This is a genomic window from Shewanella sp. cp20 (assembly GCF_000832025.1).
In the GTDB taxonomy this organism is placed as follows: domain Bacteria; phylum Pseudomonadota; class Gammaproteobacteria; order Enterobacterales; family Shewanellaceae; genus Shewanella.
The window spans coordinates 1-57671 of sequence record NZ_JPII01000055.1; the positions used below are offsets into that span (position 1 = coordinate 1).

49 protein-coding genes, 1 tRNA gene, 1 rRNA gene, 1 other RNA gene and 1 pseudogene (1 of these 53 running past the window's edge) are annotated in these 57671 nt (G+C 53.7%); 29 read left to right on the plus strand and 24 right to left on the minus strand.

Going from position 1 to position 57671, the window contains the following annotated elements; genetic code table 11:
- The 3 genes from rrf to DB48_RS18975 form a co-directional block, all read left to right on the plus strand.
- Positions 1-85: ribosomal RNA gene (rrf, locus tag DB48_RS19760) — 5S ribosomal RNA — on the plus strand; the annotation flags it as partial.
- 23 nt (positions 86-108) lie between these two features.
- Positions 109-185, plus strand: a tRNA-Asp gene (locus DB48_RS18970).
- A 319-nt stretch (positions 186-504) separates the two neighbouring features.
- Positions 505-1779, plus strand: coding sequence for a CinA family nicotinamide mononucleotide deamidase-related protein (locus DB48_RS18975; protein WP_041511758.1), 1275 nt, complete (start codon positions 505-507; stop codon positions 1777-1779).
- Positions 1780-1853: 74 nt separating this feature from the next.
- Here DB48_RS18975 and DB48_RS18980 read toward each other — a convergent pair whose 3' ends face one another.
- The 3 genes from DB48_RS18980 to argE all read right to left on the minus strand — a co-directional run bounded on the left by DB48_RS18980 (position 1854) and on the right by argE (position 6314).
- Entirely contained in the window at positions 1854-2393 is a 540-nt protein-coding gene (locus tag DB48_RS18980; RefSeq protein ID WP_041511759.1) for a DUF1439 domain-containing protein, read from the minus strand.
- On the minus strand, positions 2393-5029 hold the full coding sequence (ppc, locus tag DB48_RS18985) for a phosphoenolpyruvate carboxylase (RefSeq protein WP_041511760.1): 2637 nt from the start codon (positions 5027-5029) through the stop codon (positions 2393-2395). The genes DB48_RS18980 and ppc overlap by 1 nt, the downstream gene beginning before the upstream one ends.
- A 127-nt stretch (positions 5030-5156) precedes the next feature.
- On the minus strand, positions 5157-6314 hold the full coding sequence (gene argE / locus DB48_RS18990) for an acetylornithine deacetylase (RefSeq protein WP_041511761.1): 1158 nt from the start codon (positions 6312-6314) through the stop codon (positions 5157-5159).
- Between the two features lie 276 nt (positions 6315-6590).
- Between argE and argC the strand changes: the two genes are divergently transcribed.
- From argC to argH, 5 genes are all read left to right on the plus strand, one after another.
- Positions 6591-7571 carry an N-acetyl-gamma-glutamyl-phosphate reductase gene (gene argC / locus DB48_RS18995; protein ID WP_041511762.1) on the plus strand — a complete coding sequence of 327 codons (981 nt, stop codon included), beginning with the start codon at positions 6591-6593 and terminating at the stop codon, positions 7569-7571.
- A gap of 28 nt (positions 7572-7599) precedes the next feature.
- Entirely contained in the window at positions 7600-8385 is a 786-nt protein-coding gene (gene argB / locus DB48_RS19000; RefSeq protein ID WP_041511763.1) for an acetylglutamate kinase, read from the plus strand.
- A 42-nt stretch (positions 8386-8427) separates the two neighbouring features.
- Positions 8428-9333 (plus strand): ornithine carbamoyltransferase, encoded by a 906-nt coding sequence (locus DB48_RS19005; RefSeq protein WP_041511764.1) that lies wholly within the window; start codon positions 8428-8430, stop codon positions 9331-9333.
- Positions 9334-9386: 53 nt separating this feature from the next.
- A complete protein-coding gene (locus tag DB48_RS19010) occupies positions 9387-10610 on the plus strand; it encodes an argininosuccinate synthase (protein ID WP_041511765.1) in 1224 nt (407 codons plus the stop codon).
- Between the two features lie 79 nt (positions 10611-10689).
- Positions 10690-12051: an argininosuccinate lyase gene (argH, locus tag DB48_RS19015; protein ID WP_041511766.1), complete on the plus strand. Its 1362-nt coding sequence runs from the start codon at positions 10690-10692 to the stop codon at positions 12049-12051.
- 170 nt (positions 12052-12221) lie between these two features.
- On the opposite strand, the gene DB48_RS19020 is transcribed toward argH, so the two are convergent.
- Entirely contained in the window at positions 12222-14792 is a 2571-nt protein-coding gene (locus DB48_RS19020; RefSeq protein WP_041511767.1) for a penicillin-binding protein 1A, read from the minus strand.
- A 184-nt stretch (positions 14793-14976) separates the two neighbouring features.
- Here DB48_RS19020 and DB48_RS19025 point away from each other — a divergent pair, with 184 nt between their 5' ends.
- The 9 genes from DB48_RS19025 (at position 14977) to DB48_RS19065 (ending at position 24095) form a co-directional block, all read left to right on the plus strand.
- Entirely contained in the window at positions 14977-16056 is a 1080-nt protein-coding gene (locus DB48_RS19025; protein WP_041511768.1) for a pilus assembly protein PilM, read from the plus strand.
- The gene (locus tag DB48_RS19030; RefSeq protein WP_041511769.1) at positions 16044-16625 is read left to right on the plus strand and encodes a PilN domain-containing protein; all 582 of its coding nucleotides are present in this window, start codon (positions 16044-16046) and stop codon (positions 16623-16625) included. Before DB48_RS19025 ends, DB48_RS19030 begins: the two co-directional genes overlap by 13 nt.
- On the plus strand, positions 16622-17245 hold the full coding sequence (locus DB48_RS19035) for a type 4a pilus biogenesis protein PilO (RefSeq protein ID WP_041511770.1): 624 nt from the start codon (positions 16622-16624) through the stop codon (positions 17243-17245). The genes DB48_RS19030 and DB48_RS19035 overlap by 4 nt, the downstream gene beginning before the upstream one ends.
- Positions 17242-17757, plus strand: coding sequence for a pilus assembly protein PilP (locus DB48_RS19040; RefSeq protein ID WP_041511771.1), 516 nt, complete (start codon positions 17242-17244; stop codon positions 17755-17757). The genes DB48_RS19035 and DB48_RS19040 overlap by 4 nt, the downstream gene beginning before the upstream one ends.
- Before the next feature lie 22 nt (positions 17758-17779).
- Positions 17780-19831 carry a type IV pilus secretin PilQ gene (locus DB48_RS19045; protein ID WP_041511772.1) on the plus strand — a complete coding sequence of 684 codons (2052 nt, stop codon included), beginning with the start codon at positions 17780-17782 and terminating at the stop codon, positions 19829-19831.
- A 215-nt stretch (positions 19832-20046) separates the two neighbouring features.
- On the plus strand, positions 20047-20562 hold the full coding sequence (aroK, locus tag DB48_RS19050; RefSeq protein ID WP_011864020.1) for a shikimate kinase AroK: 516 nt from the start codon (positions 20047-20049) through the stop codon (positions 20560-20562).
- A gap of 15 nt (positions 20563-20577) precedes the next feature.
- Positions 20578-21654 (plus strand): 3-dehydroquinate synthase, encoded by a 1077-nt coding sequence (aroB, locus tag DB48_RS19055; RefSeq protein ID WP_041511773.1) that lies wholly within the window; start codon positions 20578-20580, stop codon positions 21652-21654.
- A gap of 16 nt (positions 21655-21670) precedes the next feature.
- Positions 21671-23203, plus strand: a complete 1533-nt coding sequence (locus tag DB48_RS19060; RefSeq protein ID WP_041511774.1) for an AAA family ATPase — start codon at positions 21671-21673, stop codon at positions 23201-23203.
- A gap of 52 nt (positions 23204-23255) precedes the next feature.
- On the plus strand, positions 23256-24095 hold the full coding sequence (locus DB48_RS19065; protein ID WP_041511775.1) for a Dam family site-specific DNA-(adenine-N6)-methyltransferase: 840 nt from the start codon (positions 23256-23258) through the stop codon (positions 24093-24095).
- Positions 24096-24119: 24 nt separating this feature from the next.
- On the opposite strand, the gene DB48_RS19985 is transcribed toward DB48_RS19065, so the two are convergent.
- Positions 24120-24293 (minus strand): DUF2970 domain-containing protein, encoded by a 174-nt coding sequence (locus tag DB48_RS19985; RefSeq protein WP_041511776.1) that lies wholly within the window; start codon positions 24291-24293, stop codon positions 24120-24122.
- A gap of 8 nt (positions 24294-24301) precedes the next feature.
- Positions 24302-24646, minus strand: a complete 345-nt coding sequence (locus DB48_RS19075; protein WP_041511777.1) for a hypothetical protein — start codon at positions 24644-24646, stop codon at positions 24302-24304.
- 211 nt (positions 24647-24857) lie between these two features.
- On the opposite strand from DB48_RS19075, the gene rpe reads away from it, so the two are divergent.
- Genes rpe through trpS form a run of 3 tightly spaced genes read left to right on the plus strand, consistent with a single transcriptional unit; the run spans position 24858 to position 27234 of the window.
- Positions 24858-25532 carry a ribulose-phosphate 3-epimerase gene (rpe, locus tag DB48_RS19080; RefSeq protein WP_041511778.1) on the plus strand — a complete coding sequence of 225 codons (675 nt, stop codon included), beginning with the start codon at positions 24858-24860 and terminating at the stop codon, positions 25530-25532.
- A gap of 2 nt (positions 25533-25534) precedes the next feature.
- Complete coding sequence (locus tag DB48_RS19085; protein ID WP_041511779.1) at positions 25535-26230, plus strand: phosphoglycolate phosphatase; 696 nt, start codon at positions 25535-25537, stop codon at positions 26228-26230.
- Positions 26231-26235: 5 nt separating this feature from the next.
- Positions 26236-27234: a tryptophan--tRNA ligase gene (gene trpS / locus DB48_RS19090; RefSeq protein WP_041511780.1), complete on the plus strand. Its 999-nt coding sequence runs from the start codon at positions 26236-26238 to the stop codon at positions 27232-27234.
- Between the two features lie 62 nt (positions 27235-27296).
- Here trpS and DB48_RS19095 read toward each other — a convergent pair whose 3' ends face one another.
- Positions 27297-28172: a LysR substrate-binding domain-containing protein gene (locus tag DB48_RS19095; RefSeq protein WP_041511781.1), complete on the minus strand. Its 876-nt coding sequence runs from the start codon at positions 28170-28172 to the stop codon at positions 27297-27299.
- A 126-nt stretch (positions 28173-28298) separates the two neighbouring features.
- On the opposite strand from DB48_RS19095, the gene DB48_RS19100 reads away from it, so the two are divergent.
- Positions 28299-29168 (plus strand): DMT family transporter, encoded by an 870-nt coding sequence (locus tag DB48_RS19100; protein WP_041511782.1) that lies wholly within the window; start codon positions 28299-28301, stop codon positions 29166-29168.
- A 21-nt stretch (positions 29169-29189) separates the two neighbouring features.
- Here DB48_RS19100 and DB48_RS19105 read toward each other — a convergent pair whose 3' ends face one another.
- The 4 genes from DB48_RS19105 to DB48_RS19120 all read right to left on the minus strand — a co-directional run bounded on the left by DB48_RS19105 (position 29190) and on the right by DB48_RS19120 (position 32633).
- Complete coding sequence (locus DB48_RS19105; RefSeq protein WP_041511783.1) at positions 29190-29759, minus strand: BON domain-containing protein; 570 nt, start codon at positions 29757-29759, stop codon at positions 29190-29192.
- Positions 29756-30349: a phosphoheptose isomerase gene (locus tag DB48_RS19110; RefSeq protein WP_033540410.1), complete on the minus strand. Its 594-nt coding sequence runs from the start codon at positions 30347-30349 to the stop codon at positions 29756-29758. Before DB48_RS19110 ends, DB48_RS19105 begins: the two co-directional genes overlap by 4 nt.
- Positions 30350-30417: 68 nt before the next feature.
- The gene (locus DB48_RS19115) at positions 30418-30762 is read right to left on the minus strand and encodes a YraN family protein (protein ID WP_041511784.1); all 345 of its coding nucleotides are present in this window, start codon (positions 30760-30762) and stop codon (positions 30418-30420) included.
- Positions 30759-32633: a penicillin-binding protein activator gene (locus DB48_RS19120; protein WP_041511785.1), complete on the minus strand. Its 1875-nt coding sequence runs from the start codon at positions 32631-32633 to the stop codon at positions 30759-30761. The genes DB48_RS19115 and DB48_RS19120 overlap by 4 nt, the downstream gene beginning before the upstream one ends.
- 88 nt (positions 32634-32721) lie before the next feature.
- Here DB48_RS19120 and rsmI point away from each other — a divergent pair.
- Both rsmI and rnpB read left to right on the plus strand, forming a co-directional pair.
- Positions 32722-33563: pseudogene (gene rsmI / locus DB48_RS19125) on the plus strand (16S rRNA (cytidine(1402)-2'-O)-methyltransferase).
- Between the two features lie 59 nt (positions 33564-33622).
- Positions 33623-33968: RNase P RNA component class A (gene rnpB, locus DB48_RS19765), an RNA gene on the plus strand.
- A 59-nt stretch (positions 33969-34027) separates the two neighbouring features.
- Here the strand turns inward: rnpB and DB48_RS19130 are convergent.
- The 6 genes from DB48_RS19130 to DB48_RS19155 all read right to left on the minus strand — a co-directional run bounded on the left by DB48_RS19130 (position 34028) and on the right by DB48_RS19155 (position 42809).
- A complete protein-coding gene (locus tag DB48_RS19130; RefSeq protein WP_041511786.1) occupies positions 34028-34831 on the minus strand; it encodes a substrate-binding periplasmic protein in 804 nt (267 codons plus the stop codon).
- Positions 34832-34964: 133 nt separating this feature from the next.
- Positions 34965-35615 carry a hypothetical protein gene (locus tag DB48_RS19135; RefSeq protein WP_041511787.1) on the minus strand — a complete coding sequence of 217 codons (651 nt, stop codon included), beginning with the start codon at positions 35613-35615 and terminating at the stop codon, positions 34965-34967.
- 101 nt (positions 35616-35716) lie between these two features.
- Entirely contained in the window at positions 35717-37585 is a 1869-nt protein-coding gene (locus DB48_RS19140) for an aspartate:alanine exchanger family transporter (protein WP_200890566.1), read from the minus strand.
- An 81-nt stretch (positions 37586-37666) separates the two neighbouring features.
- Complete coding sequence (locus DB48_RS19145; protein WP_041511788.1) at positions 37667-39040, minus strand: glutamate decarboxylase; 1374 nt, start codon at positions 39038-39040, stop codon at positions 37667-37669.
- Between the two features lie 646 nt (positions 39041-39686).
- Positions 39687-41405 carry a ShlB/FhaC/HecB family hemolysin secretion/activation protein gene (locus DB48_RS19150; protein ID WP_041511789.1) on the minus strand — a complete coding sequence of 573 codons (1719 nt, stop codon included), beginning with the start codon at positions 41403-41405 and terminating at the stop codon, positions 39687-39689.
- Positions 41406-41588: 183 nt separating this feature from the next.
- Positions 41589-42809, minus strand: coding sequence for a threonine/serine ThrE exporter family protein (locus DB48_RS19155; RefSeq protein WP_041511790.1), 1221 nt, complete (start codon positions 42807-42809; stop codon positions 41589-41591).
- A 233-nt stretch (positions 42810-43042) separates the two neighbouring features.
- Here DB48_RS19155 and DB48_RS19160 point away from each other — a divergent pair, with 233 nt between their 5' ends.
- The 3 genes from DB48_RS19160 (at position 43043) to DB48_RS19170 (ending at position 46333) form a co-directional block, all read left to right on the plus strand.
- Positions 43043-43438 (plus strand): MAPEG family protein, encoded by a 396-nt coding sequence (locus DB48_RS19160; protein WP_041511791.1) that lies wholly within the window; start codon positions 43043-43045, stop codon positions 43436-43438.
- Between the two features lie 140 nt (positions 43439-43578).
- On the plus strand, positions 43579-45900 hold the full coding sequence (locus DB48_RS19165; RefSeq protein ID WP_041511792.1) for a YgiQ family radical SAM protein: 2322 nt from the start codon (positions 43579-43581) through the stop codon (positions 45898-45900).
- A gap of 73 nt (positions 45901-45973) precedes the next feature.
- Positions 45974-46333, plus strand: a complete 360-nt coding sequence (locus DB48_RS19170) for a YkvA family protein (RefSeq protein WP_041511793.1) — start codon at positions 45974-45976, stop codon at positions 46331-46333.
- 1 nt (position 46334) lies between these two features.
- Here DB48_RS19170 and DB48_RS19175 read toward each other — a convergent pair whose 3' ends face one another.
- Entirely contained in the window at positions 46335-47285 is a 951-nt protein-coding gene (locus DB48_RS19175; protein ID WP_041511794.1) for a cysteine hydrolase family protein, read from the minus strand.
- Between the two features lie 126 nt (positions 47286-47411).
- Between DB48_RS19175 and DB48_RS19180 the strand changes: the two genes are divergently transcribed.
- Positions 47412-48281: a LysR family transcriptional regulator gene (locus DB48_RS19180; protein ID WP_041511819.1), complete on the plus strand. Its 870-nt coding sequence runs from the start codon at positions 47412-47414 to the stop codon at positions 48279-48281.
- Between the two features lie 51 nt (positions 48282-48332).
- On the opposite strand, the gene DB48_RS19185 is transcribed toward DB48_RS19180, so the two are convergent.
- From DB48_RS19185 to DB48_RS19210, 6 genes are all read right to left on the minus strand, one after another.
- Positions 48333-49406 carry a porin gene (locus DB48_RS19185; RefSeq protein WP_041511795.1) on the minus strand — a complete coding sequence of 358 codons (1074 nt, stop codon included), beginning with the start codon at positions 49404-49406 and terminating at the stop codon, positions 48333-48335.
- A 138-nt stretch (positions 49407-49544) separates the two neighbouring features.
- Entirely contained in the window at positions 49545-50525 is a 981-nt protein-coding gene (locus tag DB48_RS19190) for a formate dehydrogenase subunit gamma (RefSeq protein ID WP_041511796.1), read from the minus strand.
- Between the two features lie 64 nt (positions 50526-50589).
- Complete coding sequence (locus DB48_RS19195; protein ID WP_052813878.1) at positions 50590-51204, minus strand: TorD/DmsD family molecular chaperone; 615 nt, start codon at positions 51202-51204, stop codon at positions 50590-50592.
- The gene (locus tag DB48_RS19200) at positions 51204-51749 is read right to left on the minus strand and encodes a 4Fe-4S dicluster domain-containing protein (RefSeq protein WP_041511798.1); all 546 of its coding nucleotides are present in this window, start codon (positions 51747-51749) and stop codon (positions 51204-51206) included. Before DB48_RS19200 ends, DB48_RS19195 begins: the two co-directional genes overlap by 1 nt.
- Positions 51750-51759: 10 nt before the next feature.
- Positions 51760-53973, minus strand: a complete 2214-nt coding sequence (locus tag DB48_RS19205; protein WP_041511799.1) for a molybdopterin-dependent oxidoreductase — start codon at positions 53971-53973, stop codon at positions 51760-51762.
- A gap of 189 nt (positions 53974-54162) precedes the next feature.
- Positions 54163-55128: a LysR family transcriptional regulator gene (locus DB48_RS19210; RefSeq protein WP_041511800.1), complete on the minus strand. Its 966-nt coding sequence runs from the start codon at positions 55126-55128 to the stop codon at positions 54163-54165.
- Between the two features lie 548 nt (positions 55129-55676).
- Between DB48_RS19210 and DB48_RS19215 the strand changes: the two genes are divergently transcribed.
- Together DB48_RS19215 and DB48_RS19220 are read left to right on the plus strand one after the other, a co-directional pair.
- On the plus strand, positions 55677-56372 hold the full coding sequence (locus tag DB48_RS19215) for a 4Fe-4S dicluster domain-containing protein (RefSeq protein ID WP_041511801.1): 696 nt from the start codon (positions 55677-55679) through the stop codon (positions 56370-56372).
- A 9-nt stretch (positions 56373-56381) separates the two neighbouring features.
- Positions 56382-57671 carry the start of a molybdopterin-dependent oxidoreductase gene (locus DB48_RS19220; protein WP_041511802.1) on the plus strand. 1749 nt of this gene lie beyond the right edge of the window, so only the first 1290 of its 3039 coding nucleotides appear in the window; its start codon is at positions 56382-56384; its stop codon lies off the right edge, out of view.

The following is a 57671-nucleotide window of genomic DNA, read 5'->3' on the forward strand; positions in this document are numbered from 1 at the left end:
ATCCCATCCCGAACTCAGAAGTGAAACGCAATCGCGCCGATGGTAGTGTGGGGTCTCCCCATGTGAGAGTAGGTCATTTCCAGGCGCCTAATTTGGGCTTAGCCCAAAGGAGCGGTAGTTCAGTTGGTTAGAATACCGGCCTGTCACGCCGGGGGTCGCGGGTTCGAGTCCCGTCCGCTCCGCCAACATTAAGATGAAAGCCCTAGCAGAAATGCTAGGGCTTTTTTCGTTTTGGCCTTTTCCAATCTCTTTTGATTAATCCTCTCTTTCTTATGGTGTTTCAGCCTTAGTCATTGCGACGCTATCGAGCGCCAATCGGCATTTGTTGCTCGTAATAGTGGCCAAGATCGCCGGTGTGCTTTTACCTAAAACCGAGAATCTGTAAAGCGGGCATAACGCCACCTTGCATGAATATCGAACATGCTGCCTTGCTCCCTATTGCTATTGCCCCCGGCCTTACCTACCTTATGGCCAAGTGAAATGTCTTAGTTTCAAGGGATGGATATGAAAATAGAAATGATCTGCACTGGTGAAGAGGTGTTATCCGGACAGATAGTCGATACCAATGCGGCATGGGCAGCAAATGCCTTGATGGATCAAGGCATAGAGATGCAGCAGCGGATCACGGTAGGCGATAGATTGGATGATCTGGTCGAGGTGTTTCGGCAACGCAGCGAGCACGCCGATGTCATTCTGGTGAATGGCGGACTGGGCCCAACCAGTGACGATATGTCTTCCGAGGCGATGGCAATGGCCAAGGGGGAGCCCTTGGTGGAGTGCACGCTGTGGCGGGAGCGCATCGAAGAATGGTTTACGCGTAACGGTCGACACATGCCCGAGAGCAACCTGAAACAGGCGATGTTACCCGCATCGGCCATCATGGTGGATAACCCTGTCGGCACAGCTTGTGGTTTTCGCGTCAAACTCAATCGTGCCTGGCTCTTCTTTACGCCCGGGGTACCCTTCGAATTTAAGAAGATGGTGACCGAGCAGTTTATCCCATTTGTGGAGCAGATCGCCGATAGCCACGTCGAAGTCGAGGTGCAGAAACTACTGACAATCGGTCAGGGAGAATCTGCACTGGCGGATAAGCTCGAGGGCATGCCGCTTCCTGAGGGGATGACCTTAGGGTATCGTTCCTTCATGCCCTATATCGAGATTAAGCTGTTCGCTCGAGGGGTAGAGGCTATCGCCGAGTTAGATAGGGTAAAAGATGACGTGCTTGCACGTTTGGGCGATGCCGTGGTGGGGCATAACGTGACCTCTCTGGCACAGGTGATCCACAACGGGCTGCTATCTTCCGGTAAGCGTTTGAGTATTGCCGAGTCCTGTACCGGCGGCATGATTGCCAACAACCTTGTGGCCTTTGCCGGCAGCTCCCAATATCTGGATCAGGGACTAGTGACCTATAGCAACGAGTCCAAGGTTAGGGTGTTAGGGGTTAAGCCTGCAACCCTGGACGATCACGGCGCTGTGTCTATCGCTACGGTTGAGGAGATGGCCAAGGGCGCCAGAGGCTTGCTAGACAGCGACTATGCGCTGGCTACTAGTGGTATTGCCGGACCCGAAGGTGGCAGCGAGGCGAAGCCAGTAGGGACGGTTGCGATTGCTCTGGCGACCCGGCAAGGCGTGTATAGTCAGATGCTTAAGTTTCCCGCGCGTTCCCGGGAGTTGGTGAGACAGCTGAGCACGGCGGTTGCGCTGGATATGCTAAGGCGTGAGCTGCAAGAGTCGCCGGTATTGGTGGACTATTCCTCTTATCCGAGATTTGCGAGATAGCTAAATAGGCATGAAGGCGCCTAGCGTTAAGGTGTTAACGTTAAGCGCCTAAAACAGGGAGGCTTGAGGTAGAATTAATCCTTAAAGATGAGGTTAATTTTGCCCGGGACGACCTGGATGCGTTTGGTCATCTCGGCGACAAGCGCCTGATTACCCTCCTGGGTATCGAGTACATACACAGGTTGGGTCTCAAGAAAATGGGTGATGAAGCTCATGAGCTGCGGGCTCACCTGGCCTATGGCCTGTTCGAGATCTTTTGGATTAGAGCTCAGGCTCACCAACGCGAGGTCTCTCAGATAGAGGCTGTGCTGTTCGGCATCATACCAAGGCTTGGCTTCGAACTCGGCTGTCATGGTGGCATCGAGAGGCATCAGTGGGTTGGCCACCTTAATTAGACTGCTCGCTGTGATCGCCATGGTATCAGCCTTGTGACCAAGCTTGACCTTCACATCGTTGATCTTCATCTCTATGCCGAAGAAGCGATTGCCCTCTTTGACTTCGAAATGCATCTCGTCGTTGAGGTAGCTGCTGAGCTGGCGCTCGCTGATGCTGTATTGACTGACACAGGCAGTCAAAGTCAGCATCAGCAGGCCTATTAGGGCTAAGTTTCTCATTAACCCGTGTTTCTCATGCCCGCCGCGACGCCGGCGATGGTGAGCATCAGTGCCAATTCGACATTGTTCGAGCCGGCCTGCTCCTTACGGGTACGCGCCAAGAGTTCGGCCTGGAGGAAGTTGAGCGGGTCGATATAGGGGTTGCGTAACTCGACCGACTCACGGTTCCACGGGGTATGCGACATGAGCGCATCGGACTGCGTCAGCTCCAATACCACCTTAATGCCTGTCGCCATCCGGGAGCGTAACGCCTCACCCAGGTGATGTAGCTCTTTTGGTACCAGACAGGTCTCATAGTATTTAGCCAGATTGGGTTCTGCCTTGGCGTAAACCATCTCTAGCATGGAGATACGTGTCTCGAAGAAGGGCCAATTCTGCTCCATCTCCCTTAGCAGGGGGAGTTCGCCGCGGTCGGCCGCCTGTTGCAGCGCCTCGCCGGCTCCCAGCCAGGCGGGGAGCATCAAGCGGTTTTGCGACCAGGCGAAGATCCAGGGGATAGCGCGCAGGCTCTCGATACCGCCATCCACCCGGCGCTTGGCGGGGCGACTGCCCAGCGGTAGCTTGCCTAGCTCGACCTCTGGTGTAGCCGCGCGGAAGTAGGCAACAAAGTCGGGCTCCTCTCTCACTATGGCGCGGTAGGCGCTGACCGAGTCACTGGCGAGTCGCTCCATCGCCTCGCGCCATTCAGGCTTAGGCTCTGGCGGTGGCAACAGGGTGGCCTCCATCACGGCAGAGGTATAGAGCGCCAAACTCTGCACCGCCAGCTTAGGCAGGCCAAACTTGAAGCGGATCATCTCCCCTTGCTCTGTTACGCGGATACGGCCATCTACCGAACCCGGTGGCTGTGACAGGATCGCCTTGTGAGCGGGTCCGCCGCCACGGCCTATGGTGCCGCCACGACCATGGAACAGGGTTAGTTTGATGTCGGCTTGGTTGCAGACCTTAACCAGTTTTTCCTGCGCACTGTATTGTGCCCAGGCGGCCGCCATGACCCCGGCGTCTTTGGCCGAGTCGGAGTAACCTATCATTACCTCCTGGCTGCCCTTGCAGTAGCCGCGGTACCAGTCGATGTCGAATAGCGCCGAGATGCAGGTGGCGGCGTTGTTGAGATCGTCTAAGGTCTCAAACAGTGGTACCACGCGCATTGGGTGCTGGCATCCCGCCTCTTTTAAGAGCAGGAGTACAGTGAGTACGTCCGACGGCTGGCTTGCCATGGAGATAACATAGGAGCCAAGGGCCTTAGGTGATTGGCTGGCGATCAACCTGACCGTGCTGATCACCTCGGCAACTTCGGCACTCGGCGCCCAGTTGTGGGGGATCAGCGGGCGCTTGCCGCTCAGTTCCCGCAGCAGGAAGGCTTGTTTCTCATGTTCGTCCCAGTGGTCGAAGTCACCCAGGCCCAGATAACGGGTCAGTTCGGCGATGACGTCGCTGTGACGCTGTGCATCCTGGCGGATATCCAGACGCAGCATATGGATGCCGAAGCAGGCCAGGCGGCGCAGCATATCCAGCAGCAGGCCGTTGGCAATCAGGCTCATGCCCGAATCGGTCAGGCTGCGATAGAGCAGGCTCAAGGGCTGCTTGAGATCGTCTTCGTGCCAGATCAGGGTGTCGAGATCTACCTCTGGCGAATGTCCCTCTAGACGGGCATTTAAGTAGTCTATGGTGTCGCGCAGCTTCTGCCTCAGCTCGCGTAGCACCACGCGGTACGGCTCATGGCTGTTGTCGGTAAGGGCTAGCAGTTCCTCGTTGGCTTCCTCCATCGACAGCTCGTTGACCAGTAAGACCACATCCTTCAGATAGAGGCGCGCAGCCGTGTGGCGGTTACGATCCAGCACTTCCTGGGTGACCTTGGCGGTAACGAACGGGTTGCCGTCACGGTCGCCGCCCATCCAGCTGGAGAAGCGGATAGGGGCGATGTCGCTGGGGAGCTGTTTGCCGGTGCGCTCTTCGACCTGTTCGTTGAGCTGACGCAGAAAATCGGGAATGGCTTGCCAGAGCGAGGCCTCTATGGTGCTGAGTCCCCAACGCGCCTCGTCGACCGGGGTTGGACGCTCGTGGCGTATCTCGTTGGTGTGCCAGATCTGGGCGATAAGCTGTCTGAGCCTGAGATGATTCTGTTTCTTCTCGCGCTCGGTGAGCTGTGGGTTTTCCAGGGTGGCGAGACAATCGACCACGGCGGAGTATTTCTGAATCAGGGTACGACGCGAGATCTCTGTTGGATGCGCTGTGAGTACCAGATCGATATCCAGTGTCTGCAGGCACTCGAGCATCTTGTCTTGATCTATGCGTCCGTTGAGCATGCGTCCGAGGAGCTGATCCACGGGATCCGGCACGCACACCAGCTCGTCACAGTTACGGCTGATGGTATGAAACTGCTCGGCGATATTGGCCAAGTTGAGAAATTGGTTGAAGGCCTTGGCAAAGGGGACCAACTCTTCGTCGGGTAGGGCCGCCAGTAGGGTAAGCATCTGTTCCCTGGCGGTATCGTTGCCTTGGCGTGAGCTCTTGGCCAGGTGTCTGATCTGTTCAATCTTGTCTAAAAAGGGCTCGTCCATGTGTGTGCGAATGGTATCGCCTAATATTTGGCCTAACGTGCCCACATTGGATCGCAGCGACGCGTACATATCTGTCATAAATGCTCCATACCCACGAGTTAATCAATCACCTTACCTAGGCTATCAGGTTTAGGTCAATACAGCATATCTTCATATCGTATGCTTATGTGTTCTATATCACCCTGCGTGAATTTTTTAAGTGATCCTATGAGGTTTTGATGCAGGCGTGGTACATCAACTGCTTGAGTAAGTCGACTGTTTTGTTGATATAGGCGGTGTCCAGGTACTCGTCCGGCTGGTGTGCCTGCTCTATGCTGCCTGGCCCCCAGACCAAGGTTTGACACCCAAGTTGCTGAATATAGGGCGCCTCGGTAGCGTAGTTGACCACCTCGGGAGCCTGGTTCGACAGCTCGGCGACCAGCTGGGACCATTGGGCATCGGCCTGCCCCGCGAAGGGTTGCGAACCGGGATAGAGCTGGCTAATGCTGATGGCTCCCGGGTAGCGCTGGCTCAGATCGGCGAGATACTGGGTCAGTAGCTGTTCCAGCGCCTCTAACGGCAGACCAGGTAGCGGACGAATATCCAGGTGCAGATCGCAGCAGCCACAGATACGGTTGGCGGCATCCCCGCCATGAATATGGCCGAAATTCATGGTGGGATAGGGCACGCTAAAGGCCTCTTCGCGGTAATGTTCGGCCAGATGTTGCTTCAGCTTAAGGAGTTGGCCGATTACCTGATGCATGATCTCTATGGCGTTGAGCCCCTTGGCGGGATCCGAGGAGTGACCGCTACGACCCGTGATGCGAATGCCCTGTGCCAGATGGCCTTTATGCATATAGACGGGTTTAAGGCCCGTGGGCTCGCCGATTAAAGCGTATTCGGGGGCGATCGCCTTAGACTGGGCGAAGGCCTTGGCACCATTCATCGTGGTTTCTTCATCGGCGCTGGCGAGTATGTAGAGTGGCCGGATAAAGTCCTGCGTCGGCATCTGGCGTACGGCCTCGATAACCAGGGCGAAGAAGCCCTTCATGTCGCAGGTGCCCAGCCCATACCAGCGATCATCTTTCTCCGTCAGGGTAAAAGGATCCTGGCTCCAGCGCCCCTCGTCGAAGGGCACAGTGTCTGTATGCCCTGCCAGTAATAGTCCACCTTGCCCCTGGCCAATTTTGGCCAGCAAGTTGTATTTGCCTCTTGTGTTGGGGACGGCCAGCATCTGGCAGTCGAAGCCGAGATCGGCTAGCCATTGACTGAGCAGACTCACCACACCTTGGTTACTCATGTCGAGTTCTGCTTCCAGGGCGCTGATGGATGGGGTGGCGATCAGCTCGCGAAAGGATTGCTTGATGTCGGGAAAGTTTTTCATCATTTGACTCAATTCACCAATTTAATTAAAAAATATCTATTCAGTAATATTGCATAATTAGTTTATTGTGTTAGTCTATCAAACAGCTAAAACAAGCGCCATTATTAAAGGCTTAACTTAGAGATAAAAAATGAACAATTTCTTCTTACTTTTTGCATATAAGGTTAGCTGTAATCACTTCCTGCGACGATAATCTTGTCATATTGGTATCTATACCAGGGCTTAAGTCGTGCCCCTCTCTTTTTTACCGTTAACACAATATAGAAGTCATAAAGTATGAAAAGCATAGCGATAATTGGCGCCAGTGGTTACACAGGTGCTCAGGTTACTTCACTGATTCAGGCCGATGAGCAGCTTAAGATTCAAGGGCTCTATGTCTCTGAAAACAGTTTGGATAAAGGCAAAACATTAGCCAGCCTGTATCCGGTTTATAGTCATATCGATCTCTGTTTAGCCCCGCTGACGGAGCAGGCCAAGCTGGCCATAGTCGAGCAGGCCGATGCCGTGGTATTGGCCACAGATCATGGCGTGAGCCTGCATCTGGCAGCCTGGTTTTATCAGGCGGGTCTGGCGGTGTTCGATCTAAGCGGTGCCTACCGTTTTGCCGATAGTGAGCAATATCCCAAGTGGTACGGTTTCGAGCATCTCTATCCTGAGGTGTTGGCCGAGGCAGTCTATGGGCTGGCAGAGTGGAATGCCGAGGCAATCGCCGCCAGCAAGATGATTGCGGTGCCAGGTTGTTATCCCACCGCCTCACTAACGGCGTTAAAACCCCTGAAAGACTTGATGACAGATAGCCTGCCGGTGATCAATGCCGTTAGCGGTGTGACTGGTGCAGGCAGAAAGGCCCAGCTACATACGAGTTTCTGTGAGGTGAGCCTGACGCCCTACGGTGTCCTAGGCCACAGACATCAACCCGAGATCGCCACTCAGCTGGGACAGGAGGTGATCTTTACGCCTCACCTGGGCAATTTTAAGCGCGGCATCCTGGCCACCATCACGGTGCAGATGAAGCCTGGTGTGAGCGAAGCCGATATTGCCAAGGCCTATGAGGTGTATGAGTCGGCACCCTTGGTGAATGTGTACCATAATCAATTTCCTAAGGTTGATGATGTGGTGCATACCCCCAACTGCCTGCTGGGATGGAAGTACGATCCCCTCAATGGTTATCTGGTGGTGGCGAGTGCCATCGACAATCTGATGAAAGGTGCGGCCAGTCAGGCGCATCAATGCATAAAGATTCATTTTAATTATTAATGTTGTCACCTGTGAGAGAGAAGTAGCTATGTCGGCAAACAAGAAAACCTTAGTGCTTAAAGTGGGTGGCGCCCTGATGCAGTGTGAGATGGGGCTGGCACGCCTGATGGCGAGCGCGGCGAACATCATCAAGTCGGGGCAATCAGTCATTCTGGTGCATGGCGGCGGCTGCCTGGTGGACGAACAGCTCAAGGCCAATGGAATGGAGACTGTAAAGCTTGATGGTCTGCGCGTTACGCCCGAAGAGCAGGTACCTATAGTGGTCGGCGCGCTGGCGGGCACCTCTAACAAGATCTTACAGGCCAGTGCGGTCGAGGCGGGTATCACCTGTGTGGGCATGAGCCTGTGTGACGGCGCCATAGTGAATGCGGCGATCAAAGACGAACAGCTCGGCTTCGTGGGGGAAGTGTCGCCCAATGACCCGACTTACCTGAACTTCCTGTTGGCCCAGGGCTGGATGCCGATTGTCAGTTCGATCGCCGTGGATGACGCGGGCAATCTGCTTAACGTCAATGCCGACCAGGCTGCGACTGTGATCGCCAAGCTGGTGGAGGGGCAACTGGTGCTGTTGTCCGATGTTAGCGGTGTGCTCGACGGCAAGGGACAGTTGATCAAGACCCTGGATAAGGCCCACGCCGATGAGTTGACCAAGCTAGGCGTCATCGAGAAGGGAATGAAGGTCAAGGTCGAGGCGGCATTAGAAGTTGCCCAGTGGATGGGGCAGCCGGTACAGGTCGCCTCCTGGCGTGACGCGGAGCAACTGAGCGCGCTCGAGAAGGGCGAGTCTATCGGCACTCAGGTCATGCCACATTAATTAAACGGAACATGAGAACAGGTTTCATCTAGGAGTAGATATATGAATCACCTACTATCGATAAAAGAGCTTAATCAGCAGCAGTTGATCGACTTACTCGCCTTAGCGAAGACGATCAAGGCCAACCCAGAAGACTATCGCAAGGCACTCGACGGTAAGAGTGTGGTGATGTTATTCGAGAAGCCATCGCTGCGTACTCGCGTGAGCTTCGATATCGGTATTAACAAGCTAGGTGGTCATTGTCTCTACCTGGATCAGCAAAACGGTGCTCTGGGCAAGCGTGAGCCGGTATCTGATTTTGCCGCCAACATCTCCTGCTGGGCCGATGCAATCGTGGCGAGAACCTTTGCACATTCGACCATAGAAGAGCTGGCCGAGCATGGCAGCGTGCCTGTGATCAATGCGCTGTCCGACATGTACCATCCCTGTCAGGGGCTGGCCGACTTCCTGACCCTGGCCGAGCAGTTCGATGACGTCAGCAAGGTTAAGCTAGCCTATGTCGGTGACGGCAATAACGTGACCCACTCGCTCATGTATGGTGCGGCGCTGTTGGGTGCCAAGATGACGGTGATCTGTCCCCAAGGCCACTTCCCCGACGGCCAGGTGGTGCTCGAGGCCCAAGCCATCGCCGAGGCCCATGGCGGCGAGTTGGTATTGAGCTCGGATGTCGAGGCGATCGCAGGCCATGATGCCATCTATACTGATACTTGGATCTCCATGGGAGACAACGCCAGTCTAGACGAGATCAAAGCCAAATTTGCTCCCTATCATGTCGATAGCGACATGATGAATAAGGCGGGAGCTAAATTCTTTATGCACTGCCTGCCAGCTTATCGCGGTGTCGAGGTGGCTGCCGAGGTGGTCGATGGGACCGGCTCACTGATCTTGCAACAGGCAGAGAACCGCATGCATGCGCAAAATGCCGTATTAGTGACCCTACTGAGTTAATGAATCTTCCCAATAGCGATTGGGCCAACGAATTGAGTATTTAGGAAAACAAAATGTCTAGCGAAAACAACAAAGCATCGGTGAAAAAAGTGGTACTGGCCTACTCAGGTGGTCTGGATACATCGGCGATCATTCCTTGGCTAAAAGAGACCTACGACAATTGTGAGATCGTGGCCTTCTGTGCCGACGTGGGGCAAGGTGAGGCCGAGCTTGAGGGGCTACATGAGAAGGCGATCGCCTCGGGCGCATCCGAATGTCATATCGTTGATTTGAAAGAGGAGCTGGTGGCCGATTATATCTATCCTACCATAGCCACAGGCGCCATCTATGAAGGCACCTATCTGCTGGGCACCTCTATGGCGCGACCAATTATTGCTAAGGCTCAGGTAGAAGTTGCCCGCAAGGTAGGCGCCGACGCCGTATGTCATGGTTGTACCGGTAAGGGTAACGACCAGGTGCGCTTCGAGGGCTGTTTCGCCGCCCTGGCACCGGATCTTACCGTTATCGCCCCGTGGCGTGAGTGGAGCATGGTGAGCCGTGAAGATCTGCTGGATTATCTGGCGGAGCGCAACATTAAGACCACAGCATCGGCCACTAAGATCTATAGCCGTGACGCCAACGCCTGGCACATCTCCCACGAAGGTGGCGAGCTGGAGGATCCATGGAACGAGCCGAGCAAAGAGGTGTGGACCATGACGGTCGCGCCGGAAGATGCTCCCGATGAGCCAGAGTATGTGTCGGTGGAGATGGAAGCGGGTCGTATCACTAAGGTGAACGGCGAGGCGCTGACACCTTACGGCGCCTTGATGGCGCTCAACGAGATTGCCGGCGCCCACGGCGTGGGACGTATCGACATCACCGAAAACCGTCTGGTGGGCATGAAGTCCCGTGGCTGCTACGAAACCCCGGGTGGTACAGTGATGTTTGCCGCACTTAGGGCGATTGAAGAATTGGTACTGGACAAGACCAGCCGCGAATGGCGTGAGCAGGTTGGTGCCAAGATGGCGCATCTTGTTTATGACGGTCGTTGGTTCACGCCTCTGTGTGAATCCCTACTGGGCGCCTCCAAGCCGCTGGCAGATTTATTGAATGGTGAAGTCGTGCTGAAGCTGTATAAGGGGCAGGCACAGGCAGTGAAGAAACGTTCACCTAATAGCTTGTATTCTGAAGAGTTTGCGACCTTTGGTGAAGACGAAGTCTATAACCAGAAAGATGCGGAAGGCTTCATTCGTCTCTATTCTCTGGCGAGCCGCATCCGGGCGCTTAACGTTAAGTAGAGTCGACTAGGTTATAAGGGGCGGCGACGCCCCTTCATTTTTAGAACAGGTTTTAGAGCAGATTTTAGAGGATACAGAGATGGCATTATGGGGCGGAAGATTTAGCCAAGAGAGCAGCGCACTGTTTAAACTTTTCAATGACTCCCTGCCGGTCGACTATCGTCTGGTGGAAGAGGATATTGTCGGTTCCATTGCCTGGGCCGATGCCATCACGGGCGTGGGTATTCTCACTCAGGAGGAGTGCCAGGCGCTCAAACAAGCGCTACAAGCGTTGCTGGCCGAGGTGAAGGATCAGCCTGAGACCATATTGGCCTCGGGCGCCGAAGATATTCATAGCTTCGTCGAGCAGGCCTTGATCGCCAAGGTGGGCGATCTGGGTAAGAAGTTGCATACCGGCCGTTCGCGTAACGATCAGGTGGCGACCGATTTGAAACTCTGGTGTAAGAAGGAAGGCCAGGCGCTGCTTGAACTGCTAACGCAACTGAAAGGGGCGCTGTTGTCACTGGCCAGTCGTGAGCTGGATGCCGTGATGCCGGGTTACACCCATCTGCAGCGGGCGCAGCCTGTGGCCTTCGGTCACTGGTGTCTGGCCTATGTGGAGATGTTTGAGCGTGATATCAGCCGTCTGCAAGACTGCTTGCAACGTCTCGATACCTGTCCGCTCGGCACCGGCGCGCTGGCCGGTACCGCTTATCCCATGGATAGACATGCGCTAGCCAAGTCTTTGGGATTTGCCTCGCCAACCCTTAATAGCTTAGATACTGTGTCTGACCGTGACCATGTGGTCGAGTTATGTTCCGATGCCGCCATCAGCATGATGCACCTGAGCCGCATGGCAGAAGATCTCATCTTCTTCAACAGTGGCGAGGCGGGCTTTATCGAGCTGGACGATCAGGTCACCTCGGGCTCTTCGCTCATGCCACAGAAGAAAAACCCAGATGCACTCGAGTTGATCCGTGGCAAGACGGGCCGGGTCTATGGCAGCCTGATGGGCATACTGACCACCATGAAGGCCCTGCCACTCGCCTATAACAAGGATATGCAGGAAGACAAAGAGGGTCTGTTTGACGTAATGGACAGTTGGTCTATCTGTTTGGAGATGGCTGCGCTGGTGCTCTCTGGCCTAAAGGTCAACAGAGAGAATACCCTATCGGCGGCACAGCAGGGCTATGCCAATGCAACCGAGCTGGCTGATTATCTGGTGGCCAAAGGCATGCCCTTTAGAGAGGCGCATCATGTGGTGGGTGAGGTGGTAGTCGAGGCGATTGCCCAGAAGAAGCCTATCGAAGAGTTCGAGCTGGCTAGCCTGCAGGCGTTCGCCGCTGTCATTGAGGAAGATGTATATCAATGTCTGACGATCGACTCTTGCCTGGCAAAACGTGAGGCCTTGGGCGGCACGTCATTGACTCAGGTGAAGGCGACGTTAGCGGCTAAGGCCTAAAAAGATAATATCTGCCTAATCAATTGATTAAAAAACCTGCAGTCGCAGGTTTTTTTACATCTAAAGTTTTATTCGCTTCAAAAAATTGGCGCTATGAATTCACTAAAAAATGGCCTAAGGCTAGTGAAATTCACTGGGCTGGTGGCGAGTGGCACCAGCCCTGTTGACGGTTATTGGAAGAGATCTTCCACCGAATCGTCGATAAAGATATCTTCCTGAGTCTGAGCCTCGGTCGCAAATTCCTTAGGCTCGGTTCCCTGGATGAAATACTCGAACTTGGTGGTGTAGTCTGTCTTGCGGCTTAATTTACCCGTAGCCAGGTCGATACGGGCCGACACTATACCTTCCGGTGGTGGCGACGGCAGTTCGGGCGTGCCCTGGAGGGCATTTTTCATAAACTCGTTCCAACCCGGACCGGCTGTCTTGGCACCAGCTTCGGCACCCGAGATCTGATCTTTCGCGCCGTTGGTGTTCCATGCGGTGCGGCCCAGTTCGATGCTGTGATCATCGAAGCCCACCCATACTGTGGTGGCCAGCGTCGGCGAAAAACCACTGAACCAGGTATCTTTCGATTCGTTGGTGGTACCTGTCTTACCGGCGATATCGCGGCGGTTGACGACGCGTGCGGCGCGCCAGGCAGTGCCGTTCCAGCCCGTGCCTTTACTCCAATCGCCGCCGCCCCAGATAACACTCTTGAGCGCTTCGGTGATCAAGAAGGCGGTCTGTTTGCTGATGATCTGTGGCGCATGGCGAGCCGTGCTCGGACAGCTAGGATCTTCAGAAACTATCTTTTGGCTGGCGATCTCCTGACTCGCGTCCTCTTGGCCTGGCAGCTCTTGTGCCATGGCGGCAAACGGATCGTCCGCTGGAAGCGTCTGCGGCTCGACTAGCTCAGGTGTACAGGCTAGGGTTGGGTTGGCTTCTTCTATCGTCTGATCGTAGGCATTATCGATATGGTCGATAAAGTAAGGCTCTACCCGGTAACCGCCGTTAGCAAATACCGAGAAGGCGGTGACTACCTGTAGCGGCGTAACCGAAGGTGACCCCAGGGCAAGGGATTCGTTTTGCGGCAGATCTTCACGGTCGAAACCGAATTTCACCAGGGTGTCGATGGCGCTTTCCAGCCCGGTATAGCGCATGGCGCGTACCGACATGACGTTGATCGATTGTGCCAGTCCCACCCTTAGGCGTGTCGGCCCCGTATACTTATCGGGGGAGTTCTTAGGACGCCACGCCGTGCCCTGACGAATATCGGCATTGTTGATAGGAGCGTTGTTGATAAGCGTCGCCAGGGTATAACCTTTTTCCAGTGCACCTGTATAGATGAAGGGCTTGATGTTGGAACCTAGCTGACGTTTGGCCTGAGTAACGCGGTTGTATTGGCTGGTGTGGAAGCTGTAGCCACCGACCAGGGTCTTGATGGCGCCATCCTTAGGATCCAGTGAGACGATGGCGCTGGCCACCTCGGGGATCTGAGACAACTGCCAGATGTTACCATTATTGCGGATCCAGACCTGTTCACCAGCCTTGAGGATCTCGCCTGCTGTCTTGGGGGCCTTGCCTTGGCGCTTGTTGCTGATGAATTTACGTGCCCACTTTAGTCCTTCCCACTCGAGGGTGAGGGTCTCACCTTTGGCGTTGATGACCTTGACACTCTGCTCGGCGACCTCGGTGACGGCAGCAGGCTCGAGTCCCTGGAAGCCTTTAGTCTGCTTAAGCTGCGCAACGATTTGAGTCTGGTCTAGCTCGGTTGAGGCATCGGCCTCCCATAACACCTTGGTGGCGCCGCGATAGCCGTGGCGCTCGTCATAGGCGTAGACGTTATTGCGTAGTGCCTCCTGGGCCAACATCTGCAGGCGAGAATCGACCGTGGTGTAGACGTTGTAGCCGCCTGTATAGGCTTCCTCTTCACCGAGTGTATCAACCAGGTAGTCGCGGGCCATCTCTGAGATATAGGGGGCGTAAAGCTCTACCTCGGCGCCATGATACTTGGCGGTGATCGGAGCCCTTATCGCCTCTTGGTACTCGTCCTGAGTAATGTTCTCTTTCTCTAGCATACGGCTGAGTACCCAGTTACGGCGATTCATCGCTCGGGAAGGGTTACGTATCGGGTTGGCCGCAGAAGGTGCCTGGGGCAGGCCGGCGATCATGGCCATCTCTGGCAGGGTGAGCTCGTGGAGTTCCTTACCATAGTAGACCTGAGCGGCAGCGCCGACACCATAGGCACGGTTACCCAGGAAGGAGCGGTTGAGATAGAGGGTTAAAATCTCTTTCTTGCTGAGGGCCTTCTCAATTTTGAGAGCCAGAAAAATTTCTTTGATCTTACGAATATAGGTTTTCTCTCTGGAGAGAAAGAAGCCGCGGGCAACCTGTTGGGTGATGGTACTCGCCCCCTGGCTCTTCTTACCCGTGGTGGCCAGAATCACGGCGGCACGTATGATGCCGATGGGATCGATACCCTTGTGTTCGAAGAAACGGGCATCTTCTGTATCGAGTACCGCATTAATCAATTGTTGCGGCACCTGCTCATATTCAACAGGAATGCGGCGTTTTTCGCCAAATTGTGAAATTAATTTGCCGTCCATGCTGTAAATTCGTAATGGAGTTTGCAATTTTACGGTTTTAAGAGTGGTAACATCGGGGAGGTCCGGCAGCACATAAAAATAGGCTGCAGCAATTGCGCCTATTCCCAAAAGGGCTAGGCTGAACAGAGCGATGGTAATTCGTTTAAACCACTTCACCAGATAATTCCAATAAATTTAGCAGGCACAATAGTATATAAGGCGAGCAGCTATTGGTGAAGCAAAAATGGTTGTCAAAAAAATGGCAATTGTAAAAGTTACAAACATTTTGTACAAATATCTATAACGAGTTGATTTTGTGCTAATCTAATCCCTGAAACTATAACAAAAGTGACGATGGACTATGCTTTCAAATTTATGGAAGCGTCAGGCTCCGCAGATGGTTGGGATCGATATCGGTTCCCACGAGATAAAAGCAATACTGCTGAGTAAGACTGCTGATGGTTATAAAATTTTGAGTCACGCAGCGGTGCCCGTTAAAAAAGGCGCCGTTAATGATCATGAAATAAGAGATTCAGACGCGGTGTTGGAGTCCTTAAGATTGATCAAACGATCTTTGCCTAAGAGCGTAAAATATGCGGCAGCAGCGGTTTCGGGATCGGCTGTGATGACCAAGGTGATCTACATGGATGCCGCCCTCAGTGAAGAGGAGATGGAGACGCAGATCGAGATCGAAGCCGACAACCTTATCCCCTATTCACTCGATGAAGTCAGCATAGATTTTGAAACTCTCAATGTTAACAGTGCCGACCCCTCCAAGGTGGATGTGCTGCTTAGCGCGTGTCGTACCGAGAATATCGATGCCAGGGTCGATAGCTTGGACGACATCAATCTAGAAGCCAAAGTGATTGATGTTGAAGGATATGCCTTGGGACGCTCCTTCGAGTTAGTCGCCGCCCAGTTACCCGATGGTGCCGAAGACAAGGTGGTTGCGCTGGTGGATATCGGTGCGAACATGACAACTTTTGCCGTGGTGGAGAAGGGCGAAACGACCTTTATCCGCGAACAGGCATTCGGTGGTGAGCAGTTTACCCAGTCCATCTTATCTTTCTATGGCATGTCTCATGAGCAAGCGGAGAAGGCCAAGCTCGAAGGCGATCTTCCCCGCAATTATATGTTCGAGGTGCTCTCGCCCTTCCAGACGCAGTTACTGCAACAGATCAAACGTACCTTGCAGATTTACTGCACTTCTAGTGGCAAGGACAAGGTCGATCATATCGTCCTGTGCGGTGGAACCTCTAAGCTGGAAGGTATGGCTAATCTGCTCACCAACGAACTCGGTGTTCATACCATTATTGCCGACCCATTCTTGGGTTGTCTGCATGCGGACGAGCAAGTGAAGACGCAACTACAGCCCAATATTAATAAATACATGGTCGCGTGTGGATTAGCGCTGAGGAGTTACTCTCAATGGCGAACATAAACTTATTGCCCTGGCGCGAAGAAGCAAGAGAAAAACAAAAACGCGATTATTTGGGGATATTAGCAGCCGTATTTATCGGTGCAGCATTAGTCGTTTATTTAGCCTTAACCGTTATCGATATGATGACCGAGGAGCAGAGAGGAAGAAATGCCTATCTGCAGGGCGAAATTCAGCTGTTAGAAAAACAAATTGCCGAAATTAAAAAGATTCGCGAGCGTAAGAAAGATATCGAGCGTCGTACCGAGATCATATTAAACCTACAACAGGCGCGAAATTTACCGACCCACGTATTGGATGAGTTGGTGCGTGTTGTGCCCCCAGGAATATACCTTTCCAGCATAGAAAAGAAGGGCAGTTTGTTGTGGATAGAGGGACGTAGTGAGTCTAATAATAACGTCGCCAACATGATGCGTAAGATCAAGGCCTCTATGTGGTTACACGATCCTAATATGCAATCGATCGTCTCGCAGAATGATGAGATGCGCCAGTTACAGCGTTTTAGTTTAAGGGTCTCTATCGGTGAAGAAGATGCAGATGATGCCAAGACGACACAAGGAGCGAGCAAATGAAACTCGATCTGAGTGAATTCAATGATATCGATTTTGAGAACATTGGCGGTTGGCCGACCCAGGTTAAGGTCGTATTCGCCTCTTTCTTGGCCATCATCATCTTCGTGGCGGGATATTTCCTGTTTGTCTCTGATGCCATCGATGTCCTCAAAGGTGAGCAAGATAAAGAAATCACCTTAAGAGATGATTTTAAAGCGAAATATCAATTGGCGGCTAATCTTAAGTTGTACCGGGAGCAGCTGGCGGTCATGGAGGTTCAGTTTGCTGAGCTGTTGAAGATGTTGCCGTCGCAAAATGAGATGCCTGGCTTACTCGATGATTTGACCTTCGTTGCCACCGATTCGGGATTGGGGATTCAGAGCCTGGAGTGGCAAGAAGAGATACAGCGCGATTTCTATATCGAGTTTCCTATTAGCATGTCGGTGACGGGTGATTATCATGAGATGGGGCATCTGGTCAGTGGTGTTGCTAAGTTGCCGCGTATCGTGAGCCTGCATGATTTCGTCATAAAGCGAAGTGATAACGGTGAACTTGCCATGGAAATCTTGGCTAAGACCTATCGTTTCAAAGAGGGAGCTCAGGTTCCTAAAGACAAAGCGGCGAAGGGGGCGAAGAAATGAAGAAGCTACCTTTGCTAATTCTAGGCTTGATGCTAACGGGTTGTATGGGAGATCGCAGCGATCTTGAGCTGTTTGTGACCACCACTAAGGCTCAACATGTTGCGCGTGTGCCTCCTCTGAAAGAGCCTCCTAAGTTTGAACATTTTGCCTATCAGGCAGAGTTGATGCGCAGTCCCTTCGTACCACCTTCAAGAGAGTTGACCGAAGAGGTGGTCGACACGACTAAAGATTGTCTGCAGCCAGATCTGAAACGGCGCAAGGGGCGTCTAGAGACTTATGCCCTGGACAACTTAAAGATGCGTGGTACCTTGAGCGAAGATAAGAATATTTGGGCCTTGATCGAGACTAACGATGGTAGCGTTTATCGTCTAGGTGTTGGCGAATACGTAGGTTTGTATCACGGGCGAATTGCTAAAGTTACACAGCAAATGGTCGAAATAGTTGAATTAATTCCAGATGGGACAGGTTGCTGGGCTGAAAGAATGAGCAACATGGAACTGACTGGTGAATAACAAAGCGAAGGATGAGGGAATAATGGAATCTTCTGCCGCGAAAAGCGTTTTATTAAAAAAGTCGCCCCTGTTTAAAGTGGCCTTTGGCTTGGCTTTATTGTTGGGTGTGGCGCCGTATTCTTCTGCTGCGAACCGTCTGATTGATGTCAAATACCACTCAATTGTCGACCATCAGTTAGAGTTACAACTGGTCTTTGAGGAGGCTGTGAAGGAGCCTGAGATTAATCTCAATGCCTCTCCGGCACAGATCATCCTTGGGTTCGACGATAGCCTGTCTGGGTTGGAAAAAGATATCCTACCGATCAACAACGTTGGCGTTAAGTCCATGTCCACTCTGCAGGAAAGCGAGCAGCTTAAGGTGCTGGTGGATCTGGCTAAGGTCAAGGCTTATCAAGGTAAGGTGCTGGGTAATACCTATCGCCTGACCATTAACGATGAGGTCGCCAGTCGTAGCGACACGGCCGCGAATCCTTTCGTTAACGGTATCAAGAACATAGATTTCCACCGTACAAGCGATGGTGGCGGTGAGTTGTTGGTTAAATTAAATAACTCGTCGGTTGCCGCCAATGTGCAGCAGGTCGGTGCCAAGCTAGAACTCAAACTTTACAACACGGACATAGGCTCAGATCTTCTCTATGTCATGGATGTTCAAGACTTTGCGACGCCGGTGAAGAGCTTTGAGACCTTTAAGGATGAGTTGACGGCACGTGTATTGGTGGATGTCTCGGGTCAGTACGAGTACAACTATAAGCAGGAAGGCAACCTATTCAGACTCAACGTGCGTAAGGCAGAGCGCGCCGCCGTCGTCAAGGAAGAGAAGAAGTATGAAGGTCGCTCGCTTTCTCTTAACTTCCAGAGCATCTCGGTACGTACTGTGTTGCAGATCATTGCCGATTATAACAACTTCAACCTGGTGACCAGTGATACGGTCGAAGGGGATATCACCCTGAGACTCGACGATGTGCCTTGGGACCAAGCCTTGGATCTGATTCTGCAAACGAAGGGACTGGATAAGCGCATCGAAGGCAATATCTTGATGGTGGCGCCAGCCGAAGAGATCGCCATTCGCGAGAGCCAAGAGCTGAAAAACCAGCAGGAAGTGAAAGAGCTCGCGCCGCTATACTCTGAATATCTGCAGATCAACTATGCCAAGGCAACAGACATTGCCGAGCTGCTTAAAGGCGACGATGCCTCTCTGTTGTCGGCTCGAGGCACAGTTGCCGTAGACGACAGAACTAACACTCTATTGGTTAAAGATACCGAAGAGAGTCTGGAGAGTATTCATCGTCTGGTGGAAGTCTTGGATATCCCTATTCGTCAGGTATTGATCGAATCTCGCATGGTTACCGTGAAGGATGATGTCTCTGAAGATCTCGGTATCAAGTGGGGCATTACCGATCAGCAGGGCAACAAGGGGACTTCCGGTAGCCTGGAAGGCGCGAACGATATTGCAAACGGTGTCGTGCCGGATATTGGCGACCGACTGAATGTTAACTTGCCGGCGGCCGTGGCGAACCCAACCAGCATCGCCTTCCATGTGGCCAAATTGGCCGATGGCACCCTGCTGGATCTTGAGCTGAGCGCCCTAGAGCAAGAAAGCAAGGGTGAGATTATCGCCAGCCCACGCATTACCACCTCAAACCAGAAGGCGGCCTATATCGAGCAGGGTGTTGAGATCCCTTATGTCGAATCGGCTTCCAGTGGTGCTGCCACTGTGCAGTTTAAGAAGGCGGTATTGTCGCTGCGCGTGACACCACAGATCACCCCTGATAATCGTGTGATCTTAGATCTTGAGATCACTCAGGACTCTCAGGGTAAGACGGTTGATACGCCACTGGGTCAGGCGGTGTCTATCGATACCCAGCGTATCGGTACTCAGGTGTTAGTGGATCATGGTGAGACCATTGTGCTCGGTGGTATCTACCAGCAACAATTGATCAATCGTGTCAGCAAGGTACCCGTACTCGGTGATATTCCGTTCTTGGGTTACCTTTTCAGAAACACCACAGATAAGAACGAGCGCCAAGAGCTGCTGATCTTCGTGACACCTAAGATTATCTCCGAACAGCTGTAGTTCGAAGCATATCTGAGATAAAGCCAGCGTTTAGACGCTGGCTTTTTAATGCCTGAGTATAATTTCACAGAATTTACTCCCTCCACTTGCCTTTGAGGGGAATTAGCTGAGATAATCCGTGGTCAAGTCTCATTAGAGCAAGGTAACATTTAAGGTCGGCCTGATTTTTTGGCTGGCGTAGGCAAACTTTCCATATAAGATTCAGACGTAAAGCAATGGCTGAAAAACGTAATATTTTCCTAGTAGGTCCTATGGGGGCTGGCAAAAGCACTATAGGCCGTCATCTGGCGCAGATGCTTCATTTAGAGTTCCACGATTCAGATCAAGAGATTGAAAACCGTACCGGTGCTGATATCGCGTGGGTATTTGACGTTGAGGGCGAAGAAGGTTTTCGTCGTCGCGAAACACAAGTTGTTGCCGATTTAACTGAAAAACAGGGTATTGTTTTAGCCACTGGCGGCGGCTCCATTCAGAGTAAAGACATTCGTAACAACTTGTCTGCCCGAGGCATAGTGGTGTATCTGGAAACCACTATCGATAAGCAGGTTGCGCGTACCCAGCGTGACAAGCGTCGTCCACTACTTCAGGTTGAAGACCCAAGAGAAGTGTTAGAAAAGCTTGCTGAGATCCGTAATCCACTGTACGAAGAGATTGCCGATGTCATAGTCAAGACTGACGAGCAGAGCGCAAAAGTTGTTGCAAATCAAATTATTGACCAGTTAGGCTTCTAAACATTAGGCGGTAGAATGGAACAGATTCAGGTTGAACTTGGTGTACGCAGTTACCCTATCTTTATTGGCCAGAATCTCCTCGAAAATAGCGATTACTTTTCAAGCTATCTTCAAGGCAAAAAAATTCTAATCGTAACTAATGACACAATAGCGCCTCTGTATCTGGCTAAGGTACAGGCGCTATTGGCTTCCTACCAATGTGCCGATCCTGTCATCTTACCCGATGGCGAACAATACAAGACACTGTCGCAGATGGATGCGATTTTTACCTCGCTGCTCGCGCAGAATATGGGGCGTGATTCCGTATTAATTGCCTTGGGTGGTGGTGTCATAGGTGACATGACGGGTTTTGCCGCCGCTTGTTATCAACGCGGTGTCGATTTTATTCAGATCCCAACGACCCTGTTGTCACAGGTCGATTCTTCCGTGGGGGGCAAGACGGCCGTCAACCATCCCATGGGCAAGAACATGATAGGTGCCTTCTATCAACCTAAGATGGTTGCCATAGACACTGCATGTCTGCATACCTTACCGGCCCGTGAATTTGCCGCCGGCATGGCCGAGGTGATCAAGTATGGCATTATCTGGGATGGCTCATTTTTCAGTTGGTTAGAGCAGAATGTTGCGGCGCTTAAATCGTTAGATGAGGCGGCGCTCACCTATGCTATCGCCAAATGTTGCCAGATTAAGGCCGACGTCGTGGCGCAAGATGAGACCGAGCAAGGGGTGCGTGCCCTGTTGAACCTGGGACACACCTTTGGTCATGCCATTGAGGCCGAGATGGGTTATGGCGTATGGCTCCACGGTGAAGCCGTGGCGGCTGGCACAGTACTTGCTGCGCAAACTGCATCTAAGATGGGGCTGGTGGATGAGTCAATTGTTTGTCGAATCGAAGCGATATTCGAGGCATTTGACCTACCAACAGAGGCCCCAGAGGCGGTGGACTTCGAACAGTTCATCAAGCATATGCGGCGTGACAAGAAAGTGCTGAACGGAAAACTCAGACTCGTGCTGCCAAAGGCCATTGGCCAGGCAGAGGTGTATGGCGAGGTTTCCGAGTCCCTTCTGCAAGAGGTCATTAGCCGCGCCTAGTTTGTGTGGTGATTAAGTGACATTTCAAACAGCTATTCTCTTACCCAGTCAGGAGTCTCTGCTACATAGATTGCAGCATGTAGTCTTGTATGGCCAGCAGTTGACTGTGTTGACGGGAGAAACCGGCGCAGGAAAAACCACTCTCACTACGGCGCTTGTGGACACATTGGATGATGTCAGCTCGGCCCTGGTTGTTTGTCCACAGCATGTCGATAGCGCCGAGATCCGCCGCAAGATCTTAGTCCAACTCCTAACCGAACCGGTTTTCGACGACGAATTGCCGCTGCCTGAAACCCTGTTGCGCCTCGGCGATGCCTTGCCCTCACACAGCCATATTGTGCTCGATGATGCCCAATATCTGCCTCTAGAGCTGTGGGCGGAATGTATTGTCTTGAGCCAGCTGAACATTGCGGGCAAAAAGCTTTCGCTGACACTAACGGCCCCGGCGGAGTACTTAAATCAGATCTTGACCCAGCTGCCAGAGACACAGCGTCCGCTCTTGCTGCCTGTCGCTATATCGCCTTTAACCTTGCCGGAGCGCGAGGGCCTCTATTATACCCTGTTGCATCGCAGCGAAGAGACACCTTTTACGCCGCGGGATATTGTCAAAGATCAGCTGCAGCGTCAGCAGGGGACACCGGTCGAAGTCTTGAACCTGCTCTATCTGGCACTGCACGGTGAAGCTGCAGCCCCCAAGAAAAATCCTTGGCCTGTCTATTTGGCCATAGGTGCCTGCGTGGCTTCTCTGCTCACCAGTTTCTATTGGTTATGGGCTGAACCTGAAGAGATCATGACCAAGTCTAAGGTGCAGACCGTCGCGGCGGTGCGCGCGGCCGCGTTTAACACTCAATATGGTCAGCGCCTGTTGAGTGCTTATTTCGAGCAAGGCTCACAATTGCGCAAAACGCTGGTTAGTCCTGCTGATGCTGCGCTGCCTGCGACCGAGCCGAAAATTGAGTCTGGCGACCAGATTGAAACGCTGACGCAAGCTCTGCCAGATGCTCAGCCAAGTGCCTCGCCCAGATCTCAGCCTGCTTCTCAGTTAAAAGAGGTGAGCGAAGAGCAGCGGCTCCAAGCTGAAGCACTCACTTATCAAGATGCGTCCGAGCCAGAGGTGGCTGAGCAACCGTCGCAAGTTGCAGGAGCAATAGAGCAAACGCAACAGAGTCAGGTATCGGATGAAGCTAGGGCAGCTAAGCCAGTGGAAACTTTTGCCCTGGTGCCGGTAAGCGAACCCAAGGAATCTCGTAAGTTGGCGGCATCGCAACCACACCCTGCGGGCTTTACGCTGCAGCTGGCGACGGTGAAACGCCTTGAGTCGCTCGATGCGACGATCGCCAAGCTGCCCGACGTTAATCAGGTGCAGATTGCCCGCTACAAGAGCTACTGGGTGCTCCTCTATGGGCAATACACAGATAGGCAAGCGGGGCAGCAGGCCGCCCTCGATTTAGCCCAGACGAGTCAATTAGCCGCTCCATGGGTGAGAGCCTGGGTAGATTTATCCGGCTATGAGTTGCAACAAGGGGCTGTGAGTCGTGAAATTCATTAATAAACAGAGTACAATCGACGACTTGTTTTCATTGTGCACTCAATCGATTTAGATGATTAAAAAACAGAGAGCCTTCTTAAAATGGGCCGGCGGTAAATTTAAACTGGTTGATGCGCTCACCCAGCACCTGCCCGAAGGCGACAGATTGGTGGAGCCCTTTGTCGGCGCAGGCTCGGTATTTCTAAATACCCATTACAAGCGCTATCTGTTGTGCGACATCAATCAGGATCTGATCAATCTCTATCAGATAGTGCAATCCACACCGGAAAAATATATCACCGAGGCCAAGGCGATGTTTGTCGAAGCCAAGAATGATAAAGAAGCCTATTACCAGGTGCGCAGTGAATTCAATCAGACCCGGGATCCCTTCCTTCGCTCTGTCTATTTTCTCTATATGAATCGCCATGGGTTTAACGGTCTGTGTCGCTACAACTCCAAGGGCGGCTTCAACGTACCTTTCGGTTCATACAAGAAGCCCTATTTTCCCGAAGAGGAGATTAAGGCCTTCGCCGAAAAGGCGCAGGTGGCCGAGTTTAAGTGTATAGGATACGAAGAGGCCTTCGAGCTGACTCAGCCCGGCGATGTGGTCTATTGCGACCCGCCTTATGCACCACTCTCCACCACGGCAAGCTTTACCACCTATGTGGGCTCGGGCTTTAGCCTGGACGATCAGGCACTGCTGGCGCGTAAGTCTCGTCATACGGCGATTGACAGGGGCATACCCGTGCTCATCAGCAACCATGATATTCCCCTGACCCGTGAGCTATATCATGGTGCCAGGTTCGATACCATCCAGGTGCAGCGCAATATCAGTCAAAATGGTAACAGTCGTAAGAAGGTCGATGAACTGATGGCCCTGTACGATGACAGTTACCACAGCGAAAACGATTAAGCCCAATACATTAGTTAATTGGGGTTAATTCAGTACCAGTTTCACGATAAAGATGAGTGAAGCGACCAAGGCGATGGCCAGTAGAATTCCCATCACAATAAAAGGCAGCGGTGAGCTGGACTGAAAGTCACGCACGCGGTTTTGCTCTGTCTGCACGCCAAAGAAGGCGGCTAGGGTGCTCAAAAAGAGTTGCAGCAAGAGGGTGCCTAGAGGCGCTGTTTGCTGGTGGGGGTGACATCATCCATGGGCGTGTCTTGATGACCATGGAGCAGTTCGAGCAGATCCACAAAGTGCAGTTGATTAGAGCGGCTTCGACCCGTCAGCCAGTTACTCCAGCTGACATTATCTGCCTGATCGGCACAGCGGTTATTGGGATGACTGGCTGGGAGAGAGGAGTTGTAGCTGGTGTTGCTATCGCACACGCAGGCCAGGTTGGTTTCATTTTCACTGAGACTCTGAACGCCAATGGCAGTAAAACCAACAACGGCGGCTGTGACGGTAAATACCGTTGCCGATTTAATCTTGGCTGAAGCTTTGGCTTTATCTCTCATCTCTACATCCTGTGAACATGGAAACCCCTAATCAGCGCATTATAGCAAAGGCGTTTATATTTTGAACATAATTTTTCGGTGAGGCTATTTGCCACAGGTGAAATTTACTCAATTCTGAACCAGAACACGTTTAATCGGTTATCGCCTATAGAGGCTGGACTGGGCTATAAGGTAGAATAGCGTAATTCTTATTCAGATTAGTGAGTTTATCATGCGTCCATTTCTAATTGCTCCCTCTATCTTATCTGCCGACTTTGCCCGTCTTGGGGAAGATGTCGAGGCGGTACTCAAGGCCGGTGCCGATGTGGTTCACTTCGACGTGATGGATAACCATTATGTGCCGAACCTGACCATAGGCCCTATGGTGTGTAAGGCACTACGTGATTACGGTGTGACCGCCGATATCGACGTGCATCTCATGGTGAAGCCAGTGGATCGCATCATTCCTGATTTCGTTGATGCCGGTGCCTCTATCATCACCTTCCACCCAGAGGCCTCTGAGCATATCGACCGCACTCTGCAGCTGATTAAAGAATCTGGCTGTAAGGCGGGTCTGGTATTCAACCCGGCTACTTCGCTGCACTATCTGGACCATGTGATGGATAAGCTGGACGTGATTCTGCTGATGTCGGTTAACCCTGGCTTCGGCGGTCAGTCATTCATCCCGTCGACGCTGGATAAACTACGCCAGGTGCGTGAGCGTATCGATGCCAGCGGTTTCGACATACGTTTAGAAGTCGATGGCGGCGTTAAGGTCGACAACATCGCCGAAATCGCGGCGGCAGGTGCCGATATGTTCGTGGCAGGCTCGGCCATTTTCAACAAGCCAGATTACAAGGCGGTGATCGACGAGATGCGCGGCGAGCTGGCTAAGGTCGATGCCTGAGTATGAAAGCCCAATCTATTAAGGCTATTGCCTTCGATCTCGATGGCACGCTGATCGACAGTGTGCCGGATTTGGCGGCTGCCACCCAGGGCATGCTCGCCGAGTTGGACTTGCCCCTGTGTGACGAGAATCAGGTACGCAGCTGGGTAGGTAACGGCGCGGCCAAGTTGGTCGAGCGTGCGCTGACCTTCGCCCGCGGTGAGCAAGCCACACAGGCCGATATCGATGCGGCCATGCCGCTGTTTAGCAGGCACTATGAGGCTAATCTGCAACAGCATAGCCGCCTCTACGATGGCGTTAAGTCGGCGCTTGAGCAGTTGGTTAAGCTGGGGTATCAGCTGGCGATTGTGACCAACAAGCCCTATCGCTTCACTGTGCCTCTGCTGGAGGCGTTTGGTATCGCTCACCTGTTTAATCAAGTGCTGGGTGGTGATTCGCTGGAGAAGATGAAGCCGGATCCCTTGCCGCTGACGCACCTCAAACAGACATGGCAGCTCGATGATGAGCAGCTTTTGATGGTGGGTGACTCTCGAAACGATATTTTAGCGGCGAAAGCGGCGGGTATTTCCTCGATCGGCTTGACCTACGGGTACAACTACGGTGAAGATATTGGGCTCAGCGGCCCAACGGCCGTTTGTAACACATTTAGCGAAGTATTGGCGCAGATAACAGACAGCCAAATAGTATTGGAGCAATAAATTTTATGACTAAACCTATTGTGCTTAGCGGTGCCCAACCGTCAGGTGAATTGACCATTGGTAACTACATGGGTGCACTACGTCAGTGGGTTGCGATGCAAGATAGTCATGATTGCCTATATTGTGTGGTCGATCTGCATGCCATTACCGTACGCCAGGATCCGCAGAAGCTGCGCGACGCCTGCTTAGATACCCTGGCCCTTTATCTGGCCTGTGGTGTAGATCCTAAGAAGAGCACAGTCTTCATCCAGTCTCAGGTGCCTCAGCACACTCAGCTGGGTTGGGCGCTGAACTGCTACACCCAGATGGGTGAGCTAAGCCGCATGACACAGTTTAAAGACAAGTCGCAAAAGCATGCCAACAATATCAACGTCGGCCTGTTCGGCTATCCGGTATTGATGGCGGCAGACATACTGCTGTATCAGGCTAACGAGATCCCTGTGGGTCAAGATCAGAAGCAACATCTTGAACTGACTCGTGATATCGCGACACGCTTCAACAACGCCTATGGTGAGACCTTTACCATTCCCGAGCCTTTCATCCCTGAGCATGGGGCCAAGGTGATGTCTCTGCAGGATCCGCTGAAGAAGATGTCTAAGTCTGACGACAACCGTAACAATGTGATCGGTCTGCTGGAAGACCCTAAGGCCGTCATGAAGAAGCTGAAGAAGGCGATGACTGACAGCGACGAGCCGCCAGTGGTGCGTTTCGACGTCGAGAACAAGCCGGGTGTCTCTAACCTGTTGAGCCTGATGTCGGGTGTGACAGGTCAGAGCATCGCCAGCCTGGAAGCCGAGTTCGAAGGCAAGATGTACGGTCATCTTAAAGTCGCCGCCGGTGAGGCCGTGGTTGGAATGCTAGAGCCGCTGCAGGAGCGCTTCAAGGAGTACAGAGCCGATCAGAGCTTCCTCAATCAGGTGATGCATGAAGGTGCCGAGAAGGCCCAGGCCCGCGCCGAAGTGACCCTGAAGAAGGTCTACGAAAAGATTGGTCTTCTGCTCTAATCGAATGTGTGAAAAAGCCGGCAGCAGCCGGCTTTTTTTATGGGTGACGTTAAGGAAAGCCGCTAGTGCTGCTGGGTCAACCAGTGGACGAAGGCGGCGATGGCGGGCTCCTGCAGGCGCCGCTGCTTGCACAGGAAGTTAAATTCAAATCCCGTGTCGATACCCGCAAAGGGCAGGGCCACAAGACGCGCTTTGGCGATATCATCCAGCACCATGAAGTCTGACGCTAATGCCACCCCCTGGCCGGCGATGGCGGCCTCGATCGCCATCAGTACATGGCTGAAGAGCTGCTGCTGTTCCTCCTCGGGTTGAGCCACTTTATGATGTTCAAACCAGCGCTGCCAATCCAGTCCCAGTGGGCCCTCGTCGACGGTGAGCAGCTGCTGGGACTTGAGCCAGTCGAGATCCAGCTTGTCACCGCTATTGATGAGTTCAGGGCTGCAGACGGGGATCAAACGCTCGGCGTGCAGTAGCTGCTGCCAGTAGCCTTTCTGGTTCTGTTGACCCGTGATGAACATGTCGGCGCTGCTGTGGGACAGCACAGGGTCTTCGGTGATCATGTCCAGGCGCACCTGAATACCTGGGTGTAAGCGGCGAAATCCGCTGAGTCTGGGGATCAACCATTTCACCGCAAAAGAGCTGTAGACCGCCAGACGCAGCGCCTCGGGTTTCTCGCCCAGCAATCTTTGGTTCAACTCGCCCAGTTCGTTGAAGATCCTCGCCGTTTCCTGGTACAGCTGCTCCCCCTTGTCGGTGAGCCTCAGGCTGCGTCCCTCTCGCCTAAACAGGGGTAAGGCGAAATGCTCCTCCAACAGGCGAACCTGGTGAGACACCGCACTCTGGGTAATGCACAGCTCCTGTGCGGCACGGGAGAAGTGCTGCAAACGGGCGGCAGCCTCGAAGACCTGCAAGGCTCTCAGCGGGGGGATCTTTCTCATCGTCTGTCTCGCGTCTCGGCAATCAATAAATGAATTTAATTCATCTATGATAAGAAATCATCATTTCAGCTACAGTATTTTGCTCGCTATCATGCCGCCAGATGATTCTTGATATTGGAGCCTGAGATGCAACGCAATCTGATGTTGGGCCTTGGATTACTGCTGCTGGGCAATGTGTTTACCGCCCTCTATGATGTGTCGATCAAGTGGTTGCCGGCAGAGAGCGACGCGGCGATGTTTCTGCTACTGCGCCAGGTGACGGCGATTGTGATGATGCTGCCGCTCTGGTTTTACGCCGGACGGCCGAAGACCGCCTTTCTGAAGCTGCATATGATACGGGCCAATAGTGGGGCGATCGGCGGACTCATGCTGATCTTGGGCCTGATGTCCCTGCCACTGGCGACCGTCAGCTCGCTGTTTTACTCCGCCCCCTTGATGATCATCGTCATGGGCATGGTGTTTCTCAAGGAGCGGCTCAGCGGCGATCAGATCTTGGCAAGTATCCTGGGGTTTATCGGCATCCTCATCATTCTCAGGCCGAGCGAGATGAATCTGGCGGCGCTGGCCGTGCTGGTGTCGGCGATCATCTTTGCCGCCAATCAGCTGATGCTCAGGTGGTTGCCAAGCAGTGAGGCGGCGAGTGTTACCCTGATCTGTTACAACCTGCTGAGTCTGCCGTTAGTGATAGGCTTTGCCGCCTGGCAGGGATTCGCGGGCTTTAGTTGGCCCGTACTGGGTATCGCAGTGCTGAGTAATATTTTCCTGCTCGCCTACCAGCTCTTTAGCGTGCTGGCCTATCGTAAGGCTCAGGCGGGAGAGATAGCCATAGCCGAATACAGCGGTCTGCTGTTCTGTGTATTGTTTGGTTGGCTCTGGTTTGACGAATGGCTGGACGCCTTAGGTTGGCTGGGTGCCGCGCTGATTGTGCTGCCCACCATGATTCTGCCGGTGCTGGCGCGAAGATGGCGTAAGGTAAGACAGGCAGAGCTCGCCTAGGCGTTATGCCGCTTAGGCGAACTAGCTGTTGGGGGTATCGAAGACCTTGATGACCTTACGTACGCCGGCGGTGTTACGGGTGATATCTACCGCCAGATCGGCCTGTTCGCGGCTCACGACGCCGAGAAGAAAGACCTCGCCATTTTCGGTGATCACCTTGATGCGGGTGACATCCAGATCTTTGTCGTTCAGCATACGCGTCTTCACCTTGGTGGTGATCCAGGTGTCGTTGCTGCGGGTCGTAAAGGAGGTCGGGTTACCTATGCGGATCTGATTGTGGATCTTACCGCCCAGGTTCAGCTTCTGCACCGTGTTGATCGCCTTGTCCCGCAGCATGGAGCTGGGGGCCTGGCCTATCATGAGCACGTTACCGTTCATCGCCACCCCGGTGATATTGGTTTGGTTCTTAATATCTTCATGGGCCGCCAGGGCGCTGGCGATTTGAAAATCGGCGTTGGTGTCGTCCAGCTGGGTCGAGAAGCTACGTTCATCGTTGGCCATCATGGCGCCACCGACTGCGCCGACCATTACGGCCCCGGCGCAGCCTTGTAACAACAGGAGTACGGCTAGGATGGGGAGCAGAGCTCTCATGCCTGGTCATCCTGCGGGAAGAGGGTGCGGTCTATGTTGTCGCACAGGCAGTGGATCACCAACAGGTGCACTTCCTGAATACGCGCGGTGACATTTGAAGGCACGCGTACTTCCACGTCGTTCACGCCCATCAGGCCTGCCATGGCGCCGCCATCTTTACCCGTGAGGGCGACTATGGTCATGTCACGGCTCAGCGCCGCTTCCATCGCCTTGATCACGTTGCCGGAGTTGCCACTGGTTGAGATGGCCAGCAAGATGTCGCCAGGTTGACCCAATGCCAAGATCTGCTTAGAGAAGATCTCGTCATAGCTGTAGTCGTTACCTATGGCGGTAATGGTCGAGGTATCGGTTGTCAGGGCGATGGCCGGTAGCGGCGGACGCTCTATCTCATAGCGGTTCAGTAGCTCGGCCGAGAAGTGCTGGGCGTCGCCGGCGCTGCCGCCGTTACCACAGGCTAAGATCTTGTTGCCGCCCAGTAGACACTGCACCATCATCTCGGCCGCCTTCTCGATAGACTCGGGCAGGGCTTCGGCCGCATCGATCTTGGTCTGGATAGAGTGGGTAAAACTGTCTTTAATACGTTCTAACATGGAATGATCCTTTAAAAATAAAACTGTTTAACAAGCCTTCATTTGCCTAGTCGTGGCTGAGTGGAGCACTAAAAGGCGTTGGTGACCCACTGAATGTCATTGCCATCTATGGCCAGAAGATCGAAGCGACACTGCGCATCTATCTGATTGAGCTGCATATAATGGCTTGCCGCTCGATTAAGTCTTGCTATCTTGCCTCGGCTAACGGCCTGTATCGCACCGCCAAATTGTTTCGATTGGCGGTATTTTACCTCAATAAAAACCCATTTGTGACCTTGGCGCATTATGAGGTCAATTTCACCAAATGGGTAGCGTACGTTTCGTTCGACCAGCGTGAGCCCCTGTTGTTCCAGGTAAGCCAGGGCGAGGTCTTCCGCCTGCTGGCCCTTGGTGAGGTGCTCGGCACTCGTCATAGGGGTCTCAAGTTGCCTCGCTGGTAACGTCCCCAGCTGAGCTGGCGGTTAATCGTACCATCGGGTGATACAGAAAGCAGACCGCTGCGACCCGAGTATTGGTAGCCGGGTAGGGCGCGCATCTGCGCCAGCTTGCTCACCAGCTGTAGGGCGTCGAAGCCCATCACATAGAGGCGCTTTTGGCTGTTGCCCCAGGTCGGCCACAGGCGGGCAACCTCGCTGGTCTCGGCGTTAGACTCGAGCAACCAGGGAATGTCGCTGATGGTCAGGTTATTCAGCTCCTGTGCGGCGGCGCGCGACTGGCTCTCGATACGGCTGCGGCTGGTGGTGTATAGTGGCACAGGTTCGGCAAACACGCTGAAGTTGACGTCGATAAAAGGCTTGAGCAGCGGCAGATCTTGGTTGCTGGCGATCATATAGATGGCGTCGATATCGCGGCGAGATCGGAAGTCGGCCTCGATCTTACTACCCAGCAGCGTCTTGATGCGGGCGATACGCTCCTTACTGTCGATCACTCCGAGAGACTTCTGTACCGTGACTTTCATTTCGTCGCCGCGCTTGTAGTAGTGGATCTCGGCCGCCTCATGGGTCAGCTCCTGCCACTTAGCGTTAAAGGCCTCTGCCATGCGGCGGCCCACGGCGTCGTCGCTGGCCAGCAGCAGCGGCTTCTCTATGCCGTCATTATAGAGTTTCTGCGCGGCATCTAATGCCTCGTCCGTGGGCGAGAGCGCGAAGAAGAAGCGATCATTAGACGGGGTGAAGCTGTCCACATGGTTGAGAAACAGCTGAGGCACCTCAGGCTGTATCTGTGTTTGAGCGAGCGGCTGCGTCTGACCATTGGCTTGCTGCTCGGCTTTGGCCTCCGCCTGCATCAGGCTCTCGACTTCGGATTGCAGTAGCGGGCCTATGATGAAGTCGGCGCCGGCGGCAATCGCCTGCTGCTGGGCAAGCTCGGCGCCCTGGGCCGTGTCGAAGAAGTTGACCGAAACCGAGTCGTCCGGATTGGTCAGATAGCTGGAGATGATCCCCTGCTTGACCGTATCGGCAATGGCGGCTCTGGGGCCGGTGAGCGGCAGTAGTACGGCAATATTTTTCGGCTTGTAGGGCTTAGTATTAAGCGCCCGCTCCAGATCCGTCGGCAGCTTCTTGGCCCCCGGATGGCCTGGATTGTCCTGTTGCCAGTTGCCCAGTTGCTGCACCAATAGTTGCGGGTCTATGGCATAATGCTTGGCGATATAGGCCAGCTGCAGCCAACCGGCAAAGGTAGGGTTACTACTATCCTGGCTAAAGGAGAGTAGTGTCTGTTCGTGCAGGGGCTGCAATATGCCCCAGATCTCGTCGTTAACCTCACTCGCTTCGGCGCCTGGCAGGTAAGTGGCCAGCAGGGTGAGCTCCTTCGCCTGTTCTATGGGCTGTTTGCTCAGTTGATAGAGACGCGCCTTGAGTTGATGGTAGGAGACCATCTGCCAGCTGGCGAGTCGCCACTGGCTGGGATAATTGAGTTGGGCCAGGCCCTGCTCATAGTTGTCGGTCTGCTCCAGTACTCTGGCGCTCAGGTATCTGTGCTCGGCCAGGATCTCAGGCTTGTTGACCAGGCTAGGTTTAACGGCGGCCAGCGTCTTACCGGCATTGCCGGTATCGCCTTGGTTGATAAAGGCGTGAGCCGCCAGCAGCATGAGACGGTTCTTGTGTTCGGCATCTTTGGCCTGCTTGGCATCTGCCAGATACTGTGCAGGGCTTTGGGTGGCATTCACCAAAGAAACTTGGCTGCTGGTTTCTTTCACTGGGGTTGGCGCCGTGGCACAACCGAATAATACTGTGGCCAACACAGCGGCGGAGATTAATTTAGTTGTATTCAGTCTTTTTAACACAGGACTTCACTCTGGTAAGATGCTGGCTGTAGTTTAACCTTCTCTTACGCCTGACGAAAGTCTTGTGACAATCATTACAGAGGTAGATATGGACCTGTCGGTCGCACTTTACATAGTTCCTACGCCATCGGTAACCTTGGCGACATCAGCAGCCGCGCCCTGGAGGTATTGAATCAGGTCTCTCTTATCGCCTGTGAGGACACACGCCATAGCGGTAAGTTGCTGAGCCATTTCGGTATCGAGACCCGTAAGACGGCGCTGCATGATCATAACGAGCGTGACCGTGCCCAGGGAATCATCCAGAAGCTGGCCGCAGGCGAGTCGGTGGCCCTGATCTCCGATGCCGGAACGCCGCTTATCTCAGATCCCGGCTATCATCTGGTGTCTCAGGTACGTGAAGCTGGTTTCAATGTGGTGCCTTTGCCTGGGCCTTGTGCGGCGATCACCGCGCTGAGCGCCTCGGGTCTGCCGTCGGATCGCTTCTCCTTCGAGGGTTTCCTGCCCGCCAAGGAGAAGGGACGTATCGATAAGTTGACCGAGCTAAAAGAGGATCCCCGCACCCTGATCTTCTACGAGTCACCCCATCGTATCCTTCATAGCCTCACCTCTATCGTGACAGCTTTGGGGGCCGATCGTCAGGTGGTGATGGCTCGTGAAGTCACCAAGACCTTCGAGACCTTCCTCTCTGGCACCGCAGCCGAGGTGTTGGCGACCGTGAGTGAGGATCCTAATCAGCAGAAAGGCGAGATAGTGCTCATGTGTCATGGGCACCGTAGCGACGAAGATGCTGGTGTGCCGGCTCCGGCGCTGGAGACACTTAAGCTGCTGAGCCAGGAGCTGCCGCTGAAGAAGGCCGCGGCGCTGGCGGCCCAGATCCATGGGTTGAAGAAGAACGCCCTCTATAAGTTGGGGCTCGAGCTGGATCTCTAGTCATTTGCTTAGGCCAATATAAGGTGGTGCGCCGCGGCGCATTAGGCTATAATCCGCGCCGAGTTGGCCAGACAGTTGCTGCGTTCGCAAGAACGGGGAGGAAAGTCCGGGCTTCATAGAGCAGGGTACCAGGTAACGCCTGGGCGGTGTGAACCGACGACAAGTGCAGCAGAGAGGAGACCGCCAATCTTCGGATTGGTAAGGGTGAAAGGGTGCGGTAAGAGCGCACCGGGCGGCTGGTAACAGTCCGTTGCAAGGTAAACTCTACCCGAAGCAAGACCAAATAGGGTCCCGTATGGCGCTGCTCGCGTTGGGACCGGGTAGGTCGCTTGAGCCTGTGAGCGATTGCAGGCCTAGATGAATAACTGTCCACGACAGGACCCGGCTTATCGGCCAACTCATCAAATTAGCAAGGCCCGTTTGTTTATGACAGACGGGCCTTTTCTTTCTTTACGCTCACAGTTTTAGAAGGGCATGCTCTTCGGTGCCAAGTCTGCCTGGGGGATGCGAATTGGCTGCATCTGATATTTTTGGTAGATCTTATCCAGCCTGCCTTCCTGTAACAGCCTGACAAACAGGTGATTAAACTGGCGTACCGTCTCGCTGTCGGTAAAGGCCTTGTTGAAGGCGACACAGTACAAAATTGCCCGGTCGGCACTGAGATAGTGCAGGTCGGTCAATCCTATCTGCTCGGCATAGAATCTCCCCACTTGCTTATTGACATAGTAGGCGTCGAACCTGCCTTTTTGCAGCATGCGCATCGGCAGGGCATCTCCCTGAGGATAGATGTCGGTGAGCAGAGGAGGCAGCGAAAGCTGCTTGAGTTTTTCCTGTTGCCGCATGAGTGAGGTATAGGTGTTGGAGGGGCCATAGACGCCAATTACCTTGCCCGAAAGCTGACTCAGTTCGGTTATCGGAAAGTCATTTAGGGTGTAGAAGCCGTACTCTGTCTGTACCAGCGGCAGGGAAAACCACATGGACTGGGCCCGCTCCCTGTTCCAGCCGAGAAAGATCCCCTTGGCCTCGCCGTTGGAAAACATGTGAATCGCCCGGCGATAGGGGCGAATGGAGATGTTGCATTGCCCAGGCCACTGCAGGCAGATTGCCTGGGAAAGTTCCACCAAGATCCCTTGGGTCCTGCCTCGACTATCCTCGTAACTAAAGGGGGCAAAGTCGTGGTAGACAATATTCAGATCGCTGGCCTTCGCCCATGACGGGAGCAGCAAGAACAAGCTCAATAGCAGCAGGCTGAATCTTGGTGAGATCATGTGTTCTCTACCTTTATGGCCACGATAATGATCAGTTTAGTCGCTGAGATTGATTCCTACCTTGCCATTGCTCACTTACGCGCTTCAGTCTCAGAGAGTAAAGGGCCGGCTATCATAGAGCTGGCTGTGTGTCTTACCAGAGCATGGGCTGCAACAGTTCTTGCCAAAAGTGTGGCGGTTTTAGCGGTACCTTGGTTGTATTGGCTGCCTCAAATAGCGTCACCTGATGGCTAAACCAAAACATCAAGACTAACGATGCGACATAGACAAGGCCCAGTTTGAGGGTCATCTTCTTAGAAAATGGCGCTCGGATGAGCGCTATCGTCGGGCCTATATAAATGGCGGCAAGCCACACCAAACTGCCCATATAAAATACCGCTTCTCTAAATAGCGCTATTTGCTCGAATTGATCGGGAAGGTGCTGACCCACGACGAGAAATGTGGCGTTTAAGGGGGAGAAGAAGCCGGTTGCCGTATGGGCCAAGCCTAAATACATCAGCAGTTCCCCCACGATAAAAATCCTGTGATCGCAGGTGCCCTGGTCATCCAAGGCTGAGGAGCAAATAAATGCGACTAAGGATAATAACGACAGGGCTAAAGCCAAAAATAGTGCCATATCGGCCCTAAAATGAATGGCCTTGCTTAAGCCTGGTATAGGTATGCCGCCAGCCATATTAAACATTTCCGACAGTTGGAACGACACTATCGCAATATTGAAGCCGACTAGCGTCAGGCGAGCACGCATGACATTGACGGCGATACCAATTTGGTGCGGATTATTCATGGCGAATCTTTCTAAAGAGGAGATGCGAATAGAGAAAGCCTCAGCAATAATCGACTGCTAAGACTTTCAATAAGTTGTATGACGCTAGGCGCTGCAGCAAATTAGGAAAATACCATTGCGATATAACCCAATATCAGCACGGCAGCCGAGGTCAGCGCATAGGGAACCGGATAGGCCACAGCAGCGATACCGCTTCGAGATATATCCTGGATACCATTTAACGCTGGCGTACTGTTGCGCCCGCCAGCACATGCACCAGCCAAGACGACAGGGTTCATCTTTCTGAAGTAGTAGCCATAAATCCAGGCCAGGAACGGTGGCACCAATGCTCCTAGCATGCCGAGAATCGCGATCCAGATGACGACGGTCCCCTGGAACGAAGAGATGATCTTAGGTCCTACCCCGGCGGCGAGTACCGCGACAAACATGCTTAAGCCGATATCGTTTAAAAACGCGCGGGCGCCTTCACTCGTTGGGCCGCCAAACTCGGGATTACGGGTACGTAACCAAGACACCAGAATCCCCATGAGCATACAGCCTGCAGAGGTGCCCAACGCAAATGGAATACCACTAATCTCGACGCTCGCATGACCTATCAAGAAGCCGATAAATAACGCGATAGACATGAAGGAGACTTCGGTATAAGTACTCTCAATTATCGGTACCGCCTTGAGTGACTTAGCGGCTTGCTCTATACACCAGGCAGGGCCGGCCAATCTCAATACATCACCCTTTTCCACTATGGTCTTCGGCAGATGCGGAATGGCCACACCGGCTCTGAACATAGACTTTAAGTGAATCCCGAAACCTATCTCCTGACCTAGTGCCTCTAAGGTTTTGCCCGCAAATTCGCTGTTACCCACGTGCACATCGGCAACCTCGATATCGATCATTCGGGCGCGCGGCTCAGATACTTCCTGCCCGACCTTATCTTCGCCGTTAAGTAGCAAGCTGTAGTTACCCAGCACACCCACAATGTCGCCAAGTTGCAGCGTTGGATTGTCTCGCGCTTCGATGACCTCATCACCACGAACCACTCTGACAATGGCCGCATGAGGGTTGATTTTGAATAACTGGTTAACCGACTTTCCGGCGAGTTCTTTATGCTCCACTAAGTAAGAGCGAATTTGCTTGTCGGTAAAGCCGAGAATCGATGCCCCTGCTGTGCCGGGTAAGGCGCCGCCGTCTTCGCCGCCACTATAGTCTTGCTCTGCCCTTTGTGCTTCGACAACGGGATCTTTACCAAACATGCTGGGTAGGTATTTAACCAACAATATGATGAATATCGAAGACAATACGTAGCTTATCGCATAACCGGCCGCCATGTTGGCGCTCACCATATCCGTTGTCATGCCATCAGGCAGATGGAATGCGCCGCTATTTACGGCCGACTGCGCGACGCCCATTACGGCCGTGACTGTGTAGCTTCCAGAAATAATGCCTGCGGCATAGCCGGGGCCGAGATCCAGCAATTTCACCCCAAAGAAGACGATCAGGAAGTTTGATACGACGACGATCAAGCCTATGACGATGAAATCTATTCCGCCTCTGGCTAAGCCTGAGAAGAATTGCGGGCCGACACGCATGCCGAGGGCATACATGAACAGCATTAAGAAAATGTCTTCCACCAGACCGGGAATGTCATAGGTTATGCCATACAGTGCGCTCGAGGCGAGGGCGATCAATATCCCTGTTACCAGTGTCCCCGCGGTTGCCCCCAGGCTGATACCGCCTATGGTAATGCGGCCGATGGGATAGCCTATTGCCAGGGTTAAAAACAGGTAGGCAAAAGGGTTGCTGGCAAGGTAGCTCAGTGCCGATGCGAGCCCAGTGTAAGTCTCTGCTTCTATTGTTGAGGCGTAAGCATTGCCCAAAAACAGGGAGGCAAGGGCGATGAGGCCCAGGAATAAACTCACCATGTATTTGGGCGGGTGCGATAGCGCCTGTAAGAGTTTAGATTGTTTGTTCATAAAATTATCTGCCGTTTTATAAAGAAAAGAAGAAGTAACAGAGGCTTACTTCTTCTTAAGCGTTAATCGGTTAATGGCTCATTAACACTTTCCTGACGACACTTTGTGAGTGTTGTGTAGCTTAGGTGGTGTTGCATTACCGCCATGCTCTTCGAGGAACTCACAGGCCATCTCAATATCTCTGGCAAGGATCTCTACCGAGTCACGATTTAGGTGTGGTCTTACAACTATGCGTAGGCTGTTAACCATCTCGGCATTAGCAGGCATAGAGTAGGCAGATAGAATCCAGCCGCGCTCGCGCACCTTATTGGAGATATCAAACTCGTTGTACTTGGTGACCGACTCATCGAGTGTCAGCGCGACAACGGGAATACGTTGGGTTTCGTTCATGATTTTGAACTTTCCGCTAGAGAGTAGGCGATCACGCAAATATTCTGCATTTTCAACTGTTTGCTTCATTATGCGGGTGTAACCATCTTTACCCAGGCGAATGAAGTTGTAGTACTGCGCCAGTACGGTGGCCGAGCTCTTGCTGAAGTTCAGTGTGGCAGTGGCTGCTTCGCCACCTAAATAATTGACATAGAACACCAGGTCTTCATTAAACACCGCACGCTCACGGAAGATGATCCAGCCTAGTCCCGGAGGCACTAAACCAAATTTATGGCCAGAAGCGTTGATCGATTGCACGCGAGGCAGGCGGAAGTCCCACTTATAGTCAGGGTAAAGGAAGGGGTTAACAAATCCGCCTGATGCCGCATCTATGTGCATGGGAATAGAAATGCCGGTTCTCTCTTCATAAGCATCTAGCCAGTCGTGGATTGCCTGAAAATCATCGTCTTCACCCGTGAAGGTTTGGCCTGCGATACCGACGACACAGATGGTATTTTCATCGACATACTCGTCCAGCTGGTCGGCCGTTAGGCGATATTGACCCGGCTTGAGTGGTACGATACGTGGCTCAACATCGAAGTACTTGAGGAATTTTTTCCAGACAATCTGAACATTGCCTCCGGTAACCATGTTAGGTCTTGAAGTATCCTTACCCGCTTTTTCGCGTGCCTGGCGCCAGTTCCACTTATGGGCGAGGCCCGCCAGCATGCAGGCTTCAGAAGAGCCGATAGTGGCAGCGCCATAGGCCTCAACGTCTTTAGGGCCATTCCATAAGTCATGTAGCCAACGCACACACTTCTCTTCAGTCGCCTTGGTATGTGGATACATGTCTGGGTCGGCAAAGTTTCTGAAAGAGCCGTCCTTAAAGATCTCGGCAGCCTCGGGTTCAACAAAGGTGGTGACGAAAGAAGATAGGTTTAGCATTGGGTTAGCGTCAGTCCAGCACTCGCTTCTCACCAGCGCGGCAGCGGCGCGTGCAGCCATGCCTTCTTCTGGAAAGTCTTGCGGAATTTCTACGTTAAATTGTTCATATGGGCTCAAATCAGCATTTTTATCGTGTGACATTATGTGTATTCCTGTGGTGTTTCTAGTTGAGGCTAAGGTTAAGCCTGCAAATAGGTTGTGATGCATTGGTTAGTAGTCAGCCTGGTCGTTCTCATTTCCACACAACAGGCGTCGACTGAGGGCGATATTATTAGAGGTTTAAAAAATCATTAACTCGCTTTTGAATGATCTAATCATGCAAATATTATAATTTGATGTATTTTCTAAGCTTTTAGCTTTTAGCCGATGTTGGCTTTAGCGGCGCTGGTTTTGAGGGAGTGGCTCGATGACATCCGGAGCTGGTCGGTTATTTTTGAAAACAGGAACATGAGAACAGAGATTAGAGAACTGAGATAAGAGAGCAGAGGTATAAAGAGCTGCGCTCATAGAGGAAAGGCGACTAAGCCCGTTGGGGAGCAGTTTTCCTGCCTCTAATTAGCAGCGCAAATCCTGTCGATATACCGGGCCGTCTCATCATTCGATTTTGTCGCGGTGAAGGCTGTGCGAAGTGGTGCTTGTACCGCCCTGATGCTAATCGCGAAGGCTCTTTTTCCCGAGGCCCTCGCGTTTGCAAGCCGGTATAGGTAAAGGCCGAGTGTGCTGCGCAAACCTAAAAGTGGCTGCTAGCTCTAATAGCGAGTTCTAATTCTAAAAGCGGCTGCTAATTTTAAAAGCGGCTTCTTACCTGGAAGCGCCATTCCCAGCTGTTGACCTCTTCGCCGCTGGTAAAGGGCAGGGTCAGGTCGATGTGGGCCACGTGGCCATAGCTGGAGCGAGAGGAGTAGATACGGGCGCCTATGCCTATGCTGCCGATAGGGCCCGAAGTCTCATTGTCTTGATCCGGACCGCCGCTGGCCTGGCCGATGTCGGTAAAGACTGCCCAGCCTAGTTCGGCCAGTTGATACAGGTTGATGTTGGGGTAGTTTCTGATCTCGGCGCTTATCAGCCACTGATTTTCACCATGCTGATAGTCGTTGGGGTAGCCGCGCACGCCCGTGCTGTCGCCTAGGGCGAAGGGGGCATCTAGATAGTTATTTTGCGAGGTGCTTAGGCGCACCTTGGAGTAGGCAGTCCACTTGGGATTGATCTGGTAGAAATACTCGGCGGTGGCGTTGACCTTAAAGTAGTCTGGTTGGCTGGTGGCAAATACCCCCTCACCGTCCATGCTCAGCAGGATCAGCTGGTCATCGCCCTGATAGCCACGGGACGAATACCAGTTGAGGTGGTAGCCCAAGGGATCGCTGTCGGTCGTGTCCTGGGTCTCCAGGCCGAGTTTGACATAGTGTTGCCAGCCCAGGTTGATATCTTCGTTATAGTTGATCAGATAGACGTTATTGAGCACCTTGTAGTCGTCTTCGATAAATTGATAGGCGACCCAGGGATAGAGGTAGTCCCTGTCCTTCGGCAGCTCGCTGGTGGGAAATTGCGGAATATTGGTGAAGCTGTGTTTGTCCTGGGTTATCCCGACTATGATGCGCGAGCGCCAGTCTTCGACCTTATTCAGGCGCCAGCCATACTGGGCATTGGCGTATTCCACCTTGTGTTCAAATTCATTCACGTCGAAGCCGTTCTGCTTGATGGTGTCGGTGCGTAAGTCATCGATAAAGGTGCCCGAGTACATGATTTGGGTATCGAGCCGATAGAAAGGCTTGGTAAAGTCCAGGTAAGTGGCCTGGCCGTCGCTGTTATCGTAAAAGTTTGCGGTCAGGGTCGAGTGCTTCACCCACCAGTCGGTGGGGACACGAAAGGCCAGCTGATAGCCGGTACGATCGACACTGGACTTATATTTCAGACGGGTGCGCACCCCAAGCCCCAGCAGGTTATCTTCTTTGATGCCGATAGAGAAGGTATTCTCGCCGCCGCTGTGCCCGGCGCTAAAGGTGGGCAGCAATGACCAGTTATCCCAGGTCTCCACCAGTATGGTGTCGCCCTCCTCAGCCGCTTCTGCACTGGCATCGGGATCGCGCTGGGTAACACTGATTCGGGCATCGCGAATATAGGGTTCCTGGCGCAGAATGCGCTGGGCCTCGTCGAGATCTTTCTGCGATACCTTATCCTGCTCGTCGAAGCTGAGCTTGCTGAGCACGGTCGATTCCCGGGTGTTGATATGTAGGTAGTTGGCCCAGCGATGGATAAAGAAGGCGTCGGGATCCGACTCGTCGAAGATGGCGTTGCTCACCACCACTATCTTGTTGATCGGCTTCTTGTCGTTGTGTCTTGCCTCGTCGTCGAGGCGCGTCTCGTCATCTGTGCTCTGCTGCGCGCTTGCGGCTCGCTGTAACTCGGTTGTTTGCTGTAACCCTGTTGTTTGCTGTGGCTCGGCCGCGCAGAGGCCGCTCGCCAATAGGCAGCTAAACAGCAGAGAGTAGCGCGCACCAGTCAGCATAGCGATCATCCTTATCTTTGCTTTTATCGTTAAGGAGAACTCTGGGGATTAAAAAATAGACACAATTTAATAACACACCCGCAACACCAAATAGTCAAGCGGCGAAGATAAAATAAGCTGATGATTTTACTTGCGCAAATCCTGATGCAGGCCCGGAAGCCGCATCAGGACTTGGTTGGTCAATTAGAGGGTACGACGGGGTGGCACAGCGACGTTGGCAAAGATGAGACCTGCGATGAGCGACATGAAGATCAGGAAGATCTGGGTGCCAATATGCGACTGGTTGAGCATGGTTTCACCCAGAATCAGGGTGTTGAGGCCGATATAGGTCTTACTGCCGGGAACCAGGATCACTATCCCTTGTAGTAATGCGATGGAGGCGGGCGACTTCATCCAGCGGGCATAGAGGTTGGAGTAGATCCCCACCGCCAGGGCGCCGAAGAAGATACCGATAGATTCGCCCAGGTAGATGCCGGCCAGCATAGCCGAGAAGAAGGCGACGATACCGGCAAAAATGCCCCAGGGAGAGTCTTTCAGCCTGGCCTTGAAGATAATCACCAGCGCGGTGGACAGCAGGGGCACGGCCGACCAGATGGCCCAGCGCGGCAGCGGCTCTGGCTCGAAATAGATGGCTTCGCCAAACATGGCGTTGCCGATAACCATGCCGAAAATGGCGCCGAAATAGAGTTTAAACAGCAACATGGAGGCATCCATGATGCGCGCCGTACCCGAGATAAGATCCCGCGCCGACAGCTCGGCCAGCCCCAGGGTGAGCGCCAGCCCGGGGATAAAGACGATGATGCCCGAGAGGATCACCACAGGGATATTGATATAGGGGTCGAAGTAGGCGATGCCGCAGGCGGCGATGGCGCACAAGATGGCGGCCAGGGGTTCCAGGGTCTCGGCTATGCGCTTGGAGTGCTCGGCGCGGTAGACCAGACCATAGACCATGAAGCCGAGTATCGCCGACCAGAAGACGTCGTTCCAGCTGGTACCCATCAACATGGCGAAGGCGCCGGCGGAGCAGCCGAAGGCCAGCAGGGTCAGCAGGGGACCATAGGGATTGGGCTTGTTGGCGATCTCCTCCAGGCGTTCCAGCGCCTCGGTCAGGGTGCGCTTGCCAGACAGTACCTCTTCCACCAACTCGTCGGTACGGGCCAGGGAGCCCAGATCCATCTCGCCAGGCTTAACGCGAGCCATATGGTTGTATTCCTGATCTGTGTCGTGTTGCAACACGAAGGTCATGGAGGTCGGTGAGATGAGAAAGTAGCCTTCGATGCCTAAGACTTTAGAGATCGATTGCAGATGGGCCTCTAGACGGTAGGCAGGGGTACCAAACTTGTGCAGGGCTTTACCTAATTTTATGATAAACCTGCGTTTTTCAAGAAACTCTGCGTTATCCAATTGTACAGTCCATGATGGTGAAATCTGGGGGTGATGCTCAAGCGAGCGCATCTTAACCTATCTTGTACCAAAAAGGTTAATGGCTTGGGAATTTTTTTAAATTCGGGTTAAGTTAGCCAAGGATAGAATCTACCAGTGCGTTTCGCTGGTTTGTTCGGGGCTTTATTTAGGGCTTTTATTTGTCGGTGTTAAAGACTGGCGTGAAATTAGTTGGTGTCATTAAGGATAGAGATATGTCGGTAAGCGTTTCGGGATTTTATATTGCACTCACTGCCATCATGGCGGTGTTCTTCACCTATCGCGTGGTACGTCTGCGGCGCGGGCTTAAAATCGGTCTGGGTTCTGGCGGCAGTGACGACCTACGCCTGGCGAATCGGGTACATGCCAATCTCATCGAGAATGCCCCAATCGCGCTCCTCTTGTTGCTGGTGGCCGAACTCAACGGCCTGGCACCGGTTTATCTACACGGGGCGGGCACCCTATGGCTGGTGGCGCGCATCTTACATGCTATCGGTCTGACTCAGGGGCGCGGCGGTTATCACTTCGGCCGCTTCTGGGGCGTATTGCTGAGCTGGATAGTCATCCTGGCCTTGGCTCTGGTGAATCTGTTTTATTTCATCTTGGCATAGAAAATCGCCATCATTGCTGCTTTTTTGTTCACACTTAAGCGGGTTTCGCTGTTATACTCCGCCTCCTTTTAGTGGTCGTCACGCCGAGCCGCATGGCGACTACACTTACTCTTTGGTTTGAAAGTTAGGCAGTATCATACATGCAGGTCGAATCCACACTCTTTTCCCATCCCAAGTATCTGGGCCGCAATGAGAAACCGGCGCCTTTCTTGCCCATGTCGCGCAAGGAGATGGCCAAGCTGGGCTGGGATAGCTGTGACATCATTATCGTCACCGGCGACGCCTATGTGGATCATCCTAGCTTCGGCATGGCGGTGATCGGCCGTATGCTGGAGGCCCAGGGCTTCAGGGTGGGTATCATCTCCCAGCCAGACTGGTCGAGCAAAGAAGACTTCATGAAGCTGGGTAAACCTAACCTCTACTTCGGGGTGACCGCGGGCAACATGGATTCGATGATCAACCGCTACACCGCCGAGCGCCGTCTGCGTCACGACGATGCCTACACGGCCGGTAACCTGGGCGGTAAGCGTCCGGATCGAGCCGTCACCGTCTACACCCAGCGCTGTAAGGAAGCCTTTAAGCAGGTGCCCGTGGTCATTGGTGGCATAGAGGCCAGCCTGCGCCGCATCGCCCACTATGACTATTGGTCGGATAAGGTGCGCCGCTCGGTGATCTTAGATGCCAAGGCCGATATCTTGGTCTACGGCAATGCCGAGCGTCCGCTGGTGGAACTGTCTCATCGCCTCGCGGCGGGTGAAGATGTGCGTGACATTCACGACGTGCGCGGCACCACAGTGATACGTAAAGAGCCTATGCCAGGCTGGAAGGGGATGGATTCACGCAAGCTGGATCAGCTGCATAAGATAGATCCTATCCCCAACCCCTATGGCGCTGATGACGTAGGCTGCCAAAACCTCTCGGGCCCAAGCGACGTTAAGGTGTTCGACAACGACGCGCCTAAGGCGATCTCCGTGCAGCCGCCAAGACCCAAGCCCTGGGAGAAGACCTATGTGCTGCTGCCAAGCTTCGAGAAGGTTGCCGGGGATAAATACCTCTACGCCCACGCCTCGCGCATCTTGCACCAGGAGCAGAACCCGGGCTGTGCCCGCGCCCTGTTCCAGCCCCACGGCGAGCGCGCCATCTGGGTCAATCCGCCTGCCTGGCCGCTCAACACCGACGAGATGGATGGGGTATTCGATCTCGCCTATAAGCGGGTGCCGCACCCCGTCTATGGCAACGACAAGATCCCTGCCTATGACATGATCAAGACCTCGATCAACATCATGCGGGGCTGTTTCGGTGGCTGCTCCTTCTGCTCCATTACCGAGCATGAGGGCCGCATCATCCAGAGCCGCTCCCAGGACTCGATCATCAAAGAGATCAAGGACATTCAGGATAAGGTGCCTGGCTTTACCGGGGTGATCTCCGATCTTGGCGGCCCGACCGCCAACATGTACCGCCTGGGCTGTACCTCGGTGAAGGCCGAGAGTACCTGTCGTCGACTCTCCTGTGTCTTCCCCTCTATCTGTGGCCACCTGGACACAGACCATCAGGCGACGATCGATCTCTACCGCGCCGCCCGTGACGTGCCGGGGATCAAGAAGGTGTTGATCGCCTCGGGGGTGCGTTACGACCTGGCGACCGAAGATCCCCGCTATGTGAAGGAGCTGGCCAGCCATCATGTGGGCGGCTATCTGAAGATTGCTCCCGAGCATACCGAAGAGGGTCCGCTGAACAAGATGATGAAGCCGGGCATGGGAACCTATCACAAGTTTAAGGAGCTGTTCGATAAGTATTCCGCCGAGGCGGGCAAGAAACAGTATCTTATCCCTTACTTCATCTCGGCCCATCCGGGCACCACGGATGAGGATATGGTGAACCTGGCGCTCTGGCTCAAGGGCGAGAAGTTTAAGCTGGATCAGGTGCAGAACTTCTATCCGTCGCCCATGGCTAACGCGACCACCATCTATCACACCGAGCTTAACTCGCTTAAAAACGTCAAGCACAGCAGTGAGACGGTAGATGTGCCCAAGGGCGGGCGTCAGCGTAAGCTGCACAAGGCGCTGCTGCGTTATCACGACCCGGCCGGCTGGCCTATGATCCGCGAGGCACTGATCAAGATGGGTAAGGAACACCTTATCGGTGGCGGCGCTAACTGCCTGGTGCCGGCGGAAACCCGCCAGGAGCGCCAGGGCTATCGCGCCAAGGGTGCTAAGACGCCCGCGGGTAAGAAGGCCGTGACTCGTTTCAGCGCCAATCAGTTCGACGAGCGTAAGGGCAATGGCCAAGGCAAGGCTCAAACTAAGCCCGCTGCTAAGTCTGGTGCTAAGGGCAAGCCGAGCGGTCAGGCGGCAGGTAAGGGCGGTTCGGGTAAAGGTGATTCGGGCAAGGGCGGCTGGAGTAAGCCTGGCAAGCGTCCGGCGAAGAACGCCTGGGGGACCACGCCCAAGCATCAACGCTAAACTGCCGCTGGTCAAAGCGACAAAAAAAGGGGAGTATTTAACCACTCCCCTTTTTTATTGCATGGAGCTTACCATGAGCGACCCAAGAGACGACTCAACTGGCAAGGCTAAGGTCGACGGCTACAGCGACGAGAGCTTTTGGCATAAGGTCAAGCAGTTTGCCAAGTTGGCTGGGCGCGAGGTGATCGACAATGCCTTGTGTCTCTACTATGCGGCCCAAAGACCAGATACCCCAAAGTGGGCCAAGACGGTGATCTTCGGCGCCCTGGCTTATTTCATCACGCCACTCGACGCCATACCCGACCTCACGCCCGTGGTGGGATTTTCCGACGATCTTGGCGCCCTAGCCGCGGCGCTGGCTATGGTCAGCATGTATGTCGATGACAAGGTGAAGCAGCAGGCCGCCGCCAAGACCTCGGCCTGGTTCGACTGAGCTAGCCTGCCAGTTTGGCCTCGACTAACCACTGATCCAGGGTTACCGCCTTGGCACCGCCAAAGCTCAGCGACAGTAGATTCGCCGCCACCAGTTGATGGCCGCTCAGCTGGGTTTCAGCCCAGGAGAGGCTTGGGGCGGCGATGGCATCACTTATTACCTCACACTCGAAACCTCGGGTGACCGCGCTGCGACACAGGGTCTGCACACAGGCCTGGGCCATGGCGCCGACAACCACCAGCTTGTCTATTCCCTGCTCGACCAGTGCCTGTTCGAGCGTCGTGTCGAGAAAGCTATCGACATGATGCTTAACGACCACCGGCTCCTGCCCCTTGGGCGCGACGATATCGGCGATCTCAGCGCCAGGTGTGCCCGCCTGAAAGAAGCTGGCATTAGGATCCTCGAAGATATGCTGCACATGGATCACCGGCAGTCGATTGGCACGAAAATGATGTAGCAGCTTAGCGGCGTTGGCCGCCGCGGCCTCGCAGTTATCCAGTGCGAAGCGGCCCCTCTTGAAGTAGTCGTTTTGCAGGTCGACCAGCACCAGGGCTGTGCGCTGCTGTAGCGGCAGAGGCTCGCTCAGCTGAGTCAGCACGCTAAAATCATCCTCCTCCAGGTACCACTCACCGTCGTCGGCCAGGGTCCATAGCTCCTTGCTGATGAAACCGCTGGCGATATTCATACGCCAGTTGGCCGACAGTATCGCCTGCCTGTCGCTGAGCACCTTGATCTGCACATTGCGATAGACCAGCTCCCCCGGATTTTGCTGGGCGAAGCCAAGCCAGAACTGGCTAATGGCTTCCACGCCATCGAAACGGCCGAAGGGCGAGACCTGCATCCTTGCCGTGGGCAGGTAGCGGGCGATGCAGTCGGCAAAGGCCTGGCGATTGAAATCGGCAACCCAGGCTTGGCTGGCTTGCATGACGGCTTGGCGGATAGATTGACTCATGTTGGCTCCTTGTTTTTCACTTGAATCGATAAGGAGGTCAGTCTATTGTTCTTTTTATTTACGATATTTAGGCTTTGGTTGATAACAATGTTCAGAAAAAATGAACAAAAGCGGTTGGCCTACCAGATGTTGATATTCGATGAGGTGGTCAATCAAGGCTCCTTTACCGCGGCAGCGGAGGCGCTTGGCCATACCAAGTCGGCGGTGAGTCAGTATGTGAGCCAGCTGGAGCAAGATCTCGGCGTCAAGCTGTTGACCCGCAGCACGCGTCAGCTGCATCTGACCGCTCAGGGAGAGGCGATGGCACAGCGCAGCCAACAGCTCTGGCGTCTGCTGACCGAGACCCTGGAGGCTGCTCACGCCCAGCAGGCCGTGCCGGCTGGCCGGGTGGCGATCACCGCGCCGCTGGCGTTCGAGGCGCCGCTGCTTACCCCCATCATCGCCGATCTCTGTCGTGAGTTTCCTCAGCTTCTGCCTGAGATGCACTATGACGATGCGCGGCTGGACATCTTGCAGCACAACCTGGATATGGCGATCTCCGTCGGGCCGCAGAAAGACAGTGGCTACCATGCCATCCCCATTGGCTGGCTCGACAGCGTCCTGGTGGCCGCGCCCAGTTACATCAACCTAAGCGCGCCCATTACGCCCCAGAGCCTGCATGACCATAGCCTGATCCTCTTACCCTGGCAGCGACCACTTGTGCTAGAGGGGCCTGATGCGCTGGCCTTTACGGCGGGCAGGGAGATCAGGCTCAACACCTCCATCAGCGCCATTAACAGCGCCATCAATGGTCTAGGCATCGCCCTGGTGCCCTCTATCTTTATTCAAGCAGAACTGGCCGAGGGAAAATTGCAGCGGGTGCTGCCCGAGCATAGGGGGCCATCACGGGAGGTGTTTGCCATCCACGCCTACCAACAGCAGTTGCCGCTGGTGTTGCGTCTGGTGGTGGACAGGCTAAAGGAGGCCTTCAGGCAGAAGGCCCCCGGGAGTGTTTGAGGGAAGGGGTTAGTCGAGGCTAACCCGCCCACTCATGGTTGCTGCTAAAGGTTAGCCCTTCCAGTTTAGGTTGAAGTCATAGCGGAAGCCGACGGTGACGGCGTGGTCGTCACTCAAGTTGTCGTAGTTCTTGTCCAGGTACTCAAGGTGTACGCGCACGTTGGCCAGCGGGTTCCATTCCAGTGTGGTGTTGAAGCCGTCGTAGTCCATCGAGCTGACATCCTCGATACCGTCTTTGAACTGGAAGTACCCCAGCTTGATCTTATAGGCATCGCCCAATGGGTAGGCCAGCGCGGTATCTAAGGTGCTGCCGCTGCGATCGGCGTTTAGCCCCTGATTGTCGAAGTTGTATTCCTTATCTTGATAACTCGCGGCAAGGTAGAGACCGTTGCCGAAGGTGTAGGCGACCACGCCGCCCAGCGTCTGGTTATCGCCATTGACCTGGCCATTCTCAAGGCTGTCTTGGGTGACATAACCCAGACCCAGATGCAGGGCACCCACATCATAGCCTACGCCAAGGTTGACCAGATCGGCGCCGGTATCGCCTTTATCACCGTCAAACTGGGCGCCGGCCATCCAGGTGAAACCGCCGGTTACCAGCTTGTAGGTGACGAAGTTGTCGACGAAGAAGGGGCTTTCATGGTCGTAGGCGTAAGGGCTGTTGCCGTGGTTGAAGATATCCACATACTCGGCGATCAGGCTGTATTGCGCCGGACGCTGTTTACCTATGCCAACCTGACCATAGGGTGATGCGATGGCCACATAGGCCTGTCTGGCCTTGCCGAAGTTGCCAGAGTTGGCGATGTCGACACTCCATTCGCCCTGGGCGATGGCGCGCCAGCCATCGGCAAATTCTGTGCTGGCCTTGATGCCGACACGTGAGAGGGCGTCTCTCACATCCCAGGTCTCATCCGTGCTGTCATCTAGGTAGCTCAGTGTCGGACGAATCGAGCCGTACAGGCTGACCTCGCTATTCTTGAACTGTGATGGAGCGGCCTGCGTTTCCAGCTGGGCGATACGCTGGTTGAGCGCCTCGACCTGCTCGGCGGCGTAGCCGTTGGTGGCGGTGAGTGCCAGCGCGGTGGCGATCATTGAGGTGCGAAAAACAGTATTATGATTTTTCATGGCTTTCTGCCTTCAATAGGGTTTTCTAGGCATGCAAGTCTCCCTCCTGCCATCGAATCGACGGAGGATAGGGGCGTTTGCACGCGGTAAAAAAGGGATTAAAGCGGCCCATGACAATTGCCACGGGCCGGGTGTTGGTTAAACCTTGCCAGCCTTCTTCAGGTCGGCGAACCAGAGGTTGTGATGTTGCTTGGCCCAGTTCTCGTCACAGTAGCCAGAGGTCATGTTTGACATGCCGCCTTCTGACATCACGGTTGCCATGAAGATATGCACCACAGAGAAGGCGCTGATAACCACGGTCGAGACGATATGCAGTACCAGCATCAGGTTGGCCGTGTTCTTGGTGACGCCATAGGTTTCAGGGAACATCATTGCCAGGCCTGACACCACCATGACACCGCCGAAGAGGGCGAAGACCCAGAACCACAGCTTCTCGCCCGCGTTGGCAAAGCCAGCATCGGGATGTTGCTTCTTACCAAAGTTGATGTAACCGCCTAGTACGGCAAACCATTTTAGGTCATAGCTGGCGGGGAACTGCTTGGGCGCCCACATCAGCACCATCAGCACATAGCCGAGGATGAAGGGGAAGGCCATGAGTTCATGCAGGCTGCTGGAAAGGCCCGCTAAGGCCGTCCAGGCACCGGCATTCATGCCAGGTTCGAAGTAGAAACGGCCGCCGCCCAGTACCAGACCTGTGAGGAGCAGCAGGATACAGGGGATAGCGCCCAGCCAGTGTACGCTGACGCTCAGACCCGACCAGCGCTTGATGAGCTTGCCCGAGAAGCCATCATCCAGCTTGGAGACACCGTTAACCACCACAAACAGAATAAACAGCGCTATGACGCCAAAAAGGCTGGCAAATAGCGCGAAGGCGATGGTGTCGGTCGCGCCCAGATAGCCCAGCAGCGACTCGTCGGCCTGCTCAGGAATGGACGCCGGCATCAGCAGCTCAGGCTGAGTCGGCATGCCGCGGATCTCAGGAATATCGCCTGGAATGGCATGCTCCTGAATGGTTTGCCACTGCTGAGGTTGCAGGGTGGCGGTTTCTTCGGCCAGTGCATAACTGGATGCAAACAGGCCGAGCACAATAAGGCTTAACCATCTTATTGCTTTACTCATTGAAAACTCCTTGCGACATCGCTTGTCGCGTTGGAACCTGCCTGGTGTCAGGCAGATTCATCGATCATTCGGCGCCTTCTAGGCGGGGCACCGCTTGAATTTGTTGGTTAATAAACTGCAGTAGCTCCTGAGCAAACTGCGGCCAGAAAGCCTGTTTCGCATGTTTGACGATACCCTCGCAGAAGGGCGTTATCCAGCGCCCGAGATGGGCGTCGAGAAACTCCGCCGCGAGTTCGTTGAGGGCCTCAACATGCTCGCTGTTTTCCAGCGCTTGTTGCTCGGCAGCCATGGCATGCAGGCAGTAGAGGAACTCGAGTTCGTTACCAATAAAGTCGGCCGGCTCGTTAAAGCTATCGTCGATGACCAGACCTATCTGTTGGTAAAACTCGGCCACACGAACGGTCTCCTCGGTGAAGATCTGGTGATTGCCACTGAGGTAAACCGATTCGTAGGGGGCGACTAACAGCTTGTATGGCCCAATACACATGCGATTAAAATCAAATTCCAATTCGGATGCGTCGTCACTGAACTTGCGTGCCTCGACGAGTAAGGGGCTCTCGGGTGACTCCTGCTCCAGGTAGGCGATTAAGCCCGTGAGCGCTTGAGTATCCGAGGGCGCAAACATCATCGATTTAAAGGCATGATAAGCCATTGCCGTTGGGCCATATTCTGCTGTCATTATGCGCGTTCCTTAATGATCACTAGGTTAGGTTTGGTGATACAGTCGCCATAGCCTATGCCTTGCTTGCTTGCCGATGGACGCTTGAGTACCTCTTGCAGATTACCTACATCCAGGCACTCAACCGGGCAGCCGCTGACGCAGGCGGGTTTCATGCCGCGATCCAGCAGTTCGACACACATGTTGCACTTGTCGGCCTTGCCATCGTCTTCGCGGATGCTTACCGCGGCGTAAGGACAGGCGCTGGCACACAGGCCACAACCGGTACACTTCTCACGGTCCAGCACCACGATACCGTCATCGCGTACATGGTAGGCTTTCGCCGGACAGACCATGAGGCAGGCCGGGTTTTCACAGTGCATGCAGGCGTGAGATAGCCAGACATCGATGGCGCCATCGTCGCGCTTCACTTCATAACGATCGACTTTGCGGAATCTATGGTTCTCGGGCAGTTCATTGTGGATCTGGCAGGCAACGGTACAGGCACCGCAACCGACACAGTTCTCTTGTCTGAATACAAAGCCCACTTTCTTATTTAACGACATCAGTTACTCCTTAGGCTTTGGCAATCGCGACGCGAGTAGAGTGGTACGCTGAGCAGCCACCCATATCGGTCAAGGTGTCGGTAGTGAGGTTGTTGGTACAGCTGTCTTTGCCCTGAGGGTCCATGCGGCGCCAGTTGTTCTTCGGTGCCATGACAGTTCCCCTGACCACCTGGGTAGAAACCTGGGCGATAAAGTGGGCTTCACCACGCTGGTTGCTGAGCCTGACGCGATCGTTGTTCTGAATGCCGAGTTCTTTGGCATCTTCGGCGTTGATCTTGGCGAAGTAGGCCGGGAAGTTACGAATGTACTTCACGTTGTAGAAAGAGCTGTTGGCCCGCTGCGGAATGGCAGGAGACAGCAGACGGAATGGCAGTGTCTTCTCTTCCTGTACCATCTCATCTTCCGGTAGGCCGAAGTCGATGACAGGGTGGTAGCCGGCTTCCTTCATCATCTCCGAGTAGAATTCGATCTTACCGCTTGGCGTCTTATATTTGCCGTCGCCGAAGTAAGGGCGTTGGTCATAGACGGTGACAAACTTATCGCGAATGATCTGCTCATAGGTGATGTTGTTGTGTCTGAAGGCTGGCTCCTCGGTGTCGAGGAAGTCGCGTAGGATCTGCTCATAGTCCACGCGCATCTCAGGGAAGCGGTCGAGTCCCATGCGGGCGCCCAGCTCCTTAAAGAAGATCCAGTTGTCTTTCGACTCGCCCAGGGGCTCGATAACTTTCTCCGAGGTCTGCATGTGGTAGCAGTTGTAGTCGGTACCCATGTCAGGGAACTCAAACTGAGTGGCCGCCGGTACGATAATGTCAGCCAGCTCGGCGGTATCTGTCATCAGGAAGTCATGTACCACCAGGAAGAGATCATCGCGCATCGCGCCGCGGCGACAGGCGTTTGAGTCGGGCGCAACCGAGACGAAGTTACCGTTGTAGTTGATCACCGCCTTAATCGGCTTGATGGGCTTGCCATAGGCCATTGGGTTCTCTGGGTCGAGCGCCTTGGCGATCTCAGTCATGTTGACGTGGCCAACAGTATCCGGATTCGGGTGGATATGATCCGCACGGCCCTTGCTGTAGTTCAGGCTGTCATCGGCCTGGGTATTGTCATAGATGAAGCCGTTACCTATCTTGCCGTACTGGCCGGCAACCGCGTGCATCATGGCGATGGCGCGAGACATACGGGCGCCGTTGTAGTTACGCTGCATGCCGTAACCCAGGCGCAATACCGACAGCTCTGATTCACCATAGACGCGGGCAAACTCAAACATCTTGGCTTTTGGCACGCCGGTGACGCGCTCGATCTCTTCGTAGCTCATGGTGTTGAGGCGTTCGAGCAGTTGCTCATAGCCAAGGGTGTTGGCCTTGATGAACTCAAGATCTGCCAGATCATTTTCCACCAGGTACTTCATGATACCTGTCGCCAGGTGGGTGTCGGTACTTGGCTTAGGCTGCAACCAGATATCGGCCTGCGAGGCGATAGGGGTGCGCACAGGGTTGACTACCAACAACTTGGCGCCTCTGTCACGGGCCTGGTTAATGAACTTAATGCCGTGAACGTTGGTGGCCGTCTCGTTCTGGCCCCAAGAGATGTAGCAGTTGGTGTAGATGTTGTCGTATGGATCGGGTCCCTGGTAGGTACCCGTTACCGACTTCAGGCCTTCATAGGCGGCGAACACACACACCTTACGGTCGAGCTTGCGGGCACCGACGGCGTTAAAGAAACGGCTAGGTCCGCCGTATTTACCGATAACCCCTTCGTGGCCAGAGTAGCTGTAAGGCAGGATCGAGTCGGCGCCGTGATCTTTGATGATCTGCTGCAGGCGGCTGGCGATCTTGTCATAGGCCTCATCCCAAGAGATGCGACGCCATTTGCCTTCGCCCTTCTTGCCCGCACGCTCCATCGGGTGGAGGATACGGTCGGCGGCATAGGTGTATTGCACGTAGGCGTGACCCTTCACACAGGGTGAGGTGCCCATCTTCTTCAGCTCTGAAGCGCCTTCAACATAGGTCATGCGGCCATTTTGTACCGTGAACTTCAACAGACAGCGGTCGGCGCAGTTACGTTGGCAGGTGTGGTACTTAATTTCCCCTTGGCGTTTCAAAAGTTTGTCGGGCGCGCTGCCTTTCTCGCCTGCACTGGCTATGCCGGGCATCAGACCGGATAGCGAGCCGACGACGGAGCTGGCTCCGACACCTTGCAAGAAGGTGCGTCTGTTCATTTTCATAAGTGTTCCCCATCTTGATGCGTCTAAGACGCTTTTTTACAGACATTGCTCAAATGTTGGTGAGTCCAGGACTCGCTGCATACCTGTTTTGTTATCGTTTTTCGATTTAAAAAGATGGCAAGATCAGCTGCGAAAGGGGTATGCAAGGGTGCCTCAAGTAGCCTGTCGATCTCGCCATCAAAACCTTTGTCAGCGTTCCGCCGCCCTGCGCCAGGCGCTCTCCAGACCGCAGATGAGCTTCGACTTCACCCAGTTGTAGGCCGTTGACTGATTCACGTTGCCATACAGGAGGTAATTGCCTATCTCGCGGTTTTCACGGCGACGAATGCGGCAACGCTTGGCCAGCTCGTCGGGGAGCTTGACCCATTGCACGCCGGGCAACATGTCGACAAACTCACGGGTAAATTCGTTGCAAACCAGGGTGATGGCGTCAGACTCACTCAGCAGGCGCATGGCGGTGGCGACACTGTCTGTGTAGCCTTCGACCTCCATGCACAGATCCTCTTCGCGGCAGAGGTTGACCAGCAGCGGACAGCTCAGGTCGTCATAGTTGTCTATCTCTAAGCAAGGGTATTGGGTGATATTGGCGAGGGTGAGTGCTTGCTTGAGGAGTGGATGGCCGCTGCGCGCTAGTATGTAGAGGTTGTCGGTTGCCGAAAACATCTCGGCGTTGAGGTTTTTACCGTTAAAGCCTTCATAGACGACGACAAAGTCGACATCGCCATTGGCGAGATCGCTGCTGCAGTCATGGGTCAGTACCCTGACATCGAACTTCATGTTCGGCGCCTCGGTAAGGATCTCGTTGCGGATCACCTGTTGTACGGCGTAGATGAATTCATCATAGGCGTGAATAACATATTGGCCGCCCGATTCTGCCGGGGTAAACACCGAGTGCTGCATCTCGAGTTTTTGATAGTGAGCCACCAACTCTCTGGCCAGAGGGATCAGCTGGTGGGTCTTCTCGGTTGCGACGAAGCCGGAACAACGACGAATAAAGAGTGAGTCTTTAAATATGTCTCTTAAGATCTTAAGGGTGCGGCTCACGCCTGAAGGAGTTATACCCAGTTCATTGGCAGCCTGATGACTCTGCCCGTGTTCATAAACGGCGATGAACACTTTTAGTTGATTGTAATTAAGTTGGTCAATCTTATTCATGGTTGTGAACTAGGTAAATATATTGAGTCATTATCATCTATATATATCTACACATGTTCAGTGTTGAAAGTCACACTTTTAATATGGCTATTATTTAAAGTTTGCATTACTTCTCATGTTTTAATATCTGCATTTTGCAAAATGCGATATTTAAAATTTGCAGACTTTATATATCTTTCATCATAACTGGTACGGGCGAACAACTTCTAGGCGGGGGGTTGCCAGGCCTTGCTATCACTGATGTCGCTGTAAGTGGCTGTTTAGAGGGGCTAAGTGCTCGAATTGTGAACTTTCGATTTTATTTCATCAAAATTAAATTTATTTTTAATATGAGAAGTTCGTCTTTTTACTGTGACTATTATACCCGCTGCCCATAAATAATTTCATCAAATTTATATTTTTATTTGATTCGTGATCTCTATTTTAATTTCAATTTATAGCTTTATTGTCTGTTGCAAGTTTTATTGTTGCGTGTGTATTTTAAATAATAAAGAAACCTTCCAGAAGTCATGTTTTTATTTCAGAAAAACATAGTTAAGGATCTCGTTATGTTAGATCGGCGCTCGATATTAAAAATGGCGGCAGGAGGAGCACTGCTCTCATTGGTGCCCGCCAGCACGCTGCAAGCGAAAACCCTTGGAAAACGTTATGCCATGGTGTTTGACGTCAGACGTTGTACCGGTTGTCTCTCCTGTACCGTTTCATGTTCCGTTGAAAATCAAACAGATGTGGGCAGATGCCGTACCCGAGTCAATCAGGCGAGCCTGACCTTGGGTGAGCGCATCGCGACGCTTGCGGTGCCGAACCAATGTAACCAGTGCGACAATCCTGTTTGTACCCAGGTCTGTCCGGTTGAGGCGACTTATAAGCGTAAGGAAGACGGCATAGTGGTAATAGACCATGAAGAGTGCATTCATTGTCAGCTGTGTGTCGATGCCTGCCCTTATGGGGCGCGCCGTAAGGATGAGAGCCTGGATAACCCGCCCGAGAAGTGTAACTTCTGCATTCACCGCGTAACTCAGGGTCTGCTACCCGCCTGTGTCGAGACCTGTATCGGCGGCGCCCGCACCTTTGGCGACCTTAACGATCCCGATAGTCAGGTATCTAGGCTGGTGCGGGACAACAAGGTCTACGCCATGCTGTCCGATGCCGGCACCTCACCCAACATCTTCTATATTGGTTTGCCAACATCGACCGATGACCAAGCCATTTTGAATCTCAATTACCTCGATTGGCAGCGCTAGGAGTCAAAGATGGATAGACGTAAGTTTTTAACTCAGGCGGGTCTGGTGTCTGCCGCGACCATCACGGGGGCGGCCTGCAGTCGAGTCGATGCCGAGTCTGAACCGCAAAAGACCCAGGACATTACACGTTTCGGTCATCCCGTCGCCGCCGAAGGGGGCTTCGATGGCGAGGGTAAATGGCAAAAGACAGAGGGGGTACGCACCGCCTATTCCCGCTGCTTTAGCTGCTACAACATCTGTGGCCTCAGGGTACGTGTGGATGAGAAGACAGACAAGGTCTTGAAGGTAGGCGGTAACCCCTACTGCGAGAACAACTCAGGCTCGCCGCTGCCGTTGAGCACAGAGGTGAAGCAGAGCTATATCGCCCTGGCGGGTGAGGCGGGCCTTAATAATCGCGCCACCACCTGTGCCAAGGGAGCGAGCTGTGTCGATTCGGTGGACGATGAACGCCGGGTGACTCAGGTATTGAAGCGTGCTGGCAAGCGTGGCTGTGGGCAGTGGGTCACCATCAGCTATGAACAGGCACTGCAGGAGATAGTTGAAGGGGGCGATCTCTTTGGCGAAGGTCATGTGGATGGGCTGCGCGCCATTCGTCGGCTGGATCAGGAGGTGAAACCGGGCCACAGCGAGTTTGGCAGCAAGGCGAATCAGCTGTTTGCCACCTTCTGCGCCGAAGATACCCTGCGCGGAAGCTTCTATGCCCGTTTCATGATGCAATCATGGGGCACGGTTAACCTGGGGACCAAGCATGCCTACTGCGGCGCCGCCCAGGCAACGGGTTACAGCCTGGGCATGGCGGCGGGTTTCGAAGAGTGGCTTAACGATGTCGATTGGGAAAACGTCGAATATGGCCTGTTCATGGGCACCAGTCCTGGATCGTCAGGCGTGAGCCTTAACCGTGTCGGCCGGGGGCTGGCCAACAGCCGTGTCGATCGCGGCTTTAAATATGTGTGTGTCGATCCGCTGCTGCGCACCACGGTCGCGGCCGATACCAACGCCACCTGGCTGGCGGTAAAACCCGGCCAGGATGCGGCCTTCTCCTTCGGCGTGATCCGCACCATGCTCGAAGAGCAATGGTTTAACAAGCCACACCTTGAGAATCCGAGCCAGAAGGCGGCCGAGGCGGCAGGTGAGCTGAACTACACCAACGCTGGCCACCTGGTGGTGATGGATCCTAAGCATCCCGACTATCGTAAGTTTGCCAAGGCGCAAGACTTCGGTCTGGGCGGCGATGAGGCACTAATCATCAAGGCGGGCAGCCAGACGCTGGTTTCCGCCGAGTCCGGTGACAAGGCCGAG

What these genes read in the sequence shown, in the direction of transcription:
- DB48_RS19185 (WP_041511795.1), bottom strand. Translation starts at nt 49,406, where the DNA reads ATGAAAAATCATAATACTGTTTTTCGCACCTCAATGATCGCCACCGCG.
- ppc (WP_041511760.1), bottom strand. Translation starts at nt 5,029, where the DNA reads ATGACAGATATGTACGCGTCGCTGCGATCCAATGTGGGCACGTTAGGC.
- DB48_RS19180 (WP_041511819.1), top strand. Translation starts at nt 47,412, where the DNA reads ATGTTGATATTCGATGAGGTGGTCAATCAAGGCTCCTTTACCGCGGCA.
- DB48_RS18980 (WP_041511759.1), bottom strand. Translation starts at nt 2,393, where the DNA reads ATGAGAAACTTAGCCCTAATAGGCCTGCTGATGCTGACTTTGACTGCC.
- DB48_RS19170 (WP_041511793.1), top strand. Translation starts at nt 45,974, where the DNA reads ATGAGCGACCCAAGAGACGACTCAACTGGCAAGGCTAAGGTCGACGGC.
- DB48_RS19025 (WP_041511768.1), top strand. Translation starts at nt 14,977, where the DNA reads ATGCTTTCAAATTTATGGAAGCGTCAGGCTCCGCAGATGGTTGGGATC.
- DB48_RS19010 (WP_041511765.1), top strand. Translation starts at nt 9,387, where the DNA reads ATGTCTAGCGAAAACAACAAAGCATCGGTGAAAAAAGTGGTACTGGCC.
- DB48_RS19145 (WP_041511788.1), bottom strand. Translation starts at nt 39,040, where the DNA reads ATGTCACACGATAAAAATGCTGATTTGAGCCCATATGAACAATTTAAC.
- DB48_RS19160 (WP_041511791.1), top strand. Translation starts at nt 43,043, where the DNA reads ATGTCGGTAAGCGTTTCGGGATTTTATATTGCACTCACTGCCATCATG.
- DB48_RS19005 (WP_041511764.1), top strand. Translation starts at nt 8,428, where the DNA reads ATGAATCACCTACTATCGATAAAAGAGCTTAATCAGCAGCAGTTGATC.
- DB48_RS18975 (WP_041511758.1), top strand. Translation starts at nt 505, where the DNA reads ATGAAAATAGAAATGATCTGCACTGGTGAAGAGGTGTTATCCGGACAG.
- trpS (WP_041511780.1), top strand. Translation starts at nt 26,236, where the DNA reads ATGACTAAACCTATTGTGCTTAGCGGTGCCCAACCGTCAGGTGAATTG.
- DB48_RS19045 (WP_041511772.1), top strand. Translation starts at nt 17,780, where the DNA reads ATGGAATCTTCTGCCGCGAAAAGCGTTTTATTAAAAAAGTCGCCCCTG.
- argB (WP_041511763.1), top strand. Translation starts at nt 7,600, where the DNA reads ATGTCGGCAAACAAGAAAACCTTAGTGCTTAAAGTGGGTGGCGCCCTG.
- DB48_RS19100 (WP_041511782.1), top strand. Translation starts at nt 28,299, where the DNA reads ATGCAACGCAATCTGATGTTGGGCCTTGGATTACTGCTGCTGGGCAAT.
- DB48_RS19135 (WP_041511787.1), bottom strand. Translation starts at nt 35,615, where the DNA reads ATGAATAATCCGCACCAAATTGGTATCGCCGTCAATGTCATGCGTGCT.
- DB48_RS19175 (WP_041511794.1), bottom strand. Translation starts at nt 47,285, where the DNA reads ATGAGTCAATCTATCCGCCAAGCCGTCATGCAAGCCAGCCAAGCCTGG.
- DB48_RS19215 (WP_041511801.1), top strand. Translation starts at nt 55,677, where the DNA reads ATGTTAGATCGGCGCTCGATATTAAAAATGGCGGCAGGAGGAGCACTG.
- argC (WP_041511762.1), top strand. Translation starts at nt 6,591, where the DNA reads ATGAAAAGCATAGCGATAATTGGCGCCAGTGGTTACACAGGTGCTCAG.
- DB48_RS19190 (WP_041511796.1), bottom strand. Translation starts at nt 50,525, where the DNA reads ATGAGTAAAGCAATAAGATGGTTAAGCCTTATTGTGCTCGGCCTGTTT.
- DB48_RS19165 (WP_041511792.1), top strand. Translation starts at nt 43,579, where the DNA reads ATGCAGGTCGAATCCACACTCTTTTCCCATCCCAAGTATCTGGGCCGC.
- DB48_RS19130 (WP_041511786.1), bottom strand. Translation starts at nt 34,831, where the DNA reads ATGATCTCACCAAGATTCAGCCTGCTGCTATTGAGCTTGTTCTTGCTG.
- rpe (WP_041511778.1), top strand. Translation starts at nt 24,858, where the DNA reads ATGCGTCCATTTCTAATTGCTCCCTCTATCTTATCTGCCGACTTTGCC.
- argE (WP_041511761.1), bottom strand. Translation starts at nt 6,314, where the DNA reads ATGAAAAACTTTCCCGACATCAAGCAATCCTTTCGCGAGCTGATCGCC.
- DB48_RS19065 (WP_041511775.1), top strand. Translation starts at nt 23,256, where the DNA reads ATGATTAAAAAACAGAGAGCCTTCTTAAAATGGGCCGGCGGTAAATTT.
- DB48_RS19110 (WP_033540410.1), bottom strand. Translation starts at nt 30,349, where the DNA reads ATGTTAGAACGTATTAAAGACAGTTTTACCCACTCTATCCAGACCAAG.
- DB48_RS19085 (WP_041511779.1), top strand. Translation starts at nt 25,535, where the DNA reads ATGAAAGCCCAATCTATTAAGGCTATTGCCTTCGATCTCGATGGCACG.
- DB48_RS19150 (WP_041511789.1), bottom strand. Translation starts at nt 41,405, where the DNA reads ATGCTGACTGGTGCGCGCTACTCTCTGCTGTTTAGCTGCCTATTGGCG.
- DB48_RS19030 (WP_041511769.1), top strand. Translation starts at nt 16,044, where the DNA reads ATGGCGAACATAAACTTATTGCCCTGGCGCGAAGAAGCAAGAGAAAAA.
- DB48_RS19205 (WP_041511799.1), bottom strand. Translation starts at nt 53,973, where the DNA reads ATGAAAATGAACAGACGCACCTTCTTGCAAGGTGTCGGAGCCAGCTCC.
- DB48_RS19115 (WP_041511784.1), bottom strand. Translation starts at nt 30,762, where the DNA reads ATGACGAGTGCCGAGCACCTCACCAAGGGCCAGCAGGCGGAAGACCTC.
- DB48_RS19195 (WP_052813878.1), bottom strand. Translation starts at nt 51,204, where the DNA reads ATGACAGCAGAATATGGCCCAACGGCAATGGCTTATCATGCCTTTAAA.
- DB48_RS19105 (WP_041511783.1), bottom strand. Translation starts at nt 29,759, where the DNA reads ATGAGAGCTCTGCTCCCCATCCTAGCCGTACTCCTGTTGTTACAAGGC.
- DB48_RS19075 (WP_041511777.1), bottom strand. Translation starts at nt 24,646, where the DNA reads ATGAGAGATAAAGCCAAAGCTTCAGCCAAGATTAAATCGGCAACGGTA.
- DB48_RS19200 (WP_041511798.1), bottom strand. Translation starts at nt 51,749, where the DNA reads ATGTCGTTAAATAAGAAAGTGGGCTTTGTATTCAGACAAGAGAACTGT.
- DB48_RS19040 (WP_041511771.1), top strand. Translation starts at nt 17,242, where the DNA reads ATGAAGAAGCTACCTTTGCTAATTCTAGGCTTGATGCTAACGGGTTGT.
- DB48_RS19035 (WP_041511770.1), top strand. Translation starts at nt 16,622, where the DNA reads ATGAAACTCGATCTGAGTGAATTCAATGATATCGATTTTGAGAACATT.
- DB48_RS19140 (WP_200890566.1), bottom strand. Translation starts at nt 37,585, where the DNA reads ATGAACAAACAATCTAAACTCTTACAGGCGCTATCGCACCCGCCCAAA.
- argH (WP_041511766.1), top strand. Translation starts at nt 10,690, where the DNA reads ATGGCATTATGGGGCGGAAGATTTAGCCAAGAGAGCAGCGCACTGTTT.
- aroB (WP_041511773.1), top strand. Translation starts at nt 20,578, where the DNA reads ATGGAACAGATTCAGGTTGAACTTGGTGTACGCAGTTACCCTATCTTT.
- DB48_RS19095 (WP_041511781.1), bottom strand. Translation starts at nt 28,172, where the DNA reads ATGAGAAAGATCCCCCCGCTGAGAGCCTTGCAGGTCTTCGAGGCTGCC.
- DB48_RS19210 (WP_041511800.1), bottom strand. Translation starts at nt 55,128, where the DNA reads ATGAATAAGATTGACCAACTTAATTACAATCAACTAAAAGTGTTCATC.
- aroK (WP_011864020.1), top strand. Translation starts at nt 20,047, where the DNA reads ATGGCTGAAAAACGTAATATTTTCCTAGTAGGTCCTATGGGGGCTGGC.